The sequence below is a fragment of the Listeria marthii genome, from assembly GCF_014227425.1.
GTDB lineage: Bacteria > Bacillota > Bacilli > Lactobacillales > Listeriaceae > Listeria > Listeria marthii.
In genome coordinates this window covers 115075-172745 of record NZ_JAASWB010000004.1, presented here as the reverse complement: position 1 = coordinate 172745, position 57671 = coordinate 115075, and the positions used below count along the sequence as shown (strand labels likewise).

Below are 57671 nucleotides of genomic sequence, written 5' to 3'. Positions count from 1 at the left end.
GTTTCCAAACGCTACCAGGGATTCTACTTTATGTGTTCTTAGCGGGATTCTTATGGGTATTTGGTATTCACGGCGCGTTTGTATTAGGCGCGATTTCCGGACCAGTACTTTTAACTTCTTTACAACAAAATATTGATGCAGTAAATGCAGGGACAGCTTTACCAAACATTGTTACACAACCATTTTTAGATGCTTTCGTATACATGGGCGGTGGCGGAACAATTATCTGTTTAGTTATCGCGATTTTCATAGCGTCGAAACGACCGGATCACCGCATGGTCACAAAATTTGGCTTGATTCCTAGTATTTTCAACGTCAGTGAGCCGCTTATGTTTGGTTTGCCAGTTGTCTTCAACCCAATTTACGGTATTCCATTAGTTATTGCTCCACTTGCTTCAACTGCAATGGCATACTTCGCAACATCATGGGGCTGGATTAGCCAAACATACATCTTGATTCCTTGGGTAACACCACCAGTGCTTTCGGGTTATCTTGCAACGGGCGGAGACATTCGCGCTTCCATCTTGCAAATCGCTATTATCGTCGTTGGAACGCTGATTTACCTTCCATTTGTACTTGTAGCTAACCGCGCATATGTTTTAGAACAAAAAGCTGCTGGGGAAGTAGAAGCAGAAACAGTAACGAATGGAGAAGTTTAAAATGAAACCAACAATGATGACTTATATTAATGAAGAAGAGGAAATGTGCCGAGCAATTTTAGCCAATTTCCAAACAAATGCAGAAAAATTAGAATTACTCGTAAAAAATGGCGCAAAAGAATGGTTGATTTTAGCAACCGGATCAAGCTTAAATGCAGCCCTGAGTGCCAAATATTACATTGAAAATATCGCGGATGTCCGTATTACAGTTGAAGAACCTTTCAACCATTTATATTACGAAAAACTATCAAGCCATCTTGATCTAGTCATCGGAATTTCACAAAGTGGTCAAAGTACCTCAACCATTTCTGCGCTAGAACGAGTGAAAAAAGAAGCTTCTGTACCAGTCGTTGCGCTAACGAGCGATGTAACTAGTGAAATTGCCGATTTTGCGGATATTACACTGGATATCGGCTGCGGAAAAGAACGTGTTGGCTACGTAACAAAAGGCTTCACAGCAACAGTTCTAACATTAATGCTGACAGGACTTCATTTTGCATATAAAACAGGGCAAATTGATGAAGCACGCTTCAATAACGAAATCGGTGCATTCGGCCGCGCAACTGATGCAATTCCAGCAACAATCGCCCAAACCGAAGCGTTTTATGAAAAATGGCAGGATGAATTCGCTACTGCGCCGAAATTTACTGCGATTGGTTATGGTCCGACAGTTGGGACATGCAAAGAATTTGAAACGAAATTCTCGGAAACTGTCCGCGTACCATCACAAGGTCTTGATTTAGAGGCGTTTATGCATGGGCCATATTTAGAAGTAAACCCGCAACATAGAATTTTCTTCTTAGAAACAGAAAGTGCTGTTACAGAGCGTTTAGTACTGTTGCGCGATTATGAATCTAAGTACACACCATTTACGTATACGGTTAAATTTGGCACAGCTGAGAACGACCGCACATTAGCAATTTCAGCGGATCTCGACGAATACCAAGCGCCGTTCCTAATGATTCTTACTTTCCAAATCTTAGCGCATCATATTGCGGAGTTGAAAGGAAATAAATTAACAGAACGCATCTACACAGACTTTGGTGTGGCAATGAAAAGTAAAACAAAACCTGGTGACTACGCTTAAAAGTTACTAATAGGCTGGAAAAACCCCGTATAAGTGGGGTTTTTCTAGTCTTTTTTTCTCGGACTCCCAACATGTAGCAATTAATTGTTAAATGTTGATAAATAAGTCACAAGTCTGATACAAGGAAAGTTAATTTGTGGTAAAATGAACTTTGACTTTAAAAAAAGAAGAGGAAGTGAGTGCCTGGTGGATTTTATTACTTACATCATTGATTTTATTTTGCACATTGACCAACATTTAGTGGAGATTATAAATAATTTTGGGATTTGGACTTACATCATTTTGTTCTTGATTGTTTTTATAGAAACTGGATTGGTAGTATTTCCGTTTTTACCAGGAGATTCATTACTTTTTGCGGCCGGAGCGTTATCTGTATTAGATGGTTCAATTCTACATATTGTTCCGCTAATCATCACTTTATGGTTAGCTGCTGTTCTTGGTGACACAGTGAACTACCATATCGGTAAAAAAATCGGCACATCGATACCAGAAGATAGCTGGTTTGGAAAATTAATAAATAAAGAAAAGATGGAAAAAGCAGAAGCATTCTTCAATAAACATGGCGGAAAAACCATTTTTATTGCTAGATTTATGCCATTCATCCGTACGTTCGCGCCGTTTGTGGCTGGAGCAAGTCGCATGAATTATCGCTATTTCTTAAATTACAATATTTTAGGAGCAACTGTCTGGGTATTACTTTGTACGCTTGCAGGTTACTTCTTCGGGAATTTCCCAATCGTAAAAGACAACTTCTCATTAGTAGTTATCGGAATTATCGTAGTTTCCGTTATCCCAATGGTAGTTTCGTTCATTAAAAGTAAAATGGACAAAAAAAGCGCAGAATAATTTCTGCGTTTTTTTATTTCCCGGGAAATTATGACAAGCTGCTGTTGGTTAAGTTAAGTTTAGTAAAATATATAATATTAAGTGTAAGGAGAGATAGCGATGGAAATGTATTACAAGCGATTGATAGAAGGTACAGCGATTCCTGCTATTATTCATAATATGGAGTATTATCTTATATCTATGCCAATTTTTGAAGATGGATCAATGGATTGCTGGGAACGAATCAATTTAAAAGAATTACAAAATAAATTAGCAATAAATAAACTAGTCACCTCTATTCCTGATGGCAAAAACATTAACATCCATGGTTTGGGAACGTATGCTATCCACAGTGCAAAATGGCAACATACATCAAAAACTTACTATGAATATGTATACAGGATATTATATTTTTTCCGCTGATAATAAAACAAATTTTGGTGGTGTGGCAGCAAATATTACCAATGAACAAACAATGGTGAAGTTAACCTTAAAAGATAAAGAAAAGTTTTTTCATGAATCGGTCGAATAATTAACAACCATTTAGGGTAACTAGTTATCAAGAGGTGATGAAATGGAAAAAGCATTGAACATTACATCCGAAATTGGCAAACTCCAAACAGTACTTGTAAAAAGACCGGGTTCTGAACTCGAAAATATCACACCAGAGTATCTAGAATCTTTATTATTCGACGATATCCCTTACTTGAAAATGATGCAAAAAGAACATGACTTTTTTGTCAAAACGATGCAAGACGCAAACATTGAAGTACTTTACCTAGAAAAATTAGCAGCAGAAGCATTGCGAGCAGCTAATAATAAAGAAGCCTTTTTAACAAAAATGATTAAAGAATCCAATCAAATGGACGAAAGCGCGCTATATGTGCGAGATTATTTGATGTCATTTGATGAGGAAGAAATGATTCGCAAACTGATGTCCGGTTTGAAAAAATCAGAAATTCCAGAACGGAAAAAGAAACATTTAAATGAAATGATGGATGAACAATATCCATTTTTCTTAGATCCATTACCTAATTTGTATTTCACTCGAGATCCGGCAGCGGTTATAGGGGATGGCGTGACGATTAATAAAATGTTCCAGCCGGCTAGAAGGCGAGAATCTATTTTTATTGAGCTGATTTTGAAACAGCATCCCCGTTTTAGTGAGCAAGCGGTTCCGGTATGGTCAGGTCGCGAAGAGCCGTTTTCTTTAGAAGGTGGCGATGAATTAGTTCTAAATGAGGAAACTATCCTTGTTGGCGTATCTGAGCGGACGGATGCACGAGCGGTCGAGCGTCTTGCGGAAAGTTTATTTAGTCGCGCTCCGAAAATCAAGCGAGTTTTAGCAGTTGAAATTCCGGAAACTAGGTCATTTATGCATTTGGACACTGTTTTCACCATGGTTAATTTTGCGCAGTTCACAATTCACCCAGCTATTCAAAATCAACAAGGCGAGCTCAATGTTTATATTTTAGAAAAAAGTGAGAATGGGCTGGAAATTACGCCGCGCAGAGACTTTCAGCGCGTGATTGCGGAGATTTTAGATGTGCCGGAAGTTGATTTTATTCCTTGTGGTGGGGAAGATGTGATTGTTTCAGCACGAGAACAGTGGAATGACGGGGCAAATACACTTGCGATTGCGCCGGGGGAAGTAATTACATATGATCGTAACCATGTCTCTAATAACCTTTTAAGAAGTGCTGGTATTAAGGTTCATGAAGTGATTAGTTCGGAGCTTTCTAGGGGTCGTGGTGGTCCTAGGTGTATGACCATGCCGCTTGTTAGAGAAAATCTATAATAAGCCTTGAAAAACTGGGATTTTCCTGCAAAATACAACTTTCACAAAAAGTATTGTCGGTGATTTTGAGATGTGCTATAGTGTTTTCAAACCAGAAACTTTCGAGAAATATCTTGCTGGTTAGTTTGCGCTATGATATAATATTTTATTGTGAGTAATTATAAATTATTCCTTGCTCGCTCTTGATTTTAAGGCTAGCTAAAGGCAGTCTGAATTTCAGGGATATGGTGTGGTTTCATGCTATATCAGAGCCGCTTAAGACCACAAGGAGGTGTAGAGTAGATGGCTAGAAAGTACGAAATTATGTACATCATTCGCCCAAACATTGAAGAAGATGAGAAAAAAGCTGTTGTTGAACGCTTTGACGGAATCTTAACTGATAATGGTGCGGAGATCATCGAATCAAAAGAATGGGGTAAACGTCGCTTAGCATATGAAATCAATGACTATCGTGATGGTTTTTACCACATCGTGAAATTAAACGCTGATAAAGCAGATTCTATCAACGAATTTGACCGTTTAGCAAAAATTTCTGATGATATCATTCGTCATATGGTAATTAAAGAAGAAGCATAAGAATTTATTCAAGGCTAGGACCTTGATTTACTAAACGAGAGGAGGTTGGTTTTGCATGATGAATCGTGTAGTACTTGTAGGACGCTTAACAAAAGATCCTGAATTACGTTACACTCCAGCTGGTGTGGCTGTTGCGACTTTTACATTAGCTGTAAATCGTACGTTCACTAACCAACAAGGAGAACGAGAAGCTGACTTTATTAATTGTGTTGTTTGGCGTAAACCGGCAGAAAACGTTGCTAATTTCCTGAAGAAGGGAAGCATGGCAGGCGTTGATGGCCGTGTTCAAACTCGTAATTACGAGGGGAACGACGGTAAACGTGTTTATGTGACAGAAATTGTAGCAGAGAGTGTTCAATTCCTTGAACCGCGTAATTCTAATGGCGGTGGCGGAAGTAACTATCAAAGTGGCAATAACAACAATAATTATAATAGCGGTGGAAATAACTTCGGACAAGCACCTACAAATAACGGTGGATTCGGACAGGACCAGCAACAATCTCAAAATCAAAATTATCAATCCACTAACAATGATCCTTTTGCAAGTGATGGTAAGCCAATCGACATTTCTGATGACGATTTGCCATTCTAATTTCATTTTAGCGGTTTGAACTTTAAGATAGGAGGAACTTTCAATGGCTGGAGGACGCAGAGGCGGACGCCGTCGGAAAAAAGTATGTTACTTTACTTCCAATGGTATTACGCATATCGACTATAAAGATGTAGAACTTCTTAAAAAATTCGTTTCCGAACGTGGTAAAATTTTACCTCGTCGTGTAACTGGAACAAGCGCTAAATATCAACGTAAACTTACTGTTGCTATCAAACGCTCTCGCCAAATGGCATTACTACCATTTGTTGCTGAAGAAAAATAAAATTAATTTTAACAGTCTAGAATTTATTTCTAGGCTGTTTTTTTATCAAAAATAGACCTAAAGTATCGAAATCTACGACCTAAGAAGGAAGTTTGTGTTAAATATACATGTTATTCTTAAAAAGAAGTAAAAAAATACACAGGGGGCAACAAACATGTATAGAAAATTAGCAACAGTAGGGATGGCAGTTTTATTAGTAGGGGCTTTATCAGCGTGTGGCTCAAATGATGATAAGGATACATCATCAAATAATAACAGCCAAGAAACTACTAGTAGCAAAAGCAGTAACAATGAAAGTTCATCATCCGATAGCTTGCAAAATAAAAGCTTCGATATGAGCTACGAAGACGCGATAAATGCATTCAAAGACAAACATGGTGATGCAGAAATATCTAGCGTTGAATTAGAGAAAAACTTGGGAAAATACGTGTACAAAGTTGATGGAATTTCAAATGACAATGAATATGAAATGAAATTCAATGCTGAAACAAAAGAACAGTTAAGCGATGAAACAGACAAACTTGACCGGGAAGATGCTGGTGGAGTGGAAAAAGAAAACGAAAAACTTAGCTTAGATGGCATTAAAACACCAAAAGAAGCGATGGATAAGGCTGTAACTGAACAAGCTGGCGACGTAACGAGTTGGAAAATAGAAAGAGAATTAGATACAACTTATTATGAAGTGACGGTAAAACAAGATAATAAAAAATACGAAATCAAGCTAAATGCAAAAACTTTAGACGTACTTCAAACAGAACAAGATGATTAATAAAATCAGAAAAGCAAGCTGTGAATATTCTTTCGTAGCTTGCTTTTTTTATGAATAAAATTACTGAAATATAATATTAATATGAGTCTTTAATACTAGTATGCAGTTCTTTATATACGTATGAAAATTCTGAACTGTATCCAAAAAATCGCTAATTTTGCCCTTTTTGAGTCGTTCATGACAAGAATCGGACATTTCATTACATTTTTGGTTATTACAGGTAAATTCGTTGTAAAATATTAGTGGAGGTGAATTAGTTGAGTAATTTTACCGCAAAAGTCCCTTTGTCAGAAAGAATGGCGGATGTTTTGATTTCGAAAGACCGCTGGAAGGATGACGAAGAAGGTTATTTAAAAGTAAAATATGGACTGGAAATAATTTTAATTAATGCCATGAAGTTTGCTCTCGTATATGGTATTGCCTTAGTAACAGGGCTTTTACTGCAAACGGTGACAGTGCATCTGTCGTATTTATGGCTTAGACGGTATTCTTTTGGATTACACGCAACCAAAACATTGAATTGTACGTTGATTAGCTTGATGATGTTTGTGTTCGCGCCATTCGTTTTTCAAAATATCCCCTCTAATAATTGGATTGTTTTAGGTACATTTGGTTTCATACTACTCAACATGTTTTTATTCGCTCCGGCAGATACAGAGAATTTGCCTTTAATCGGTGCAGAACACCGAAAAACACTAAAAAGAAAAGCGATGATAGGGACGTTAATTTTAACGGGAATTGCGTTACTAATACCATTCGCTGAGATGAAAACATTAATCATGATAGGTTCTTTGTTTCAGGTGATAAGCATAAATCCACTTACTTACAAACTATTAAGAAGGAGGTATCGGAACTATGAGAAATATGAATAGATCGGTTGGTAATTTCCTCTCTAGAAAGCTAGAAGAAAAATCCATGAAAGTTGCGGATTCTTCTATGAGTAAGGCTTGCTTCATGTTTGTATACGAACCAAAAAGTCCATTTGTAAAGATGCAAGAAAAAAACGAAAATAAATAAATTAAAAACTGTATAACGTCAAAATTCATGCTAAAATAAAAAGAAGGCAAACTTACATATTTAAACATAGATATTTTAGACAGTGGAGGACTAATATGTTTAGTATTTTGATGGCATTTATACAGATAACGGGTATTTTTATAGCAATCCAGATTTTGACAAACAAAGTTTTTTCAATTAAAGAGGGAGTGGTCACTGTAGCAATTGCTATGGTAGCCTTCCCTTTATTTACATTAGTTCAGTATTGGTCGATGATCTTGGTGTTGCTGGTTTTTGTAAGTGCCTTATATTGGAAGAATAAAAATGTGATAGTTTCGGGTTCTATTACGCTTGTAGTTATTATTCTGCTTACTATTAGTGATTCTATAGTAGGTTTTATTTTAGTACCGGGTTTACATTTTAAATACGATGAAATATTTAATGAATTACTACCAACATTAATTTATTGCGTGGGGATGCTGACAAACTTGTTGGTGCTTTCTTTTCTGCTTAGAAAGCTCATTGAAAAAGTAGATTTATCTAGATTTGTTGAACATAGAAAGTATGCGTATATTATTTTCTCTATCGTTGCACTTACGGTTTTAGCGTTTTATATGAATATTTACGCGGGCTCGATTGCAGGTTTCGATGGTTCAGTTTTGAAAATTAACACGCTTATTTTTACGGGTTATACCATTTTGTTGATAGTTATAGTGACGGTTGTTATTAATACAGCGACCAACGAACTTAAAGTACAGAATCAGAAGGAACAGCTAGAACAGTTACAGGATTATGTTACTACATTAGAGTCCCTGCATAGAGAAATGCGAGTTTTTCGTCATGATTATGTGAATATCTTGTCTACGCTTGTGGGATATATTGATAATAATGATATGCCGGGTTTGAAATATTACTTTGAAAATAATATTGTACCTATAAATAAAACAATTGAATCGAACAACTATAAAATTTCATTGCTGCAAAATATTCACGTGATTGAACTGAAGGGCTTACTAGCTGTTAAGTTAATACGAGCTCAAGAGTTGAAAATTGATGCGATTTTGGAAGTAGTTGAACCGATTGATAAGATTTCGATGGATAGTATAGATTTATGTAAAGTTGTTGGAATCTTGCTGGATAATGCGGTTGAAGCGGCGCTAACTTGTGAAAATCCAGTTATTCGGATTGCGTTTGTGAAGAAAGGCGATAGCATTATCATTGTATTTGCGAATAGCTTACCAGTGAATATGCCGCCTGTTTATAAAATATTTGAAGAAGGTTTCTCAACAAAAGGGGAAGGTCGCGGTTTAGGTCTTGCTAGTTTGCGGGAAATCATGAAGAAATATTCGCACGTTGCCTTAGATACGAAAGTGACCAATAGAGAAGTTATTCAAGAACTAGAAATTATGTAGAAGAATGGGGATGAATTTATGCTACCGGTTTTTATTTGTGAAGATAACAGAATGCAGCGAGAAAGGTTAACGAAATATATTGAAGACTATATAATGGTTGAACATTTTGATATGAAGTTAGAACTTTCGACAGGAGATCCGTTTGAGTTAGTATCACGAATGCCTTCACATCAAGGTATGGGACTTTACTTTTTAGATATTGATTTAGGGCAACCGGACATGAATGGTTTTGAATTAGCTCAAGAAATTCGGAAATTTGATCCGCGGGGCTTCATTATTTTCATTACGACACATGCGGAATTGAGCTATATGACTTTCACGTACAAGGTGGAAGCGCTTGATTACATCATTAAAGACGATATTGATATGTTGCATGACCGAGTGCTGTCTTGTATGAAGCAAGCGGAAGAACGGATTTCTAACGACCAAGATATGCAGAAGTATTTTACGTTTAAAGTGTCGGATAAGAAGATTATTCATGAACTTTTAGACGATATCTTGTTTTTCGAAACAGCGCCGACGATTCATAAAGTGATTTTACATGGCAAAAACCGCCAAGTGGAGTTTTATGGTAAGTTGAAAAATATTGAGAAAATGTTGGACGAATCCTTTTATCGGTGCCATCGGTCGTATATTGTGAATAAGAAAAACATTCATGAACTAGATACGACAAAAGGTGTGGTGAAGATGTCTAATGGAGAAAATTGTTACGCATCATCAAAATTAATTAAAAGCTTGAGTTTATAAAAGTGGCCTTAATGGTCGCTTTTTTTGTACGAAGCTGAGTTCGGATTTGATGAAATGGGGAAATATAGGTAAAATAATAGTGATGAATTGTTAGTTCAGTTTATGTTATGATATAGATACTCAATTTCAGACAAAAGGTATGTAAAAAAATGGGGAGCTGGATGAAATGTCAGGCTATTTTCAAAAACGAATGCTTAAATATCCATTATACGGTCTGATTGCAGCGACAATTATTCTGGGCGTAATCACGTTCTTTTTTTCGTGGTGGTTATCAGTATTAGTTGTTGTTGGTGGGATTATTCTTACGGTTGCGATGTTTTACTTTGAACATCGCCTGAATGAGGACGTTCAACTATATGTTTCTAATTTAACGTATCGGATTAAGCGCAGTGAGGAAGAAGCGCTTGTTGAAATGCCGATGGGAATATTGCTGTATGATGAACATTACAAAATTGAATGGGTTAACCCGTTTATGTCGAAATACTTTGATAAGAAAGAGTTAATTGGGGAATCCTTGGAAGAAGTAGGACCGGAATTTCTGGATGTGATTACTGGGAATGATGAAAAAGGGATTATGTCGATTGCTTGGCGTGATCACCGTTTTGATACGATAGTAAAGCGTAAAGAGCGGATTTTATATTTATATGACCGGACGGAATATTATGATTTAAATAAGAAATATCAAGCGAATAAATCTGTTTTTGCGGTTATTTTCTTAGATAATTACGATGAATGGGCGCAAGGTATGGATGATAGGCGTCGTAGTGCTTTGAACAATTTGGTGACGTCGATGTTGACTAACTGGGCCAGAGAGCATCGAATCTATTTGAAACGGATTTCTACGGATCGCTTTATGGCCTTTTTGACAGAGGAAATGTTGAAGCGACTGGAAGAGGAGAAGTTTCAAATTTTGGACCGGATTCGTGAACGGACGTCGAAGCAGAACATTCCTTTGACGCTTAGTATTGGGATTGGTTATAAGGAAGATGATTTGATTCAGCTGGCGGATTTGGCGCAGTCTAGTCTAGATCTTGCCTTAGGGCGCGGCGGAGATCAGGTCGTTATTAAGCAGCCAGAAGGAAAAGTGCGTTTTTACGGCGGCAAAACAAACCCGATGGAAAAACGGACTCGGGTTCGCGCACGTGTTATCTCGCAAGCCTTGCAAGAGCTAATTACGCAAAGTGACCAAGTTTTTGTTATGGGGCACCGCTATCCGGATATGGACGTAATTGGTTCGAGTCTTGGTGTGATGCGGATTGCGGAGATGAATGATCGCAATGCTTATGTGGTTGTGGAACCTGGCAAAATGAGTCCAGATGTGAAGCGACTGATGAATGAAATTGAAGAATATCCAAATGTAATTAAAAATATTGTTACACCGCAAGTTGCGCTGGAAAATATTACCGAGAAGAGTTTGCTCGTTGTTGTTGATACACACAAACCTTCGATGGTTATTAATAAAGAATTGCTGGACTCGGCTACGAATGTGGTTGTTGTCGATCATCACCGTCGTTCGGAGGAATTTGTTGGAAGTCCGGTGCTTGTTTATATTGAGCCATATGCGTCATCTACTGCCGAACTGATTACGGAGCTGTTTGAGTACCAACCTGATTTAGAGCAAGTTGGGAAAATTGAAGCGACGGCACTTCTTTCGGGGATTGTGGTCGATACGAAGAACTTTACGCTACGGACTGGTTCGCGAACGTTTGATGCGGCAAGTTATTTACGGTCGCTTGGTGCGGACACGATTTTGGTGCAGCAATTTTTGAAAGAAGATATTACTACTTTTACACAGCGAAGTCGTTTAGTGGAGTCGCTTGAAATTTATCATGACGGCATGGCGATTGCGATGGGACATGAAGACGAGGAATTTGGCACGGTCATTGCAGCGCAGGCGGCAGATACGATGCTTTCAATGGAAGGCGTGCAGGCATCCTTTGTTATTACATTGCGCCCGGATAAATTAATCGGGATTAGCGCGAGGTCGCTTGGCCAAATCAATGTGCAAGTCATTATGGAAAAACTAGGCGGTGGCGGACATTTATCGAATGCGGCCACACAGCTTAAAGATGTTACAATTGCAGAAGCAGAAAAACAATTAATTAGCGCCATTGATGCGTATTGGAAGGGAGAAACATAATTATGAAAGTTATTTTCTTGAAAGACGTAAAAGGTAAAGGTAAAAAAGGTGAAACTAAAAATGTTGCTGATGGTTACGCAAATAATTTTTTAATTAAAAATGGTTACGCGGTTGAGGCTAACAATGCGGCTTTAAGCACACTTTCAGCTCAAAAGAAAAAAGAAGACAAGGTTGCTGCAGAAGAATTAGCTGAGGCAAAAGCTTTGAAAGAAAAAATGGAAAAATTAACAGTGGAATTAAAAGCGAAGTCTGGTGAAGGCGGCAGATTGTTTGGTTCGATTACATCTAAACAAATCGCTCAAACGCTTGAAAAAACACATGGTATTAAAATAGATAAACGTAAAATGGATTTACCGGATGCGATTCGAGCTTTAGGACATACGAAAGTACCTGTGAAGTTGCACCATGAAGTAACGGCAACACTTGATGTACATGTTAGTGAAGAATAATTTTTCTTAAGGGAGCGTAAGACAGTGGATAATAATTTCCAGGACAGAACACCACCACAAAATATTGAAGCCGAACAAGCTGTACTGGGCGCGATATTTCTTGAGCCGAATGCGCTGATTACTGCTTCTGAAATTTTAATGCCGGATGATTTTTATCGCACGGGTCACCAAATCATTTTTGAAACAATGCTTGATTTGAATGACCACGGGAAGGCTGTCGATGTATTAACGGTGTATGAGGCGCTTGCTGCCAAAGGTAATTTGGAAGATGCGGGTGGTTTGCCCTATTTGACGGAATTATCCGGAGCTGTGCCAACTGCTGCAAACTTAGAATACTATGCGCATATTATCGAGGACAAGGCGCTTCTGAGACGTTTAATTAGAACGGCTACCCAAATTGCGACAGATGGTTATTCGCGCGAGGACGAGCTCGATATGCTTATGGACGAGGCGGAAAAGAGTATCTTGGAAGTTTCGCAACGTAAAAATGTCGGCGCGTTCAAGAATATTAAAGATGTCCTTGTTAAAACATATGACGATATTGAAATTTTGCATAATCGTAAAGGTGATATTACTGGGATTCCAACTGGATTCAATGAGCTTGATAAAATGACAGCTGGATTTCAGCGGAATGATTTAATTATTGTTGCCGCGCGTCCTTCTGTTGGTAAAACAGCCTTCGCTTTAAATATTGCGCAAAATGTTGCGACGAAAACCGACGAGAATGTGGCCATTTTTAGTTTGGAAATGGGTGCGGAACAGCTTGTTATGCGTATGCTTTGTGCGGAAGGAAATATTAATGCGCAGAATTTACGGACGGGTGCTTTAACGAGCGATGATTGGCAAAAGCTGACAATCGCGATGGGTACACTTTCTAATTCTGGGATTTATATTGATGATACGCCGGGTGTTCGTGTGAATGAGATTCGTTCCAAATGTCGTCGTTTAAAACAAGAAACTGGCCTTGGCATGATTGTGATCGATTACTTGCAACTTATTGCGGGGAGCGGTCGCGGTGGCGAAAATAGACAACAAGAGGTTTCTGAAATTTCTCGGTCGTTGAAAGCTTTGGCGCGGGAACTTGAAGTGCCGGTAATTGCACTTTCGCAGTTATCTCGTAGTGTAGAGCAACGTCAAGATAAGCGACCAATGATGTCAGATATTCGTGAATCCGGTTCGATTGAGCAAGATGCGGATATCGTAGCCTTTTTATACCGGGAAGATTACTATGACCGGGAAGGTGAAAATGATGGTACGATTGAGATTATTATTGCGAAACAACGTAATGGTCCAGTTGGTGACGTCAAACTAGCCTTTGTAAAAGAATATAATAAGTTTGTGAATTTAGAAGTGCGGTACGACGACGCAATGGCTTAATGAGGAAACCTTGTGAAATTCTAATTAGATTTGGAGTGCGCAAGGTTTTTATTTTACGCAAAAAGGTATCATATTACTAAAAATATACTTTATATTTCTGCTAAAACGTTTGAAAAAGCGAACGATAAAATTACCTTACAAATCAATGTTCGTAAATCCATTGACTATTTTGGTGGCAAACGGTACAATATATAGTGGAAAATGAAGAGGCTATGAAAAACTCATAGCTATCAAAGACCAATTAAATGAGGTGTTTAAATGTCTTCAGTTGTTGTAGTAGGAACACAGTGGGGCGATGAAGGAAAAGGGAAGATTACGGATTTTCTTTCCGAGAATGCAGAAGCGATTGCTAGATATCAAGGTGGGAACAATGCAGGCCATACAATTAAGTTTGATGGTGTAACGTACAAATTGCACTTAATTCCATCAGGTATCTTTTACAAGGAAAAAATTAGCGTTATTGGTAACGGTATGGTTGTTGATCCAAAGGCTTTAGTGGAGGAATTAAGTTATCTTCATGACAAAGGCGTGGATACTTCTAATTTGCGTATTTCTAACCGCGCGCACATTATTTTACCGTATCACATTCGTATTGATGAAGCTGACGAAGAACGTAAAGGCGCAAACAAAATCGGTACAACGAAAAAAGGTATCGGCCCAGCATATATGGATAAAGCGGCGCGTGTTGGTATCCGTATTATCGATTTACTAGATAAAGAAACATTTAAAGAAAAATTAGAGCATAATCTTGGTGAGAAAAACCGTTTATTAGAACGTTTTTACGAACTTGAAGGCTTTAAATTAGAAGATATTTTAGACGAGTACTATGAATATGGTCAACAATTTAAAGAATATGTTTGCGATACATCGGTTGTTTTAAATGACGCTTTAGATGATGGTAAACGTGTGTTATTTGAAGGGGCGCAAGGGGTTATGCTTGATATTGATCAAGGAACATATCCGTTTGTAACTTCAAGTAATCCGATTGCTGGTGGTGTAACTATCGGTAGTGGTGTTGGTCCATCGAAAATCAATCATGTTGTTGGTGTGGCGAAAGCTTATACTACGCGTGTTGGTGACGGTCCTTTCCCGACAGAATTATTTGATGCTATCGGTGACAATATTCGTGAAGTTGGTCATGAATATGGTACGACTACTGGTCGTCCACGTCGTGTAGGTTGGTTTGACAGTGTCGTTGTTCGTCATGCTCGTCGTGTTAGTGGTTTAACGGATTTATCGTTAACTCTACTAGATGTTTTGACCGGAATTGAAACACTTAAAATCTGTGTAGCTTACAAATTAGACGGAAAAACAATTACAGAATTCCCGGCAAGCTTGAAAGATTTAGCTCGTTGCGAACCAGTTTATGAAGAACTTCCAGGCTGGACGGAAGATATTACAGGAGTTACATCATTAGATGATCTACCTGTTAATTGCCGCCATTACATGGAACGTATTGCGCAACTTACAGGCGTGCAAGTTTCTATGTTCTCTGTAGGTCCAGACCGCGCTCAAACACACGTGATTAAAAGCGTTTGGCGTTTAGCTTAATAAAATAATTAGCAAGCCTCTCTAAGGTTTTCCTTGGAGAGGCTTTTTGCTTGGAATTTTTTCTGTATAAGAGCTGGCTTTGATATCAGTATGGTATACAATTCACTTTTGCGAAAGTTGGAAAACTTAACAAAAATAATATTAGTTTGTGAAATTCGCATCTTTTATAAGGAAATGGATTCCATAAAAAGACCTAATATCATTGTTTTGGGGCTTTTTTATTCGTATTTCTGTCACAATTTACTTTGTGAATTCATGATATAATTTGAGAGTGATATCTTATTCACAATAGATAATAAGAGGAGATGAAGTGAATGTCAGGTCAAATTCGTATGAGTCCTAATGAGCTACGTGATCGCGCTAAAACTTACGGTCAAAGTGGTAGAGATATTGAGGATATTCTAAGTCGTTTGAGCCAATTACAAGATCAACTTCGTAGCGAGTGGGAAGGTCAAGCTTTTGCACGTTTTGATGAGCAATTTGAGCAATTAAAACCAAAAGTGACTGAATTCGCTAACTTGATGGATCAAATCAATGATCAGCTTGAGAAAACTGCGAACGCTGTTGAAGAGCACGATCAACAACTTTCTCAAAACTTTGGATTCTAAAAATCAACAACACAGTGAGGCATACATACAAATATAGTTGGATGCTTTACGAAAAGCCATGCAGTTTTTTGCATGGCTTTTTCTAAAATAGAAAGCATATGCCTAAAAAGGTATTTATATAAAAAAGACACAACGGGAGTGGGACATGAATGAAGAAGGTAAAATGGAGTATTTTACTCTTTTTAGTCTTGGCGATTTTTCTGTCGGCAGGAATTACTTATTTGGCCTTGAATCAAGGTTCGAATAAAGAAGCTAAAAATAATAGTGAAAAAGTGCATAAAATGACTATCGCGCTCGTTAACGAGGACCAAGGAGATACTTTCCAAGGAAAACGAGTGGAATTCGGGAATCAATTTGTTAAAAGTATTGAAAAAGATGAAGGACATGAATGGTACGTTGTTAGCCGCGGGGTTGCAGAAAGTGGCTTAAAACGAGATGTATATAACATGATGATTGTTATTCCGAGTGACTTTTCTCAAAAAGCATTGTCAATGACATCGACTGCACCAGAAAAAGTAACCATTAGCTACAAGGTTAATGATGTCGGAAATAGCGATTTAAAAGCAGAAGCAGAAAAAACAGCAGCATCAGTACTGGAAGACTTCAATTCACGGATAATTGACGTTTATTTTGCTAGCATTTTAACCACTTTACAAGAAGCGCAAGATAACATTGGCGCGTTAGTTAAAGAAGAGAAAAAGTATGACGCTATTTACAACACAGATGTAAATAATCCGTTATCAAACTACACGGAACAATTTAAAACGGTACAAACATACACGGGGACTTCTAAAGAGAGCTTCCAAGGTTTCCAAGATATTATGAAGGAATTTGAAGAAAGCTTAAATGTCTCCAAAACGGAAAACGCTGAACATATGAAAAATATGGATAGCTACACGAAAACGCAAGAAACCAATGCACCTTTTGGGATAAAATTCACGGAGAACTTGCAGAACTTTGATGGTTCTTTGTCGGCAGAAGATATTAGAACACAGACGGCCGCGTTAGAACAAGCTAATGCGCAAATGACTTCGGAGTTTCAAGTTTTAGAAGGAACTAATTCGTTATTATCACAGACGCAAGCTTTGCAAAACTACATCGCTGAAACGAATGCGCGGATTGAAGCGTTAGATGGAGAGATTGTCGGGACGCTAGAAAATGATTTCCGGACAGCGGTTTATAATGATTTGCTGCGTATTTTAAAAGAAAACGATTATTCGGATAGAATAAATGAAATTGGCCTGAAAGATTTGGCTGGCGAAGATCTTAACGCAGGTTTTAACAATATGCTTGTGAATGAAATAAAAGCGTTGCCGACTTACAATACAGATCAATTGGCGTATCTCGGACTCGATGAAGAGATGTATAAAAATGTTGTAACGCTATCGAAAGAGTATTATAACAGTCATCGTAATGCGTTTGGTGAGGATTTTAGCTTTACGAATGATGCCAAAGCATTGCCAACAGATGTACTGAAAAGTGACACGATTAATCGACTGAAATCAGAAGGTGTTGGGCTTGAAAGTCAGTCTTATACTGTGCAAGTTAGCCCTTATAATACGGAAGTTGTTGTGAATTTGGATGAAAATTTCACTTTTTCTAATGTCGATTGTCTGGTTAATGGAAGTCCCTATACGGGATTAGTTCAACAGACACCATACGGCGAAAATGGTATTAAGTTTTATATACCATCGCTAACTTATCCAATTGATATAAAAATTACTGGTAGAGCAATATTACGGGAAGGTGCTAATGTTCCTTTAGTTGGGGCCGCGAATTGGAGTGCCTCGGTGCAACAATTTGAGAGTAAAGAATATGGATATATGCCGGTTGTTCCAGACCCATCCAATCCAACGCAGCTAAATCCTGGTATGGCAACCTCGCTACTAGTTAGAAAAGAAGCACAGCCGATGAAGGTCAATTCGGCAACATATCTTAATGAAACGAGATCTTCTGTCAAAGCAATTACTAATACCGTGAAAGATTATTATAAATTACAAGCATTATTTGATTTATATTATGGAATTGATGCGAGCAATTCGGAGCAAATGCCGGACTTTAGTGATTATCAAGTCACATTAGACAATTCCGCGAAAACTTCATCGTATTATTACATTTTTAATAAAGAAGATATCATTGGTAGTTTTGTAAACCTCACAACAGACCGATTTGTGGCGGATTATACGAAAAAAATTAAAGCTTTTGAAAAACGAATTGCTGACTATAAATATGCGATGGCCGAGGCAAATTCGCGGTCAGAAGATGTAACAAATAGATTAAACGAAACGACCCAAGAAGCCATTAGTTTAAATACAAATCTAGCATTAACGCTGCAAAATCTGGAAGCATGGCGCGAAGCTAGTAAAGGTCTAATGGTAGAAAATGGTGTGGTTTTAGATAAATCTGGCGAAGAAGCAACGATGGCACTACAGCTAAGTTCTGAATTTGCAGGAATTTTAGCGAAAAGTGAGTCGTTAGCTGGTACTTCGGAAGGTAACTTAAAATCAGCTGAAGTCGTATATCAGACTTTTGATGCCATTGATAAAGAAGCGAAAAACATCCAACAAAGTGGAGAGACTTTGGTAAAAGAAGCTTCTACACTATCGGATGATTTAGGGCAAAAACTGGAAGACGATGAAACGTTCCAGAAAAACTTTGCGAAGGTCATGAAAAATAGTCGTGTTGGCGATCGTCAAAACGAAAATCTGTATAGTTTCTTGAGTAATCCGGTCGACAAAATGAACGCCGGGACTATCGTTGCGGGTGACAAATCAATGCCATACTTTATGGTCTTAATTTGTACAATTCTTGCCATTTTCACGAGTTATGTTATTTCACATCAAGAGAAAAAACGAGAACAATTGAATGAATTTGAGAATGAAATGTCGCTTGTCTTTAAAAATATCCCAATTACATTCCTAACAATTTGTGTGGGAATTATTGAAGGGCTAGTAATCGGCGCGGTTTCAGGACTTATTTTTGAAGTTGGCGAAATTGGGATGTTCCTATGGATTGGTGTCTGTGTGCTAATTATGATGGCTTTAGTTACTGCCTTTTCATACTTACTACGTCAGCTCAATATGATTGGGATGTCGCTTGTTTTACTAGTTTTAAGTTTATACCTGTTCTTAACAGATGCAGTTGGACTTAATATCGATAACGAATCAATTTTCGCGACGTTCAGAAAGTTCTCGCCACTGCAATACATGGAGCAATTGCTAAATGGAATTTTAAGCGCACAACAAGATTATATTATCGTCGTATACAGTTTGATTGGGATGACGCTTTTATTTACGGCACTTAATCTGTTTGTCTGGCACCGCTCTAAAGATGAAGACGTAGAGGAGGACTATTCAGATGAAATTTAAGATAGCGGCATGGTTGATGCTGATGTGTTTTGCTTTTGCTCCAAGTGCGCTCGCTGCAGATTCAGATAGTTATCTCGAAAATAGCGGGAAAATGGACATCAAAACAGACAGACTTCAAAAAACCGAAGAAGAAAAAACAAAAGAACTAGAACAGATGGAAGAAACGGAGCTCGATAAAAACGGAATTCCACTTTTCACTGCTGAAATGGATGAAAAAATCGCCAAACAAAAAGCAGCAGATAAAGCAGAATACGACCGGATTAAAGACTCACTTTTTGAAGAAGAACCAACTTCTGGTGAAACAGTGAAAAAAACGAAAGCCAAATTGTTCACCGGAAAATACGCAACAACTGCTGTAAACACGGAAGTAGCAGCGGCCGATACGGCAGAAACAACCGTAGAAGACGAAACTAAAAAGACCAAACAAAAAACAGTTGGCGGAGTAATTGCCGGAACGCTTGTGGCTTTAGCAGGCGGGATTTATGTGGCAGCGCGCAATGTTTTTGAATAGAAAGCGGGGAGTTTTAAATGGCTAAAAACACACATATGAATGTGACAGTTGATTTCACTAATTGGGGCGCAGGTAAGTATGATTTGCGAATTCCGGTGCATCAACCAATCAAAGCACTAATTATCAATTTGGCAGAAACGCTCAAGATCGAGTATAAAGATTTGTCCAAATGTACGATAAAAACAACAAATAAAGCAATTCTACTAAGCGATGATGATAAATTAACTAATTTTCAAATTGCCGATGGAGACATTTTAGAAATTTTATAGAAAAAAAGGAGAATGAAAACGATGAATAAGACAACAGAAATGGACGGAACAGCTTACGATTTTACTTATGAGGATTTAGTTTGGAGCATTACGTTCCCGAAATCAAAAACGCACGCAAAAGAACTGGCACAACTAGAATTATTAGAAAAACCTACAGCACATTTTACACCTGCAAAAATTTCGAGTGATAGCGATTCTTATACAATTTCTTATGAGATTGCAAAACGCACTTACGGATTTGAACAAATTCGAAAAATGGAACGCGAAGATAAACTACGCGCGCTACGCAATATTGCTGATTTAAGTGAGTTGTTAAATACGCGTTATACATTCTTTTTACACCCAGATAATTTGATTTTCGATATTAACTTAGTACCAAATATTGTTCATCGCGGGATTAAAAACATTTTACCGCCATATGAATTAACCGAAGAGGCGTTTTTTAAACAATACCAATGCTTCGTTATTGCGATGTTTTCTAAGAAATTTTCTTTTGAAAACTTGTACAATGGTTCGCTTACAGGTGCAAGAGGTTCGCAATTTGAGAAGAGCATTTTGGATGCGAAAACGATTCAAGATATTGCCGATATTTTAGAAGAAGCTTACGTGAAAGAGCATGCGGCTGTTCAAAAAAATATGGCAAGCGTACCGAAGAAAAAATACGGAACTTTCCGCGGGCTGGCTGTCGGTTTTATTATCGTTGCTATTTTACTAGCAGTCCCAGTAACTTATTTTGCCTTCGTTAAAGTGCCACTGCAAAACGATTTACTGACAGCAAACGAGAATTTCCTGAAAACCGACTACGATAAAGTAATCACAGGTCTAGAAAACGTTGACCCAGAAAAAATGCCGCAATCCGTACAATACGAACTAGCATATGCTTACGTTAACGGCGAAAAAATGAGCGATAAAAAGAAAGAAAATATTATGAACACAATCAGCTTGAAATCTGATGCGAAAAACTTACTTTACTGGATTTATAATGGCCGTGGCGAATTTAAAGAATCACTTGATATTGCCAAACTTTTAGATGATCCAACGCTTGCGATGTACAGTTTAACAAAACAAATTGAACAAGTACAAAGTGATACAAAACTAAGCGGCGATGAGAAAGTAGAAAAACTAAAAGCGTTAGAAGAGAGCTTGAAAGAATACGATGAAAAAGTGAACGAAAAAACAACAACTGAAGATGCAACAACAAATACAGAAACAAAATAAGGGAGAATGAACCATGAATAGAGAGGCTTTATTAATTGTTAGTAACGGGCAGCAATGTCATAAACACCACTTGTCCCCTGAAAGAGTCGTGACAATTGGTAATACAATCGAACACGAAATCACTTATCCGGAACTGGCGGAAACGATTGAAGTTAAGTGCAGTGAAGGATCTTGGAATGCTGGAGCAACTGCGCTTCAAACGAACCAAGCTGTGAACATAGACAATTTAGCATTTTACCTGTGCCAAGATTTGCACACGCAAGTATATGATGTCGTAACGAATATTTCTGTCGCATTTGGCGCCGGAACTGAAAATGATGTCACGATAGATGATACAAAATCAGACTTTTTACTTTTACGTAGTGCGAAGGAAGATTTGTTTAAACTACAAGTATTAAATGGCGAAATTTATCATAACTTTTCTTTAGTGACGGAAGATTGTACGTTAGAGCCGGGTGACCAGCTTTATACGGACGGTGTGACGATTACAATCGGAAAAGAAGATATCAGCGTGCAAGCTGTGAAAAATCGCGTGACGAGCAAATTAGCACCTTTATTTGCTGCGGATAATTCATTTGGTGAAGACTATCCAGATTACCACCGTTCGCCGCGGATTATTTACCGTGCGCCAGAAGAAAAAATCAGCATGGCGAAACCGTCAAGCAAGCCTTCAAAACCAACAGATGGCTTAATTAAAATTATTTTACCACCATTAATCATGGTTGCGATTACGGTAATGATTTCCATTTTCCAACCGCGTGGACTTTATATTATCATGACCATCGCAATGTCAGCTGTGACAATCACAATGGCGATTATTAACTACGTAAAATCACGCAAAAAATACAAAATCGACTCGAAACAACGAGTGGAAAGCTATGATTTGTATTTAAAACGCAAAACAAAAGAACTACATGAAACAAGTGAAAAACAACGCCACGCCTTAACGTATCACTATCCAGATGCAGTGGAACTTGAAAAAATGGCGCTACGAGTAGATTCACGTATTTATGAAAAAACAATGTTCCACCACGATTTCCTGACTTTCCGAGTTGGCCGCGGCGATGAAGCAAGTAGCTTTTCTGTGGAATTCCAACAAGAAGAGTTCAGCCAAGAAAAAGATGAACTTGTCGAAGAAGCTGTGAAAATCAAAGGACAATATTTGTCTATTAATGAAGTGCCAGTAGCGACAGATTTAATGCACGGACCAGTTGGTTACATTGGGCCACGCCGTTTAGTTCTAGAGCAACTTCAAATGCTAGTAATGCAAACTTCTCTTTTCCATAGTTATTACGATTTGCAATTTATTACCATTTTCCCAGAAGAAGAAAAAGCGGATTGGGACTGGATGCGCTGGTTGCCGCATGCGAATATGCGTGATGTGAATGTACGTGGATTTGTTTACCATGAACGTTCGCGCGATCAAGTGTTGAACTCGCTTTACCAAATTTTAAAAGAGCGTAAACAAGCGCTTACTGAACAAGCAAGCAAACAAGAAAAATTATATTTCACGCCACATTATGTGGTTTTAATTACCGACGAAAAATTAGTACTCGATCACACAGTTATGGAATTCTTCAATGAAGATCCAAGCGAACTAGGTGTTTCTTTAGTGTTCGTACAGGACGTAATGGAGAGCTTGCCTGAACACGTGAAGACGGTCGTAGATATTCGTGACGCGAAGAGCGGGAACATTATTTTGGAGCAAGGCGACCTTGTAAACCGAGCGTTCGTCCCAGACCATTTGCCAGCAGATTTTGACAAAGAAGTAATCAGCCGTGCCCTTGCGCCGTTGAACCATCTTCAAAACTTGAAAAACTCGATTCCAGAATCCGTTACTTTCCTTGAAATGTACGGCGTGGAGCGCGTTGAAGAGCTAAATATTGCCGGCCGTTGGGCGAAAAATGAAACCTATAAGAGCCTTGCTGTACCACTTGGCTTGCGCGGAAAAGACGATATCGTTCAACTGAATTTACATGAAAAAGCTCACGGGCCGCATGGTTTGGTAGCCGGAACAACGGGTTCTGGTAAATCAGAAATCATTCAGTCGTACATTATCTCACTTGGCGTCAATTTCCACCCATATGAAGTCGCATTCTTGCTGATTGACTATAAAGGCGGCGGAATGGCGAACTTATTTAAAAATATGCCACATTTACTTGGAACAATTACAAACTTGGACGGCGCGCAATCGATGCGTGCACTAGCTTCCATCAAAGCCGAATTGCAAAAAAGGCAACGGTTATTTGGCGAGCACGATGTCAACCACATCAACCAATACCAAAAACTATACAAACAAGGAAAAGCGACCGAACCAATGCCGCATTTATTCCTTATTTCAGATGAGTTCGCCGAGTTGAAATCAGAACAACCAGAATTCATGAAAGAACTCGTTTCGACAGCACGTATCGGGCGTTCCCTAGGTATCCATTTAATCCTAGCAACCCAAAAACCAAGCGGCGTCGTGGATGACCAAATCTGGTCTAACTCCAAATTCAAGCTAGCCCTCAAAGTACAAAACGCCAGCGATTCAAATGAAATCTTGAAAACACCAGACGCAGCAGAAATCACACTACCAGGTCGTTCGTACTTGCAAGTTGGTAATAATGAGATTTACGAATTGTTCCAAAGTGCCTGGAGTGGCGCAGATTACGTGCCCGATAAGGAAAGCACGGATTATATTGATACGACGATTTATGCGATTAATGATTTAGGTCAATATGATATTTTGACAGAGGATTTGAGTGGGTTAGATAAGAAGGATGATTTGACGAAATTGCCGAGTGAGCTGGACGCGGTTATTGATCATATTCATGAGTATACGGAAGCTTCTGGGATTGAGGCATTGCCGAGACCTTGGTTGCCACCTCTGGAGGAACGTATCTCGTTAGAAAGCATTAGTACAGTTGATTTTGAAGCAAACTGGCAGAAAGAAGAAAAAGATTTAGAATTAACGTTAGGAGTGCTGGATCAACCTCAGTTACAAGCACAAAACGTTTTACATTGGAATCTAGAGAAAAATGGACATATGGCAGTATTTTCTAGCCCTGGCTTCGGGAAATCAACTTTCATGCAAACGGCGATTTTTGATTTAGCTAGAAAAAACACACCAGAGTTTTTCCATGCATATCTATTAGATTTTGGTACAAATGGTTTGCTTTCACTTAAAGGGTTACCGCATGTTGCAGATACATTTTCAATTGATGAAACAGAGAAAACGTTAAAATTAGTAAGACTCCTTAGCCGAGAAATTAAAGAGAGAAAACAGCTATTAAGTAAATTTAGTGTAGCTAGTTTGAAAATGTATGAAGAAATTAGTGGTGATAAGAAACCAATTATTCTACTGGCAATTGATAACTATGATGCGATTAGAGAAGTGGATGAATTTGTAGCAAATCTCGAACCAACAATTGTCCAAATAGCAAGAGAAGGGGCTAGCTTAGGAATCCATTTAATGATTACAGCTAATAACCAAAATGCTATGCGCCTACAGCTATTATCTAACATTAAAACGCAAATAGCTTTACACTTGAACGAGAAAAATGAAGTGAGCAGTATTGTAGGTAGAAGCGACTACACTATTGAAGAATTACCGGGGCGAGGTCTAATTAAGATAGAAGAACCTACATTGTTCCAAATGGCGCTACCAAATAACGGAGCTGAAGCAATCGAAATAATCAAGAACAATCAAGATGAAGCAGAGAAAATGACCGAAATTTGGACAGGCAAAAAGCCACAATGTATACCAATGGTTCCAGAAACATTAGGTTTTACTCACTTTACCGACCACATGGAAACAAAGAAAATGCTTGAAATGAAATCGATACTACCAATCGGTTTAGAGTACGAGTATGCAAGTCCTGTGGGGGTATCATTAGAACAGCATAATCTAGCCATCATCATGCCAACTGTAGAATTGGTACAACAGATTATCACAAACAGTAGTCACTTACTTGTCAAAAAAGAATTAAGAGAGTTAGTTGTTTTTGATACGCCTTCTATGGAATTAATGAAGTTAAAAGAATTACCACTCACTTACATTACAAACAGTGAGCGAATAGAGGGTAAAATTGACATTCTTTATGGAGCATTTAAAACGGCAGAACAAGCATATTTAGAAGAATTACAATCGAATAATACCATAACAAAAGAAGAATACTTCAAAAATGTGCCACCTATAGTAGTCGTTACCTACTCAACTGTTCAGCTATACAACCAACTATCATCAAACGCGCAAAAACAATTACTAGAGATGTTAAAATCAGATGGTAAAATGGGAGTACAATTCATTATAGGAAATGACTTAGGAAGCATGGCGAAAGAGTACAGTCCAATTGGAGATACTATTCGCAATTCCAAACAAGTTTTACTAGGTGCTCGATTTGCAGACCAAGCAATCTACAGCCCAACAATCAGAATTGTACAAGAAAAACCATTAGCTCCTCAAGAACTGTATCTACTGTTAGAAGGAAACGCAGAAAAGCTTAAGATTCCAAAGAGATAAAATACAGAAGCAGATAGGAGAACAAATGAAGAAAAAAATCATCGGTTTGTTAGCAAGTTTATTATTATTAGGAGGTTGTTTCAATATGAATGAGAAAACAGAGCAAGAGAAAGCGCAAGAAGGCACTACGCCCGTGCAGGATTATGTTGGACAGGGATATTCTTTTGTGGATGGGAATAAATCAGCGGAACGCGTGAAAAAGGATGAAGAAAAAATCAAGCAAGAAGCGATAAACTATATGAAAGACACATATAAAACAGCTGCAAAAGTAAATAATGTAGTGCCCGCGCGTAATGCGGCAGTTGTCATGGTAGAGAGTGAGGAGCCTATTCAATTTCACACCTCCGTCATAGTGGGAAAAGTGATTAATAAAGAAGGCGAATGGCTAGCGAGAAGCAATGAAGGCGAAGTAGAAAAAGCGATTATCGGTGGTTTATATGCAAAAGCGTACGAAGCAGAATTTCGCCATTTAGATACTTTTGCGAAGAAACTAGCAAAAGAAAATGATTTATTAGGACTAAGAGATGAGGCAATTGATAAAACAGCTGCAGAGGGCTATACAAGCAATCATTATTTTATTGTAGCAATGGATGTTTACTACCCAAGTGTTTATAATGCTTATCTAGCAAATCAAGGAATTTCGGCAGAAGAATTAAGGAAACTATTTCAAAAAGATGATCCGATGTATGAACGTGTATCTATCCCAATGGAATTTTATTCTAAAGAAAATACCCTTCCTAAACAAAAGATAGCGGATGATTTAGCGGAGAAGCTCAAGCAAGAAAAAGGACTACCAAAAGGAAGTTATGATATCAGAGTATATAAAAATTCCATTGTGAATCGAGTAGGATTACCCGAGGGAGATAGCGCAAAAGTAGAAGAAATTGCAAAGTAGTAGGAGTGAGGATATATGACAACAAAGTTAAAAACACCAGATACAGATTTAATTGAATTAAGTGGAAAATGGGTCTATCAACATCCCAAAGAAGGTACAGAATTAAAAGTTAATGGAAATATATATATTGTTAAAAGAGGTGAATATAACAAAGCTTCTGGATTAGACTATATGGTGGTCGAGAATGCAGTCTCGGGCGAAATCAGCATGATTTTCGAAGGCACCCAAGGCACCCAAGATTTCTTAACGGATGGGACACTCCCTGGCTCTATTCCCAACACTCAATTAAGAGAAGCAGACGCAGCATACAAAAAAGAAAGTCAAAAATATGATATTAAAAATGTAGCAGGAAACTCTTTAGGTGGAGGCTTATCTAATTATGTAGCTTCAAAAAATGGCGGTATAAGAAGCGTTACCTACAATCCTGCTATTTTACCTAAAGGAACTTATGACAAAGACAATCCAAGAATCACAAACTATTTAAGTGAATATGATCCACTAACCTTAGGGGAACGTGGGGTAGGATACGGAGACCGCCTTCCAGGAGAATCACACATTCTTCAAAATAATGTACCATGGTTGCAGACCATTCTTTCCAATCATACAGGTTATGATGATGAAGGTGTCACTGTTAATGGTAAAAAAATTCCAATTGATGCAGATGCTTATCTTCCCGTAGGTATTTGGAGTGGAAAGGTTTTGACTGGGGGAGGAAAAGGGCAGAAAATCGATATGAATCCGGACAATATTCGAATTTTAGCCAATAGTTTACGGACGCGAATGACAGAGCAAGTAAATATGGGGCAGTTTTATTTAGATACAGCTGTAGACTTAGTGAATAACGAGGGAAGTCATTTGGATGATAGAACAGTTTCTTTGCAAAAATCATTTGACAACTTGTTGGCGGAAAGCGAGTTTGGAGAAATCATTACTTCATTATCTAATTATTCATCTTTTCGAGATGACTTGGAAAGAGCAAATCCGGTATGTTTTGGAGCGTTAGATGTGATGCAGAGAGTAAGAACTTTACCTTTTTTAGGGGATTTGTTAGATGTGGTTTCAGGTTCTTTCTTAAGTGTTGGCGGATTTTTAACTGATATTCCTATGCTTATTGTAGATCTTGCTTTAAAGACAGAAGATGCAATGGATCAAGTATCAAAAGTCAAAATGCAGGCTGTACCGGAACTGTTTAAAGGAATTGATAACCAGTACTTGAGTGATGCAATGGTGGCAGAACTTAAAGAACATTATAAAATATTGGATGATAATAAAGATATTGTCGTTAAACAAGTATTAACGTTTAGCTCCCAAGTCACTTATGTATCAAATGAACTCGAAAAAGCAGATAAACTTTTAAGCGCGACCCAAAAAGTGCAAAGTGTTGGAGCTCCACCAGCGACACAATCCTATGTCTTAAAAAAATCCAAAGCTTTAAAGAATGGGATGGGGAAAAAGCAACAATTATTAGATAAAAATTATAAAGCATTCACCTATAAAACAACGAGTTTATTAATACCAGCATTAAGTGGGGTTTATAGTATTGTCAAGCAATTAAAACAAGCAATTAAATCAGCTATACAGTATTTGGTAACCCTTCAATATGGCTTTTCGAGAGTGAAAATTCCCTTTACAGACATAGACAATCAAGTAAGGGAGCAACTAAGCGAGTGTATCAGAAAACTGCAAGAAATTCTGTTGACGGTAAAAGGTGTAGGAAGCGCAGTAAAAGATTTGCAATCTAATTTACCAAATGTGTTAGCTGCTTATCGTCCGTATATTGACACAGCATTATTTGATGGTACTAAATTCCATGATGTCATTTTATTAAATAAAGCAGCAGCAAATATCTTCCATAGTGCGGAAATGGTTTTTGGAGATATTAAGTATCAATTAAGTGGAAACGAGTCGGCGGCTATTTCTGCATTAGATAAGTTAGCTGTAAAAACTAGTAAAAACATGAAAATTTTATTAGAGCAAATAAAGCGTGGAAGTATTAATGTTTAGTAGTTGAGAAGCTAAATTTTTAAAGATTTTAATGCTAAATTCACAAGTGACATGGACGGCATAGTTACGGGAATTGTGTTTTTAAGCGTTTCATATCAAGAGTTAAAGAGATAATGGGACTGGCGATTAGAACAAATATAATAGCAAAACTACGGTTGATGATTGGTGGAAAATCATTTTTCATTAGTATATATAAAGAGAGAAAAAGTGAAGAAATCGAAAGTCAATCGAAAAAAACAATAGATTTTTTCAACAAATGTCAAAGAGAGAATAAAAACTAATTATGTGCGGGAACAAGTAGTCTAAGATGAGGGAGAGAATCTTAGGCTACTTAGCGTACGTAAGGGATCTATGGGATTATTCATTACTACAATACAGAACACAGACAGGAGAACAAATGAAAAAAATCATCCTAAGTTTATCAGCAATATTATTTTTACTATCCGGATGTTTCAATATGAAGGAACAAACAGCAGAAAAAAAAGCCCAAAAAGGAACTACGCCCGTGCAAGATTATGTAGGGCTAGGCTATTCGTTTGTTGACGGGAATAAATCAGCAGAACGAGTGAAAAAGCATGAGGAAGAGATAAAACAAGAAGCAATAAATTATATGAAAACAAAATATAAGACAGACGTGAAAGTGAATAATGTAGTACCAGCGCGAAATGGAGCGGTTGTTATTGTTGAAAGCGAGGCGCCGGTTCAGTTTACTACCTCGGTTACTGTAAAATTTATTCTTAATAGAAAAGACGAATTAGGAAGTGGAACAAGTAACGAGGGGGAAGTGGAACAAGCCATAGTAGGTGGACTTTACGCGAAAGTACATGAGGCAGAATTTCAGCAGCTAAATCAGTTTACAGAAAAACTAGCAGAAAAATATGATTTAGAGGGCTATACACAAGAAGCACGGGAAAAAACATCACCTAATGGCTATCAAGGGAAATATTATTTCGTCACACTGGGATTCTCTGATTATTTGAGCGTATACAACGCTTATTTAGCTAATCCTGAAATTTCAACAGATGATTTGCGCGCTCTTTTTATTAAAGGTGATCCGACTAGTAAGAATATGAACATTCCTATGGCCTTTTTTTCAAAAGAAGACAAATTACCTGAACAAAAATTAGCGGATGGCTTAACTGAAGAGCTTCGGAAGGAACAAGGATTACCAAGAGGAAATTATGATATCAGAGTATACAAGAATCACATTGTAAATCGAGTCGGTTTGCCTGACGGAGAAAGTGTAGATGTAACTGAGATAATAAAGTAAGGAAGCTACAAAGATAAAATCAACTAGGAGATAAAAACATGCATAAAACTGTGAAAGAACAACTAGGACAACAGATTACATCAAGATTATTATGGGAGCTATCACCCTATATATCCATGGTTATCTTGGTACCGTGTATATGTATCTCAATGATCTTTTTTACTGACCAGTTAGAACGTCTTGTAAATTCGCCCATACTATTTGGCTTAACAATACTTGGCCTCCCTTTATCCTGCTGTTTAATCAGCTGGATAATTAATGTGAAATGGTTATGGAAAGATCGAAAAGAAATTCAACAATTTGTAGAAACTATTTATGATGAAAAATTAGTGAAATTATATACAATTGCATCGATTTTTTATGTGTGTGTGCTGACTGTTCCCTTTGCGATTGGGTTAAGATGGTGCATGTGGCGTGTTGTAAAAGACAAAGTAAAACCAAATACAATGTCAGCTTTTCTAAATGAGAAATATTTAAATGGACGGGGATTGAAATGACTTTTTTACAAGAGAAATATTGGCTCATATTATTACTCAACCTATTTCTGAACGTAGCAATTGTGTATACAGGATTTTTAGGAATTGGCACCATTTATTTGTTTATCATGGTGATAACAGTTGTCTTTCAAGTGAAGGCTACTTTGAAAATTAATAATCCTAAGTTGGCAGTGCATAAAGAGCAAAAAGGTCTGATGTATTTGGTGATTAGCACATTAGTTTTAATAGTTGTTGGAGGGACTATATTTGTGTATTCCTACATCAATCAGTGGTTTTCAGACTTAACAGGGTATGCGCAGTTCCTCTACACATGGCGTTTCTTCCTGATACCGGCGGGAACTGTACTCTTTTTACTAGCGGTAGTGGCGACGATTCTCAAAATCAATGCGGTTAATAGACGATATTTTAAAAAGGTAGGTAATTGAGAGAATGAATTATTTTAAAACAGAAAAAATATTGATTACTATAGGTGCGATTATTTTTATGCTGATGGGGCTTGGAATATTATTAATTGGGAGTTTTACACCAATTGAATTTAATATCAATGGTGATTATTTTACAGCTACTTATTGGGAGGTAGCGAATATTAGCATGGGTGGATTCTGGCTGTGGACGATTTTTTGGGTAATTCCGTGCGTTATTGGACTTGTGGGTATGATTTGTTGGTTTTCGCTTAAAAAAACGCCTAAAAAAAGCTGGGGTGTTGTTTTAATTGTCATGGGGGTTATCAGCATTTTTTCATTAGCAGGCATTCTATATTTAGTTGCAGGTATTATGGTAATTAACAGCAAATATTGGCGTGAGAAAAAAGTAATGAGTGATGGACTGAAAGTAGATTGATAAAATAGAGACGATTGGCACAGAAAGATGTTCACTATGTTTTAACTATTGTCTATTTAATAGGTAATGAGAGGTAGGAGATATGAATGAAAAAAATAATAATGATGATTTTGGTTATGTCAATCGCACTTTTTGCTTGCGGAAATAATAATGAATCTAAGGAGCCCGTTATTGCAAATGAAGTGCCTGTAGAAACAGAGAAAGATTTTTCCTTACAAATACCCGATTTCTATAATCAAACTGATACAGAGTTCGTGGAAAGCGCTAAGAAGACATACTCAGATTTAGAGGCAAAAGGTGATATAGAAAGAGTGTTTGGAAAATCAGGGTTAGAAGTAGAAATAGTTTCGTTAAACGGACAATTCTTTGAAAAAGATCAGGTAATAGGGGTAGGGGTATTTGTAGCAAATAATAGTGGTAAGGACATTGATAGTTTTTCTATGGATTTAGAGCTGCAGGTAGAAGGTTATCCGGAAGCTAAAATTGTAAGTGAAAATGTAGAATTCGGACATGATATGATTGGCACAATGAAAGCGAATAGTATTATGCCATTAAAAGTTTTATTACCTTGTCAAAATTTCAATCCAAACAAAGATACCTTTACATCAAAAGAGTTAAAGGTGATTTTTAAGAATGTGAAGGTTAATAAATCTTAGGAAACGAACTTTCTTTGAAAACACTATTAATTGTATGAAAAGTAAAAACGGAAGTAGATAAAAAATTGATAAGCATTCTTGGGAGAAAAATCAACGCTAAAATCACAAGCGACATGGACGGTATTGTCGCGAGAATTGTGTTTTTAAGCATCATAAGTTATTGCGGGAACAAGGGACTGGCAAGATTGTACAACAAATTCCAAAGAGAGAATAAAAACTAATTATGTGCGGGAACAAGTAGTCTAAGATGAGTGCGAGAATCTTAGGCTACTTAGCGTTCATCAAGAGTTTTGGTTTATTCAATACTACAATATAGAACATAGACAGGAGACAAAATGAAAAAAATCATCCTAAGTTTATCAGCAACCTTATTCTTACTATACGGATGTTTCAATATGAATGAGCAAACAGCGGAAGAAAAAGCCCAAAAAGGAACCACACCTGTGCAAGATTATGTAGGGCAAGGTTTTTCATTTGTTGACGGGAATAAATCGGCAGAACGAGTGAAACAGAATGAAGTAGAGATTAAACAAAAAGCCATAGAATATGTGAAGACTAAATATAAAACAAATGTAAAAGTAAATAACGTGGTACCAGCCCGAAATGCAGCGGTTGTTATGGTAGAATGCGAGGAACCTATTCAATTTCATACTTCGGTCATAGTGGGGGAATCAATTAATAAAAAGGGTGAATGGTCTGCGAGGAGTAGTGATGGTGAGGTAGAGCAAGCAATTGTCAGTGGTTTATATGCCAAAGCTTATGAAACGGAATTCCGTAATTTAGATACGTTCACTGAGAAATTAGCTAAAGAAAATAACTTATTGGGATTGAGAGATGAAGCAATTGAAAAAACATCATCTTCAGGATATACAAGTAATCACTACTTTATTGCATCATCATCATTAAGTTTTCCAAGTGTTTACCAAGCATATATAGAAAATCAAAGAATTGCCACAGATGAATTAAAATTATTATTTGCAAAAGATGATCCGGAGGGAAACATTTTATCAATCCCAATGGAATTTTATTCTAAAGAAGATAAACTCCCTGAGCAAAAGGTAGCAGATAACTTGGCAGAGGGGCTTAAACAAGAAAACGGATTACCTAAGGGAAACTATATGATTACAGTATACAAAAATCTTATTATTAATCGAGTAGGCTTGCCAGATGGTGAAAATGTGGACGTAGATAACATAATTAAATGAAATCACGAACGACAAGAATATCCTCAAACCTGTCTTGCTTTAAAAACATCCATGTTAATTTTCCTGGTACCCCCAATCCCCCCACCTGCTATACTAACTCCATCCTAACAAATGGAGTTGAAACCAATGACAAAAAACTTTAATAAACTAAAATCCCTACATGAACTATCCACCCCACTAATCCTCTACAACTGCTGGGATGTCGCATCTGCCAAAGCTATCCAACAAGGCGGAGCACCAGTAATAGCGACAAGCAGTTTTGCAATCGCAGAATCACGGGGTGTGACGGACGGGGAGCATTTAACATTTGATGAAATGCTCCTCATTATTACGCGTATCGCTCTGAATGTGAGTCTGCCGATGACGGTGGATATTGAAAGTGGTTATGCCAATGATTTGGAAGAACTGGCTCAGAATATTGAGCGGTTGCTGGCGATTGGTGTTTGTGGTGTGAACTTGGAAGATCAGCTGATTGGCTCTGCAAATCCTATGCTCTGCAGTGTGGAGGAGCAATGTGATAAAATCAAGACAATCAAAGAAACGGCGGCGAAAATGAGCACGGATATTTTTGTCAATGCGCGGACAGATGTCTTTTTTCAAGGGCGCGAAGAAACGGAAGACTTGTTGGGAGAAGCGATTAACAGGGCGAAAACATACAAAGAGGCTGGAGCGGATGCTATTTTCATTCCAGGGCTGTTATCGCCAAAATTAATTCGTGCTTTTGTAGAAAAATCACCACTTCCGGTTAACGTCATGATGATGGATGGGATGATCTCGAGCGCAGAATTACAAGAAATTGGTGTAAAAAGAATCAGTTATGGACCGTTTAGCTTTTTTCGGGCCAATTTAGCGATTCAGCAGGAAGTAGAGCGGATTTTTGCGGGAGGGGAAGCCTTGTGATAACGAATCAGCGGGATATTGATAAATATTATGATATGTTAGTGGAGAAAAATTCGAATTATGAAGGGGTCTTTTTTGTTGGGGTGAAAACGACGGGGATACTTTGTCGCCCAACGTGTCCAGCGAAAAAACCTTTGAAAGAAAATTGTGAGTTTTTTAGTACGGCTAAGGAGGCGTTGCTTGCATCGTACCGCCCTTGCAAGCGATGTGAACCGCTTTCCAATCCGACGAAAATGTCTCCTGCTGTGAAGTTGCTTGTTGATGCAATTGAGGAGAATCCGGAGAAAAAGTGGACCGATAAAGATTTTGATGAATTATCAATAAGTGCAAATACGGCGCGGCGTCAGTTTAAGAAGCAATTTGGGATGACTTTTATTGAGTATGCGCGGTCGCGGCGGCTCGGTCTTGCTTTTAAGCACATTCGGAACGGTGATTCGATTATTAACGCGCAAATTGATAGTGGTTATGAGTCTGGGAACGGGTTTCGGGATGCTTTTTCGAAAACGATGGGGAATGTACCGCATAAATCAAAAGATATCACTATTTTGCATTCTGCTTGGCTTGAAACTAAACTTGGCTCGATGCTCGCGATTTCCGACGATGATAGTTTACTTCTTTTAGAATTTGTTGATCGAAAAGGACTTGAAACAGAAATTAAAAAATTGCGAATACGCTTAAACGCAGCTATCACACCTGAAAAAACGGCTGTAATTAAACAAATTGAAGAAGAACTAGCGCTATATTTTAATGGCGAGTTAGTTGATTTTCAAACACCAATTCGCTACATTGGCTCGGATTTTCAGCAAAGTGTCTGGGATGAGCTGCGTCGAATTCCAATAGGCGAGACGATTTCTTACAAAGGTCTGGCGGAAAAATTAGGGCGGCCAACCGCAAGTCGAGCTGTAGCAAGAGCAAACGGCACCAACCAATTATCGCTTATCGTCCCGTGTCACCGCGTAATCAATACTAACGGAGCATTAGGCGGCTACGGTGGCGGCTTGGCACGCAAAGAATGGCTCATTAAACATGAAAAGATGGTTCCAAAGTAACGCGGAACCATCTTTTTCTTCTTATTTTACCCGAATCCCAAACAACGGCATCAAGGCAGGCGCTTGAGAAAAATCAATGCTCACACCTTTTAAATCTTGCGGCATCGCAGTAATAGACTCAAAAATACAAGTACTAAGATCCACCCCACTGAGAGCACAATTCAAAAACTGCGCCTTATTCAAATCAAGCCGTTCCAAATACGTATCAACCAGTTGCGCACCACTAAAATCACTATTCGTATACGCGCCGGTTTCAAACGCCACCCATTTCAAGTTAGCATAACGAAAGGCAACATAATCCGCGTAACAGTCAACAAAAGTACAATTTCTAAGCGTAGCATCGCTGAAATTCACGCCAATTAATTTACAATTTTCAAAACGAACCCGGTGAATAACCGCTCCCATCAAATCTAAATTCGACAAGTCACAATTTTTAAAAACAACATCGGTCAAATTCGCACTTACAAGAGAAACAGAATCGAACACACACCCATCAAAAATAATTGTTTCTAAATGAAAATGCTCGAAAATTTCCCCAGTTAGCGTCGTTTTTCTAAAAATCTGCTCACTAACTTCACCAACATCTTCAATAAAATATGTATCATTCGGATAAACCGTCAAATCCTCATCAGGAATCCGCGGTGCAGTAATTTTTTTCATTATTTCGACCTCACTTCCGCTTTCATTATACCGTATTTCACGAGGAAATGGAGCGGAAAATCGTTTACCTTTCGTAAAAAACGGATTACAATGAAGCTAGGATAAAAATGGAACTTGAGGAGTGAGCGAGATGACAGCGAGCGTGTTTGTAGCAGGGAAACTACTACCGGAAACGATGAAAACTCTTGGGAAATGGGATGTTAACGCCTATACGGGTGAAGAAAATATTACAGAAGATGAGCTGTTAAAAAATACAGCCGAAGTGGACGCAATCATATGCCCACTTTCTTCACCAATCACAGCAAAAGTATTAGAATCAGCAAAAAATCTCAAAAGCGTGGCAAATATTGGCGCGGGTTTTGATAATATCGATGTGAAAAAAGCGCAGGAGTTGGGCATTGCAGTAACAAATACGCCAGATGTATCGACGGAAGCGACGGCTGAACTGACGCTGGGATTGATTTTGGACGTAGCACGGAGAATTTCAGAAGGTGATCGATTATGTCGCGAAACCCCCGAGCAATTTAAAGGCTGGGCGCCAACGTTCTTTTTAGGCACAGAGTTAAGCGGAAAAACGCTTGGAATCATTGGTTTAGGAAGAATTGGCCAGGCGGTCGCGAAACGTGCCGCTGCTTTTGGAATGAAAATTATTTATTCAGGGCACAATCCGAAAGAAGCTGCAAAAGAGTGGGACGCTGAGTTTGTGAGCCAAGAAGAACTATTGGAGCAGAGCGATGTCGTGACGATCCACGCGGCATATAATCCAAGCTTGAAACATTTATTGAACGAAACAACCTTAAAAACAATGAAGTCGAGCGCATTTTTGATTAATGCTGCCCGTGGCCCTGTTGTGGAGGAAGCGGCACTGATTAACGCGTTAAAAACAGGCGTGATTGCTGGCGCCGCGCTTGATGTCTTTGAATTCGAACCGAAAATTGGCGCAGAGCTAGGCAAGCTAGATAATGTCGTTTTAACACCACACATCGGCAACGCAACCGTGGAAACCCGCACAGAAATGGGGCAAATCGCTATCGCCAATGTGGAAGCAGTTTTGGCAGGCGGAGAACCGCTAAATTCCGTGTATTGATACGGATAAATATAGCCACGGCGAGTTGCTGTGGCTGTGTTTTCCGCTAAATTATGGTATAATATTTTTTGTCGGAATACGACATCGGGTTGTTAGCTCAGTTGGTAGAGCAGCTGACTCTTAATCAGCGGGTCGGGGGTTCGAAACCCTCACAACCCATAAAAAACAAACGCCAGTGACTGTTAAAGTCGTTGGTGTTTTGTCGTTTTTATAGCTGAAATGTTAATTATTTAAATAATCAGTCGCTTTCTTTTTGAAATTTTATCAATTACATAGTACATATGATGAAAAATGAATATAGTCTATATTAAATCAACTACATGATATACAAAAGGAGTTGTTTCAGTGAGTAGAATTGACATCGGAGAAATACAAGCCTTTGTGTTTCAATTACGCACAGCTAATGAATCAGGAAGAAAAACCATCCAATCTATCAAAACGGCCGTGACAAAGTATGTGGGAGATAATAGTTTAAAAGGAAAAGCAGTTGATGCATCGAAAAATTATTATCAAATGACTTATTTCCCTCTCTGTGACGCAATAATCGAAGCCATGGATGAAAGTGAAGAAAGATTGCAGCAGTATATCCAAGATTTCCATGCTCAAGTCGATAGTTCACCAGATGCCAAAATCGATGCGGACGGTTTATATGAACTGGGTAAAATGATTGACCGAATAGAAAGCAAAAAAGAAGCTTTAGCACAGCGAATGAATAGTGGGACAGAAGGACAAATGCAGAATTACCGTTCCCAGTTAGCTATTGCCTATAAACAGGAAAACATTCTCGAGAAATATTTGTCATTTGAACAAAGCCACGCTAGCTTTTTTGACCATTTGATTGATTTAGTTCAAGCCGTTCAGCAGACCATCCGCGAACTCCAGTCTAATATCCAGTTCAATAGCCAAACAGGCACTTACGATCTAAGTAAGCTGAATCAAGCTACAGTGAGCCGCATGCAACAAGCATTAAATAAAGCACGAGGAATAAAAGAAGATATTATAAAAGAACTACAAGACTACACAGTGCTTGCAGTGGTATATTTAGATAGTAATGGAAAAGAACAAGTCATGTGGTTATTAGAGCGAGACGGCTTGGGAGTGGAGAATGCCGAACTTAAAGCTTATTTAGAAAAAAACGGAAAATATCTTAACCCAGAAGATTATTCGATTATTACTAATGAAGACTTGAATAAGAAAATCAATAAAGCTTGGCGAGATGGTGTTTATTATCTAAATGGTAATAAGTATGATGGACTAACTGGCGGCGTCTTATCTGCCTCGGCATATGTTGAAGCTGGGAAAGGGTATATAGATAAGAGTGGGTTAGCGGATGTTGTGTTGGGGCTTGGGTTGAGTACGGCTGCTATCAGAGGGAGTACTACGTTTGGTAAGAAAAGTAAGCTGAAGGGTTATGATTATTTAGATGACCAGTTGGGCGATTTAAATAATAAAGTGAAAATAAAGAAGTATGACTCTGCTGAAAGCGTCAATAAATATTGGCATCAACAAAACTATGATCAACCTCCATATACACCTAAAACACCTGTCCAAGATTTAGAACTTTTGGTAGATACTAAATTTGTCAGGGTATATGATGGGGGAAGTTCAAAACTACATGGTGGATGGCTTATGAAAGCAGAGGATATAAAAGGTTTAACGCCGACTCAAATTAAAGATAAATTTGCATTACCTAATATACCCAAATTTGTTGGAGAAGTTACTTTGCCAAAAGGTAGCAATATCAGAATGGGAGAAGTAAATCCTCTTTTCGAAAATAAAGGTGGAGGTATACAATTTGATTTGAAAGGTCAATTCATTGGTGAATTTAAAGAACTCGGAAAAATCTCAGAATGGGGCGGATTAAAGTGACAATTAATGCAGAATACATTGATAATAAATTAATTGCTTTTGGAAAAAGTATTGAATTTAAGAACAAAATTGTAGAATTAAAAGAGAATGATAACTGTGTATTTGTGAGATTATTGGTTGTTCCTGGTCAAGAATTAAATGAAAACACTTTAAGTAATGTATATGCAATTAATAAATTGGGTGAAATTCAATGGCAAATAAAAAATGTTGCGCCAAAAGGAAATAATGTTTATATATGCGCACCATTGGTAGGTATGGATATTGAAGAGAACGATTTATTTGTAACGGATTTCATGGGGCGGAGGTTTGAAGTTAATCAAGAAAATGGTGAAATCAACCAAGTGAAAATAGTGAAATAAACTCTCCTTTTACACTAATAAATTTTTATTTGTTGAAGTTTATTAGGATATTGGATTTACTATTAAAGATAGCGAGGTGTACTAAAAGTATCGCAATTACTGGCTTTAAATGATAATACGGGTGAAATCAAGGATATTGAAGAGTTAATAAATGGCAACTCATGTGATTAAGTAAACAAAGTACGGAGAAATAGCTATTTTTAAGTTGGAAACAAGTTTGCGCTTTAGAAAGCCGACATTATTAAGAAATGCTGAAACAGGGCACGCACCATTTAAAGCGATAACTTAATTTGAATAATTCTTTAAATGAAGATGAGTGAAAATTGGCTAAAGGTGCTTTTTCATGAGAGAAATATATCAAGCGAACTGTGCACAAGAGAATATAAGATCTTTTTAGGATATTATGTTGAGGTAGATAGGCTGATAAAGGCGCTGAAGAAAGATTCAAACACAAAGATGAGGAAAAAGCTTATGACGAAGATAAATCATATAAATAATAAATTGATTTTCGGAAATCAGGAATATATATTTGAGTACCCTATACAAATTTTGAGAGAAGATGAAAATCAGGTATATGTGCTATTAGATATACCAGCCAAACAAGAATATACTTTTGATGATTTTCATAATGTTTATGCTTTTTCTTATAACGGTGAACGAAAATGGCAAATAGGAAAGAGACCCATCGGAGATAATGATATTTATACTTTGATTAATGTAAAAGAAGGAATACTTTATGCTACAGATTTTAGTGGAAGAAAATATAAAGTTTGTGAAGAAAATGGAATTCCTGAAAAAATGCAGATTGTGAAGTGAAATTACTACTTATTATGCTAATAGGAGAGATTTAGTTGGAAAATGCTTTGCAAATCGAACGAAAATTACAAGAAGGAAATTATGTAGATGCTGATATACTCAGATATTTAAATCATAATAGTATAACGGTTGTGTATAACACACTTTATGAGATTGCGCATAAAAAAATAAAGACCGATGAGATTATAATGAAAATAACTGAGATTGCATCAAATAATAATGAAGTGTCATATAGAGGTTTGGGTACGTTAACCATGAGAATTGTTGCAATTGCAGCACTAAACGCACTTGATTCAAGTGGATTATATAATTTTTTAGATATTGAGGAGCGAAATTTAGTGGATAGTGTTTTCTTGTAAGAGAGGAATGACTGTGTGAATGAAAGAATTGCAGTGATAGTTTTAAATTTATTAGTTGAAAAAAATGGGATTCTGACTGATAACGCGAAAAAATAATTCACTTTATTATCGACAGGAGAAAAAATGAAGAAAATTCAATGGATAGTTAATCGAGCGTTTGTATCATCGATTTTATTAATTACTGCGCTATTTGTGGTCCCTCCAACATTTGGGATAGCTGATGGAAGTAAGGTGAGCTTTTATGAATATGTATACGGATCACCTTTAAAATGGCTAACTGTAATGACAATAACAGATGAGAAAAATAATTTTACAGAGACGTTTTTCGCGGGAAATGAGGGTATAAGCATCCAGTGGTTCAATTTAATAGGAAGTTTTGTGCTTATTTTCATCATTGTAAGTCTTATTTTCCACCTAGCAAAATTGCTGTATATTAGAAAAAACGCCTAAAAAAGACAACCTATTATTTACAGGTTGTCTTTCTCTATATTATTGAATAAGAATCTCGTTATTAGCATCCGCTTTTTTAAATATAGCCACAATTCCTTCTATAAACGATACAATTGAAGGAATACCAGTCCAGCAAAATACTACGTAAAGAACGCCTTGACCATTTTTTCCTGCTAAGAATTTATGGGCGCCGAATGTCCCAAGTAAAAGTGCTAAGGCAACATAAACCCATTTATTAACTAATTTCCCCTCATCCTTTTGGGAGTTATTGTTAACGATATTAATATTAGGATTTTCAGTCGTTTTCTCCACTTTTTTATTTACAATCAGTTCTTCTCCGTGTTTATAAACTTCCACTTCATCCCCAATGTCAGGACTGAATGTAAAACAAGTCAATGAAACATCGATTGTCTCCCCGTTATCTTTTAGTACTATTGCTGAACTATCTTCAATTTTAATGACCTTTGCCATGTTCCTTCTCTCCTTTTTTCTATATGCTGTTGTAAATAGTCTTTTTTATTATAAAATGAGAAAAATTTACTTCTTAATATTATCATAAAAAGCTTGGGAAAAGCTGTTTTAAAAGAAAATTTATTAATATTATTCTTTGTTTTTGCGAAAAAACAAGAATTCAAAGAAAGCACAACCAACTTAAACATTATCTCCAAATTTTCCTATTTCAGTAGTTTAAATTGTTTAATAGAACGAATGGACTACGATTAAAAGCGAAAAATGAAGCCGGAATCGATAAAAATGTATCGTTTTAGGCTTCTTTTTTTTCACCATTTTAGTGAAAGTGAGATTTATCAACGTTTTTTCAGATTTGAAAAATTGGATAATCGCTTAAATGTTACGAAAAATTGTCAAACAACGCCGTTTTTATCGTAAATCAGTTGTAATTGCCTGTACGAAAATTATTCGTTTTCTAAGATAATAAGTCTGTGATGGAATTTTAGAGAGGATGGTTATGATAATGAAGTACATTGAATATCACGATTACATTAAAAGAGACGCTATTATTTATGCTTATTTACTCGATAATTTTTCTTATGTTTGTAAACAAATTAAGGCTTGGGAAAGTATTACGATAGATAGAGAACACGTCTTGCTGGTGAAGAATGGTACGTTAATTGAAGAGAGTGACGGAAAGAAAAAGGGGATTGTACGTTGCTTTTTTCAAAAAAATCTTGTTTTTCCTACAAGAAATCCGGTGGTGTTAAAAGCTTTGGAAACATCGGAAGTTTGCTTGATTAGTGCGGAGGGCGTATTTGGGAAATTAGAAGAGGATCAGATATTGTCTAACTTCTTTTTGCAAATCGCGGAGAAAAACGAACAAGACTTAAAAAGGCAAGCACTGCTCGGTATAGAGAACTCGAAAAATAAAGTTGTGTCTACGCTAAACTTCCTATTAGAAAATAATTTTGCTAATACCACATTGCCAGTTTTTCCAGAATGGCTCCAAATAAACATTTTAGCAAAATTGGCTAATTGCTCCATTTCCACGATATCTTCCACTGTAAATGAACTGCACAATAACGGAAAACTTGATATTAAATCTTCTCCATGGAAACTCAAAGGACGCGAAATGAGGCTCGAATATTTTGAAAGAGAAGTTCAAAAAGTAGCGGACTAATATAGATGAAAACAAGATACATTTGTTTTCGGATGGTACAAGGCTTGAATTAATGAATGAATCAAGTTCTTTTCCAAGTACAAAAAATATACACATAAACGAGGTGGAAGTAGGACTTGAAGAAAAATATTTTAGTCGTAATTATTGTTTCGGTACTTGCTATTAGTGCCATTGTTTCAGCTTTTTTCCTATTGAGAGATGACGCTTATGCTATTGAAGCAGAGGGATTTACGTATAGTCCCAAAGGAAAACCAGTTACGTTTTCAGCTGATGCGAAGTACAATGATGCTTGGCTTAATAATGAAAAGACCATTTCAGACGGAAAAGAAGTAAAACCGATAAACTTGGCGAGAACATTATTTTTAAAGGATGGACGAATCCAGTTTTTAGGTAAAAGTGTAGCTATTAAAAGTGCATCAGATTTAATTGAGATGCCTTCAAAAACAGCTGTCACTGAAAATAAGGGGACATATAAAGCGAGTGTTACAAAAGACAAAACAATTGCTCAGCTTCCGAAAGGCACAGTAGTTAAACTTGCTGAAGGAAGATACATTATTCTAGATAATTCATATTTGAAAAATAAAAAAGGACTTAACAAAAAATTACCAAAAAACGTGATTGTTTCCATTGATGAGAATAAGAAAGTTTTATTAATGGGGGAAAAAACTTTAGAGGAACTAGCGGGCGATGATGCTTATATTGAAATGGAAAATAACCGTTATCAATTTGATTTAAAGAAAGAAATGCTAGTTAGCCAAACTGACACGGAAGAAGATATCGATATTCGTTCGATTAAGGTTGAAATAGATGATAAGGCCGAGAAACGAAATCTAAAAGCTACAAAAGAAACAACTACAACGGACGAAACGAAGAAGCAAGAAGATAAAAGTAACGAACAAACAAATCAAGCAAACAGTGGTAATGCGGCTAATGCAGAAGCAACAGCTGGTAATGCTGACGGTGGTGACACTGGAACAACGACCAAAAATGGCGCAAACGGCAATGAAACTACGAAAAACAACCAAGATAACACGGATGTCACTAAAGCCAATGAAATTATCAAAAGGCTAAATGACGCAGAAAGTTTAAGCGCATTCCAAGTGCCAATTGTAGATGTTGAATTAACTGTGAAAGGCCAAAAAGCCTCCGCAAAATTACAACTAACTGATTCTTCTAAACGACTACAATCTTTAGAAGCAATTTTATACGATAGCGAAAACAAGGTTGTGAAAAAAGTAGCATTGGATTCATCAAAGGCCGACCAAGATTTTGCTTTCGATAGTTTGAAATACGGCGAAACCTACCAAGTTGTTGTTCAAGGGAAGTACAAATCTGCAAGTGACAAAATTCAAGAAACGATTTTCTTCCGCCAAACTGTAGAAGCGAAACCAGTCGTATTAACGCCAAAAGTAGTCGAACGCAGTGAAGATAGTTTAACAGCGGAGATAACTGCTACAGAATTATACGGCAAAGTGGATGAATTAGTTTTAAGAATCAAAGAAAACAACAGTAACGTAACTACTTCTAAAACCGTTAAAGTCGATGCAAAGGCACTTACAAAAGACGGCAAAGTAGAAGTCAAATTAGATTCGTTGAGTAGTAGTAAAGAATACATCGTCGAAATGGAAAAATTAGTGGTTGATGGTAAAGATGTAACGGATGACAATTGGTATTTCATTGCATCGACACTAAAAGCAAAACCAACGATGACCGGAATAGATCTTTCTTATAGTACCGAGAAAGGTGAATTCACAGCGGTGCCAATTAATTTAATCGATAAAGATAGTTCTATTACTAGTATTCGCTATGTCGCTTATTTAGAAGAAGATTATAAAGCGAATGGTGAGAATGCTAAAGAATATGCTTATTCTGTTGTTGATTCAAGTCAGAAGAAAACATCGGTAAAAGTTGGTCGAACGGTTGATATGGGCGATGGGAATTATGTTTTTGTAGCTTATATCTCTGGTAATAATAATCAATCCGACTATACTTTTGCTACACCAGCATCTAATGCGGTAGTAGTTGGAATGAAATCTATACCAACTGTAGAATTTTCTCTAAAAGCAGCAGAACAAGACAAATTAACAATCAATTATGAAGTTTTTGATGCGGATAATACATTGCTTTATGATAATTTGACGCATCCGACCTTAAAACTTTATAAATCGAATGCGCAAGGTTTATATAGTGGCAATCCGGTTGCTACAGTAGACCTGCGAAATAAATCTGACATTACAAATTTACTGGAATTCGATGGTTTAGAAAGTGAGACTTATTATGTTGTTGTAATGACTGCTTCATATAATTTAGATGACGGCACAGGAATTATGGTAGATCAGCGCATTGGCCAATCTAGCGTGTTCCAAACAACGAAAATAGCGAAAGTTGATGCCACTTTTACACTCGAATCAGTAACGACTAATCAAGCGGAAATTAATGTCAAGTTCTCAGAAACCGCGACAAAACTAAGTGCTGCAAACTTGAAAATCTATGATAAGAAAAATAACACACTTATAAAAACAATTCCTTTAAACAGCGACTTTGAAAAGCTCATGAGCGCAGATGGGAAAAACTATCTTTTCGAAGATCTAGCTATTAATAAAGAATACTTGTTAAAAGTAGAAGATAGCTTTGATAGCGGAATGAACCAAGTCCCTGTAGAAGGCGAATTAGTCTTCAAAACAAAAAGAGAAACACCAATAACCGATAAAGTTCTACTGGATTATCAACCAAATAAAATGAAAGTGGGCGGGTTAGCCGGTATTGAAGCTACGGAAAAACCAATGCTGGATGATTACAATGCGGTTAGCTCTATCACTTACCGAATCTATAAAGTAGACGACTTAAATACGCCGCTTGTAGAACAAGAAGTTTCAACAGCAGCTGAATTTGAAAAGTATTCTTACTTTGATTTATCTAATGCCGATTTAGGACGCGGTTTCGATTACATGATTAAAGCAGAAGTAATTTGGAATGATAATTATGAAGATCATCGTATTGAAATCAGTTCTGAAACAATTCAAATTAAAAAAGAAAAACCAACTGTGGAATATGAAATTTTAAGAAGAACGGCAACAGAAGTAAAGCTCAATGTTTATGTGAGAGATATTGAGGGCGCGATTATACCTGGAAAATTAGATATTACTAGCTCAACAGGCGGTTCTGTGCCGCTTGTGAATGGGAAAAATACCGTAACATTACCGCTCTCAAGTGAAGGTGCGACAACGATTAAAACAGTAGGTGACTATGTCGTTACTAGCGGTGAGCCTGCGGAATCAACGGTCTTTATGACAAAAAACTTGGTGGCGATGAACACAACAGCGCCGCAAGCGAGTGCTCAATTTGCGTTAGATGAAACAGGTCGTTCGCTGATTCTAACACCTCAACCGGATGATGTGGCCAAGAATAATGTAATGAAAACAACTTATAACCTTCAAGCGGAAAATAGTTCTAGCCCAGATTATTCCGTAGCTAAAATAGGCGACGAACAATTTGATGCACAAACTATTGATTTGCCATTCGGGAATGTATGGTTTAACAATTCGTATCAGTTAGCGCTTGATATGAAAATGAACTATATGGAAAACAGAATAAACAATGAGAAGTTATTTGAAAACTATTATGTCTCACTAAACGATAACGCGGCATTTGTAACCTCGTCTAACGGCGGTGTATCAACAACTAGAAACGCAAATCGGGCAGATGTTTACCGCGTGACAAAAGGCCCGACTGACGCAGAAGGCAATATTTCCGGTGTTAAATTTAAAAATATTTGGACTGGGACTTACATTGCATACCGCGGTGGAGTTTTGATTAGTAACAGTGAGACAGCAGATCCGTTTAGTTTTAGACGTCAAGAAGATGGAAGTTATGTAGCGGAACTAAATGGTCGTTATGTTGACTTCTCATCAGGTCTTGTTTCTACGGAAGCGGCCGGTTCAAAAATCGACCTTTATTCTGCGCAAGAAGAAACAGGCAAAGTTTCGCAATCGATAACTACGAAAGCACTAGCAGAGCCAGACATTACAGCTGAGTCGCTTAGTATTTATGACAAGCGAGTTAAGTTAGATGTTATTGGTGAAGATAAGGATAATACCATTGTTAACAAAGCTAACGAAAAAGAACTATTTGCGAATGCATACAAAGAGGACGGGACAACACTTGTGAAGTCGGTACGAATTGACGGCTTACCAACTCGAGATGTCTCGCTTACTGAACTTTCGCCTGACAAAACCTATGTTATTAAAGTAGAAGGAAAATATGATTTGTTGGACGGAGAAGGCGCAAAAAATAAAGTTTACTATACCGAAACGATCACTACTGAGAAAAGTCTACCAAGCATGGCCTCAACAAGTTATTCGTGGAACCCAGCTTATGGATACAGGACAATCAAAGGAAATAACAACTTTATTGATGAAAGTAGCGTTTTAACAGACATCGAATATCGTTTGTATGATGCTGCGACAGTATCTTCTAGCTTAACGAATCTAGTCGCGCTGGAACAAGAACTTGGCAGCAAAACGCCAGTAGCGACGTTTAATAATTTATCGAAGACGCCAGAATTTGATTTATATAATAATCTTGGCACTCAAAATTATGTTTCCGGAAAAACCTATGTAATTGCGGCCTTTATGAAAACAAGTCTAGCTAAGGCACCAATTTTCTTAAGTAATGCGAAGACCATTTATCTTGCGCCACCAAAAACGGTTAGTGCTCCAATTAAGCTAGAAAGTGTTTCTGCTAGACAAGCAACATTGAAATTCTCTTATAACGACCCAGATAGTTACTTTGTAGGCGGGACGAATAAGCAATTCCAATATGTCTTAAAAGAAACAACGTCTGGCAAGATAGTTAAGAATGGTGCTTTCACAGGCGGAAATACAGCTAGCTGGTTGAACACATTCGACGATTTAGAGCCAGCGAAAGGTTATACATTAACTATCAGTACAAATTACGACAATTTGGCTGGCGATGGAAGTCATCCATGGAGTACTAGTTTAAACTTTACGACCGATGATGAGTATGTAACCTCGAACTCACTAACAATTCAACTTGATGCCGCAACGAAAAAAATCAAGCTTCAAGCAAAAGAATTAAGTCCAGGATCAACAACCATTGAAAAAATCGAAATGGAGTTCTATGAGTTGCTTGATTATGGTGGTAACAATGAGCGAACTAGTTTAGTTGAAAGAAAAACGGTCACTTTACCAAGCTCATATCCCGCAACAATTTCTGAAAGCTTTAGTATTGCAGGGAAGAAGCAGAATCAAAGTTTCTTAGGCAAAATGGTCGTCACTTATCGTACACCGTTGAATGAAGTTAAAACCTATGAAAAAACATCCAACTTTGTAACCTTGCAAGAAGATATTGCGGCAAACTTAAGGTCATTCAGAAGCGTAAGAGCTACTGATACTAATGTGGCTGTACAACTAGACACGACAAAAGTAGATACAGAAGCAAAAGAAACTTACACGTTTGAGCTTAAAGATGAAGACGGCGAAGTGATTGATACAGAAAAAGTTGCGGCCAAAGATATTGCGGAGACAGTTAATTTGTCGATGGAACCAACGAGCAATTATGCAATAACTGTATTCGATCAGAAAGACAAGCCAATTGCGCTTTATCAAGGCAATAACGAAGAAAATAATCTTAAAGCTAATATCACTGATGATAGCTTCACATTGATGGCAAATGACACCGCGGATGCGAAAACAAAATTGACTGTCACGATTGAACCAAAAGAACTTTCCACTTGGGAAAAAGTACAGTCATGGTTCGGCAAAGATTTCACAGAAACGAAAACTGTCGAAAAAGAAGAGCTAGATACCGGTGTGGAATTCGATGCAAATTATCATGATTCAAAAGTTACTGTTAAAGAAACAGAATCAGGAAAAACTTTTGGGATTATCGAACTGGAGGCAAGCAAATGAAACCTACATGGAAAATAGGCATAATCGTTGCAGCTGTCCCGTTAATCATTATTTCTGTAATCTTATGGGGATCATTTAAAGAGGCAAGATATGATCTTGTCTCCCTCCCCAGTAACGGTGTGGTATTAAATGATGAACAAGAAACATTGCAATTTCAAAAAGGACACACACTTTATCGAAGCTGGAATGAAGATCAGCTAATCGCCAAAAATGATGAAGACGATACGCGCAATAAAATCATGCAAAGTACGATTCTCTATTTGGACAAAGACGAATTAATGTTCACCAAGAGTGTTCCTGTCATTGATATAAATGGCGTTAGTACCAAGTTAAAAGGAAGACAAGTGTATGAACCAAAAGGGGCTTCCTACCAATACAAAAACTCAGAAATCGCCGAAAAAAGTATCGTAAAACTAGCCAATCGCCAATATTTCTTAAATGCCGAGGCAACCCTTTATCTTGGCGGAAAAGAAATTAAGAAAGTTTCCAAACCGCTGCTTCTCATTGATAAAACCGGTAGTGTCACCATTTATGAAAATAAAAAGAAAAGCCGTTATTTAGGCCATATGACATTAAAGGTCAATGATGAGACCGTTTTAGATGCGAGTAATGAAACATATACAATCGGCGAACGTAAAATCGACCTTGCTAGCTTCGACGGAACAGATAATGAAAAAATCGTCGTTAAAAAAGACGAGAAAGAAGCAACTGACAAAACTGCTGCAAAGGATAACCAATCGAACAGCGGTACTGATAAGAAGGATGAATCTGCGAATAGTGGCCTGAACGCAACGAAGAAATACGGAAATGAAATTAAAGCAGGCAGCGGATCAGCAGACGCCGGAAATAGCGGTACTAAAGGCGGCACGAGTGGAAATGCACAAAAGGACTTAGAAGAAATTGATAATTATGAAGCTGTTCTCAAGAAAATTGAAGAACTGAACAATAAACTGGAACGAAATATCCCAGTATTAAGGATTGGCTATATAGCGACAGGTGTAACTAGCGCGAAAGTTAGCTATAAATATTCAGATCCAAATAACACCTTGATTGGCATAACGAAAATCAGTGTGGTAGATGAAAAAACTGGAAAAACAATCAATACGCACTATGCATCTGCTATAGATACAGAGGCCACTCTGACGGGACTTTCTCCTAATGGAAAATACCATCTTGAATTCTCGTACCAATATGATTTAGGTACAGATAAAGGCATTCAAGAAGTGAAAATGAAGAGTGACTCCTTCACAACCCAATCAGTATCAGCTATTTATCAAATGCAAAGTGTAACTAGTACGTCAATCAAAGTAAATATCGCGCTCGATGCACAAATAGAAGACATCAAACGAGCTCGAATCAAAGTGAAAAAAGCTAATGGTGATTCTTTCTATATGAATGTTGGAACAAATTTTATTAACGGTAACGGAGAACTTCTAAACGTAACAGATTTAGATCCAGGCACCGCGTACCAATTCCAAACGATTATTGAAATGAAAAATGGCGAAACAATCGAATTGAACAGCTCAGAAAAATACTACACCATGCAATCAACCGTTTTAAGAAGTTTACGAGCTAATTTATCAGCCAATAAAGTGGTGCAAGTGGAGTACGACTGGACCTCAACCGATTACACGTTAAACCAAGCCACTGTTGAGTTAAAGGATGAAGAAAAATCCGAAGTTGATTACAAAATCGTCAACCAAGAAAAAGGGAGCATTCGCTTAGTTCCAATCACGGATGAAGAAACAGTTGATTTAGAAGCTAAGTTAGTCCTTAAAACAACAAACAATGATACAAAAGAAAGTAAAACATTCGAGTATCCGATTGAACAAGACGTTCAGTACGACAAAGATGCGAAATTAACTATCTCCTTAACACCGTTCCAAACAGAAGAAAATAGCACAAAGCAAACCGAGGATACTGAACAAGATACGGCACGGAATGTAGGCTTAGCAACGAAAATTGAAGAAGTTTTAGCCCCTCAAAATGCCACTTATGACATGATGTTTTCCATGAAGCGAAAAGCAGGCGAAACATATCGGATAGCTTTTGAAAGACGTGCGGTTGGAACAAGTGATAGTTGGACTTCTTTTAGTAACAAAGAACTGACAGCGGACGAAACTGGCTTAGTAAGTCACATGGAGACAATTTCGAGGATGGCGAAAGAAAGTTTTGATTACCGTATTGCGGTTTATGATACGAAGGGCGCATTGCAACTTTACGTATATCAATAATAGTAGAGGGGTACATTTTCTCAGTACCCCAATCTCATACAGAAGGTAGGAAAAAAATAATGGATTTAGTAGTTGCATGTAGCGTAATTGGCGCCGCACTCGCAATTGGGCTTGCGACTTTGGGAGCTGCAATTGGACAAGGAATAGCGGTTAGTAGAGCAACAGAAATTATCGGAAAAAACCCAAATGCAAAAAAAGAAGTTATGGGAGGTCTTTTTCTAGGGCTTCTAATGATTGTCGCATTAATGCTTTTTGCACTGGCAATCGCAGTCATCTTGCTTTGGGTTAATCCGTTTATATGATAGGTGAGAGCATGGAAAATATGATTCAAACAATAGTACTTTATGGTATTTTTGCAATTGGTTTTCTTTATTTACTCTATTTTACCTTGCGAAAATTGGAAAATATCCTGACGAGCTTTTTTTATGAACTTAGCCAAGATAAATCACTTGAAAAAGAAAGTTTATTACGTCGCCTAAAACGACAAAAAGTTGCAACGAATCAAGAAGAACAAAAAAATAGGCAATTAGCTATTGAAGCAGAACAGAAAGAGACCATTTTTCTCGAAGAAATCGACCAGTTAGTTGCTCGAAATAGAAAGTATGAACAAGAATTACAAATTTGGCAAAATGAAAAACCAACACAAATTGTTGAAATTCCAAGTGTTGAAACGACACCCCATGCGCCGTTCAAATCGCTAAGTAGCTGTGTTAATGAAATCATTCAAAAGGTTTTCATTGCATCTGAGGAAGAGGAAGCACAACTGTTCACGGAAGCAATTCGTGAATTTGATGCACTTGTCCGGGTTGAAAAAATCCGCCTAGCTCTTCCTTACAAAGTCCTTTTGCGTTTGTTTGAAATGCATACGTCAGAAGAGTTACACGCATTTACGAAGTCATTTGAAAAGTTCAATGAGCGCGCGAGTAAGCTTTCTGTGAAACAAATTTATCAGAGTAGCTACTTGTCGCCAGAACAAAAAGTGAAGGTAATGCGTGAAGACGGCACATTGGATGAACTTAATCATCAATTTGTTGAATTTCTATTCTATATGTTAACGCATTTCTCTTATCGTCAAACGCGTGGACTTTACCGGAATTATATAGAAGTTTATAATGTTCACTTTTATACAGGGCTTATTCGTGTAAATGTTGCTAATGAAGAATCGGCAAGTCATTTTGACAGGTTTTGGAAACCGACACATACAGGCTATAAAATCGAGTATCAAGTTCAAAAGGAATTAATTGGTGGAGTTATTATCAATTATGGAACAAAGTCGATTGATATGAGCTATCAGGAACTAATCAAGCGCACAACAGAAAAAATGGAATCGGAAGTGAGACTTTGAAAACTATTCATTTTGATATGAACAAATACGAAACCCCTGTGGATTTGGAATATTTAAAGGAACATGGCCGGGTTGAGAAAATCTCTGATGGTGTAATTTTTTCTTCTGGCCTCGAAAATGCAGCTCTTCACCAAGCGGTTACGATTGACGGTAAACACCGCGGCGTAATTCTTGAGTTAAATGAAGAATTTGTTGGTATCGGGTTAATTGATAAAACCAATGATATTTTAGAAGGAATGACTGTGTCAGTTACGGATCATTTCATTGAAGTAAATCTGTTTGAAGATATGGCAGGTCGTATTATTGATACAACCGGAAAAATGTTATACGACATTAGCGATGAACAGCCAACCGCTACTTCCCCGCTATTTTGTGTAACGCCGGCAATTATGACGATTGATAGTGTTACTCGTCCGCTTAATACAGGGCTCGCAGTAATCGACTCTATTACACCAATTGGTCGAGGTCAGCGCCAGTTAATTCTGGGTAACCGACAATCAGGCAAAACCCAAATCGCGGTGGATACAATCATTAATCAACACAATCAGAATGTACATTGTATCTATGTCGCAATTGGTCTAAAAGCAGCTTATATTGCTGAAGTGATTGAAACGCTGCGTAAACATGGCGCGATGGACTATTCGACGGTGGTTGCAACAGCTGCAAGTGATTCGCTCACTGCCCAATATTTAACCCCATATGCGGGAATGGCAGTCGCAGAGGCATTACGGGACCAAGGAAAAGACGTTTTAATTATTTTTGATGATTTAACGAAACATGCGGATGCTTATCGAGCGATTACATTACTTTTCAATCGTCCACCGGGAAGAGAAGCTTATCCAGGAGATAGTTTCTACATCCACTCAAGTCTCTTAGAACGAGCAGTACAAATGAATCAGGAGCATGGTGGTGGATCCATCACGGCTATCCCAATGATTGAAACTTTATCCGATGATGTAACAGCCTATATTCCGACCAACGTTATTTCGATTACAGATGGTCAGTTGTTCTTAAAATCCGATTTATTTAACCGGGGTCAAAAGCCAGCTGTAGATGTCGGCGTATCGGTTTCCAGAATCGGTGGCGACGCGCAACATCCGATTATTCGCAAACTTAGTAAGAACCTGACCCTTATACTTTCTCAGTTTGAAGAATTAAAAGAATTACTGGATTTCGGTAATGCACTTGATGACGGAAGTATGAAAATGGTGACAGATGGACGGATGTTGACGGAGCTATTTAAACAAAATATTTTGAGCCCGCTATCCGTGACAGAATTAATTGCCATTTTATATGCATTCCAAAATGGTTTCTTAAACAAAATGGCGCCAACAAATGTTCAATCTTTCAAAGGATTGTTATTAGAAAAAGCACATGCACATCCGGATTTTGCGTCATTTTCTAACCAAATTGAGGAAATCAGTGAACTAGATGCATCGCACGTCAAACTATTAGAAGAAATTATTCAGGAAGCGGGGAGGCCTTTCCGTTGAGTAGCATAGACCAGGCGCGAAAAAAAATTAAAGCACTGAACTCAACTTATAAAATTGTCCATGTAACGGAATTAGCAACCCTTGGAAAACTTTCTGGACTGCGGGAAAAAGCCGAAGCAGCCGTTAGTTATTATGAAACTATCTTGAAAAGTTTGCGCTGGGTTAGAAAAACGATGTACACCAGCAAAAACATACAAGCAACCGAAGAAAAAAATGTTACTGCACTTGCGATTACATCCGAACGAGGGCTTTGTGGAGCCTATAACAGTGAAGTTTTTGCTGAAATAGATAAATTGATTGAAACTCTTGGCGATCAAGTGAATATTAATTGGATTGTCGTGGGTGAACAAGGCCATCGTTATTTAACGAACCTTGGACAGAATATCAGCACATACTTGCAGTTTTCGCTTGAAAATATTGATTTGGAAACAACGACAGAAGTGACAGCGGATTTTATTGATCAAATTAATAAGCAAGAAATGGATGCATTGTATGTTATTTTCACGAAGTATTTAAATGCAGTCCAATCGGAAGCGATGTGCGAAAAAATTTATCCGGATATTCCTGAAGAATTAGATGCGGAGTCAATTGAAGTTGATTATGTACTTGATTTCGAGACGGATGACGAACAAGTAGAGCAGTTGTTACTAGAAAATTATCTATGTGGGTTGCTTTACAGCATGTTCCGCTATTCGGTTGCTAGTGAGTATTGTATGCGCCGAATTGCGATGAAACAAGCGAAGGACAATATCCATAAGCAACATGAAGAAGCCGTTTTTGATGCTAGAAAAAAAGCATTACAACAAAAAACCGGCGAATTATTAGATATCATCAGTGGCGCACAGACGATCAGGAAGGAAGAAGAATAAATGAAAAAAAACACTGGGACCATTATAAGCATTAGTGGTTTTGTTTTAAAAATTGAATTTAATGAAAGCGAACTCCCTGAAATTAGCCATGCGCTTGAATATAAGACACACCAAGGAACTTATTTAGCGGAAGTCGTTCAACATACTGGAATTAATACTGTTTCAGCAATTGCAATTGGAGAAGTTAGTGGCCTGGCGCGAGGAGCAGAAGTCGTTAATCTTGGTCATCCGATTGAAGTTCCTGTTGGAGAAACGGTTCAAGGACGGATGTTGAATGTTTATGGTAAAGCAATTGATGGGTTCCCGGAGCCAGAAGCTAAAGTTAAATGGCCGATTTTTCGCGAACAGCCCTTACTTCGAGAATTAGATACAAATAAAGAAATCCTTTATACAGGCATCAAAGTTATTGACTTAATTTGTCCAATTTTAAAAGGTGGTAAAACGGGGCTTTTCGGTGGTGCTGGAGTTGGTAAATCCGTTTTAATGCAAGAGTTGATTAACAATATCAGTATGATGGGCGGGAATTCCGTTTTTACTGGGGTTGGCGAGCGTGTCAGAGAAGGTATTGGTTTATATAAAGAACTAGAATCAAGTGGCGTATTACCGCAAACAACCGTCGTTCTGGGGCAAATGAATGAATCGCCAGGCGTGCGGATGCGTGTAGCGTTGACTGGTCTTACAATCGCGGAATATTTACGTGACGAAGAGAAAAAAGATGTTTTACTATTTATCGATAATGTCTTTCGTTTCATTCAAGCGGGTTCCGAAGTATCCTCCTTGCAAGGTAAAATTCCGATTACTGGGGGATATCAATCAACACTTTCAAAAGAAGTGGGTGATTTTCAGGACCGAATCGCATCTACAAAAAATGGTTCGATTACGTCAATCCAATGTGTATTCTTACCGGCTGATGATATTGATGATCCATCCGCGGTTGCGACGTTCAGTCATTTAGATTCAACGATTGTATTAGAACGTTCGATTGCAGCGCTAGGGATTTTCCCGGCTGTTAATCCACTTCAATCATTCTCCCGGGCGCTTAATCCAACTTTTGTTGGCGAACGTCATTATCAATTGGCTGTGCAAGTGAAGTTTATTCTACAACGTTATATGGAATTACAAGAAATCATCAACGTGCTCGGAATGGCTGAGTTAAGTGATGAGGATAAAAAACTCGTTCACCGGGCTCGGAAAATTCGTAACTTCCTATCGCAACCATTTTATGTTTCCGAAAAATTCACTGGTACAGAAGGGATCTTTGTTGAGATTGAAGACTTGCTGATCAGTGTGGAGCGGATTCTAAGTGGCGAATATGATGAACGTTCAGAGCGAGAATTCTTGTTTATAGGATCCTACAAAGACTTGAAATAGGAGGAGAGGCAAATGAAACTAAAAATCGTCTCGCCTATGGGGCAATTTTTTGAAGGTGATGTAGAGGGTTTTGTTATCAATACAAAAGAAGGGCAGCAAACGGTATTAGAAGAACATATCGATTGCCTTAGTTTCTTTGACTATAGTGAAATTACTATTTTAGATAGTGCCGCTACAGAGCCTATCTTTGTTGCCCTCGGCTATTTACATCTTGTTCAAAATGAAGCAAATATTATGGCACAATTTGCTTCGACGGATGCCAAACAAGCTGAACGGATTTTTGAAAGACTTAGTAAGCGAAAACATGGAGAGCGAGGGATTATATGACGAGCGGATTTTTTGATACATTGCTACAAATTGTTGCTTTGTTTGCTGCTTTTTTTCTAATAGTTTTGCTCCTTCTTGTATACATTCGCCACTTTTTAACACGAGATGAAATACCTTTAGAAAGACTCCGGCGGTATCAATTGTGGTACCAACGTTTTCAACTGGACGGGGAGGTTACAGCTTTTATCGTCGTTATTAGCGCAACGCTTTTAGTATGTATCGCAGCGTTGCAAATAGTGGCAATCCCTTTCCAATTTATACTATTCATGTTTTGGAGCACGTGGTTATTTCATCTGTTTTCCTTATGGAAGAAAACGCGGGTAGCTCAAAAATTCAAAAAAGAAATGACACAATTACTAGGTTTACTTTTAATTACCGGCTTATATTTTATTGGGTATTTTGCGATGAAGACTATGCATTTTATTCTTACACAAATAGTTGATTCCCCTTGGCCGATTCAGTTTGGAATTAGGAGTTACTTAGTTATTTGTAGCCTGCTTGTGGCAGGAGGAGCCATATTTATATGGCAACGCATCTATGTGAAATTGCTGAAATAATTTTAATAAAAAAATCCTCAGCGTCCGTAAATACTTTCCGGGCAATTTGGAAAATTCAAAAGGAGATAAACTTATATGATAAAAACAACGAGCTTAAGGCGTCCCTTATTGTTAGTCATGGCTGTTTTACTAATACTCGGTCAACTTAATCTTTCTGCATTCCGAGTTTTTGCAGAAGAAAATGGTAATGATTCCGTTTCTTACACGGTTCAAAAAGAGCTTTCAAGCGACAAAAAGAAAGCTACCCTGACATTTAAAGCCGCACCGAAAAATACGCAAGTTAAAATTTCAACTATAGAAACGCCTGATGGAGAAAAAACGGATGGCGATGAAGCTGAATATGTAGCTACCAAAAATGGCTCTGTCGACTTTATTATTTCCTATAAAGATAAAGCCGGCGCAGAAAAAGAATACACTGCTTCTTATAAAGTAAGTGAAATATCTGAAGAGGTGGCAACTGTAACCCCCGGTAAAACAGGGCTTAAATCTAGTGCGCCAACTGTAGCCTTAAATATCCCAGATTATAATAAGACGGCTTGGGGTAACGGGGACATCAAAGACGTTTCTGTCACAGTAGAGTTTAATAATAATAGTTCCGCTGGTAAAAAAATCAATTTCACCTTACCAGATGGCATGCGATTTGTTTCTCTACCAGTTCCAAGCAGTTACCAACCGACAAGTAGCTCTGATTCAAGTATTTTAAGCTATTTTGGCGCTGGTAATCCGGTTGGTGATTCGATTACTTCGGTTACAGTTCCGGACAAAGAGGCTGGCTATAACAAGGCCACTTATGGAACAGTTAGCTATGAGTTAGAACCTGCAACAGAGAAACTAACGCTTAGCTTTTCTGTTCAAGTAGATGCAGCCAAGTATTATGGCACAGCAGACTTAAAATCGCCTATCAAAGTCGATGCTTACATGGGTGAAGGAAGCACGCCTGTTGCCTCAGCAGAGCAAAGCGTTCACGCCGAAGGAAAAAATGTTGTCGGTTACGCTTCTCAAAAGAGTGTTCAAACCATGTTTAGAAACTGGTATACATCGTCCTTTTTACCAGAAGTTATAGCAAGCACAGATACAGAAGATTCTTATAATTATACAAAACCATATTCAGTTGTAAATGGTATCAACCAAGCAGATAGCCGTGGATCAAAAATCTTTGTTCCTAAAAATGTTTCAACGACCCTTTATTATCCAGAAGGTATGGAGTATGTCGGTGTAGTTAACGAAGGTAAAAGTGTGCTTGGAAATACTGACAAT

52 protein-coding genes, 1 tRNA gene and 1 pseudogene (2 of these 54 only partly in view) are annotated in these 57671 nt (G+C 37.7%); 52 read left to right on the top strand and 2 right to left on the bottom strand.

Annotation, left to right across the window (positions count from 1 at the left end; translation table 11 throughout):
• The 33 genes from HCJ55_RS08530 to HCJ55_RS08370 all read left to right on the top strand — a co-directional run.
• Window positions 1-659: the final stretch of a PTS sugar transporter subunit IIC gene (locus HCJ55_RS08530; RefSeq protein ID WP_185480537.1), read on the top strand. 700 nt of this gene lie to the left of the window's left edge; 659 of the gene's 1359 nt are visible here — the last part of the coding sequence; its start codon lies off the left edge, out of view; its stop codon occupies window positions 657-659.
• Window position 660: 1 nt separating this feature from the next.
• Window positions 661-1746 carry a glutamine--fructose-6-phosphate aminotransferase gene (locus HCJ55_RS08525; protein ID WP_185517770.1) on the top strand — a complete coding sequence of 362 codons (1086 nt, stop codon included), beginning with the start codon at window positions 661-663 and terminating at the stop codon, window positions 1744-1746.
• A 186-nt stretch (window positions 1747-1932) separates the two neighbouring features.
• Window positions 1933-2592 carry a DedA family protein gene (locus tag HCJ55_RS08520; RefSeq protein ID WP_003721665.1) on the top strand — a complete coding sequence of 220 codons (660 nt, stop codon included), beginning with the start codon at window positions 1933-1935 and terminating at the stop codon, window positions 2590-2592.
• Window positions 2593-2691: 99 nt separating this feature from the next.
• Window positions 2692-2994: a DUF7638 domain-containing protein gene (locus HCJ55_RS08515; protein ID WP_185504222.1), complete on the top strand. Its 303-nt coding sequence runs from the start codon at window positions 2692-2694 to the stop codon at window positions 2992-2994.
• A gap of 151 nt (window positions 2995-3145) precedes the next feature.
• Window positions 3146-4369, top strand: coding sequence for an arginine deiminase (gene arcA, locus HCJ55_RS08510; RefSeq protein WP_185504221.1), 1224 nt, complete (start codon window positions 3146-3148; stop codon window positions 4367-4369).
• A gap of 282 nt (window positions 4370-4651) precedes the next feature.
• The gene (rpsF, locus tag HCJ55_RS08505) at window positions 4652-4945 is read left to right on the top strand and encodes a 30S ribosomal protein S6 (RefSeq protein WP_185502770.1); all 294 of its coding nucleotides are present in this window, start codon (window positions 4652-4654) and stop codon (window positions 4943-4945) included.
• Window positions 4946-5000: 55 nt separating this feature from the next.
• Window positions 5001-5537: a single-stranded DNA-binding protein gene (gene ssb / locus HCJ55_RS08500; protein WP_185480542.1), complete on the top strand. Its 537-nt coding sequence runs from the start codon at window positions 5001-5003 to the stop codon at window positions 5535-5537.
• Between the two features lie 43 nt (window positions 5538-5580).
• Window positions 5581-5820: a 30S ribosomal protein S18 gene (gene rpsR / locus HCJ55_RS08495; protein ID WP_003721669.1), complete on the top strand. Its 240-nt coding sequence runs from the start codon at window positions 5581-5583 to the stop codon at window positions 5818-5820.
• Window positions 5821-5974: 154 nt separating this feature from the next.
• On the top strand, window positions 5975-6589 hold the full coding sequence (locus HCJ55_RS08490; protein ID WP_185504220.1) for a PepSY domain-containing protein: 615 nt from the start codon (window positions 5975-5977) through the stop codon (window positions 6587-6589).
• 257 nt (window positions 6590-6846) lie between these two features.
• Window positions 6847-7461, top strand: coding sequence for an accessory gene regulator ArgB-like protein (locus HCJ55_RS08485; RefSeq protein WP_008946441.1), 615 nt, complete (start codon window positions 6847-6849; stop codon window positions 7459-7461).
• Window positions 7445-7606: a cyclic lactone autoinducer peptide gene (locus HCJ55_RS08480; protein ID WP_008946442.1), complete on the top strand. Its 162-nt coding sequence runs from the start codon at window positions 7445-7447 to the stop codon at window positions 7604-7606. The genes HCJ55_RS08485 and HCJ55_RS08480 overlap by 17 nt, the downstream gene beginning before the upstream one ends.
• 95 nt (window positions 7607-7701) lie before the next feature.
• On the top strand, window positions 7702-8997 hold the full coding sequence (locus HCJ55_RS08475; RefSeq protein WP_185502768.1) for a sensor histidine kinase: 1296 nt from the start codon (window positions 7702-7704) through the stop codon (window positions 8995-8997).
• Window positions 8998-9015: 18 nt separating this feature from the next.
• Entirely contained in the window at window positions 9016-9744 is a 729-nt protein-coding gene (locus tag HCJ55_RS08470; protein WP_008946444.1) for a LytR/AlgR family response regulator transcription factor, read from the top strand.
• 166 nt (window positions 9745-9910) lie between these two features.
• A complete protein-coding gene (gene pdeA, locus HCJ55_RS08465; protein ID WP_185502767.1) occupies window positions 9911-11884 on the top strand; it encodes a cyclic-di-AMP phosphodiesterase PdeA in 1974 nt (657 codons plus the stop codon).
• A 2-nt stretch (window positions 11885-11886) separates the two neighbouring features.
• Window positions 11887-12333: a 50S ribosomal protein L9 gene (gene rplI / locus HCJ55_RS08460; RefSeq protein ID WP_185391721.1), complete on the top strand. Its 447-nt coding sequence runs from the start codon at window positions 11887-11889 to the stop codon at window positions 12331-12333.
• A gap of 24 nt (window positions 12334-12357) precedes the next feature.
• Complete coding sequence (dnaB, locus tag HCJ55_RS08455; RefSeq protein WP_003721677.1) at window positions 12358-13710, top strand: replicative DNA helicase; 1353 nt, start codon at window positions 12358-12360, stop codon at window positions 13708-13710.
• 258 nt (window positions 13711-13968) lie between these two features.
• Window positions 13969-15261: an adenylosuccinate synthase gene (locus tag HCJ55_RS08450; RefSeq protein WP_185391719.1), complete on the top strand. Its 1293-nt coding sequence runs from the start codon at window positions 13969-13971 to the stop codon at window positions 15259-15261.
• Between the two features lie 314 nt (window positions 15262-15575).
• Window positions 15576-15869, top strand: a complete 294-nt coding sequence (locus HCJ55_RS08445) for a WXG100 family type VII secretion target (protein WP_008946453.1) — start codon at window positions 15576-15578, stop codon at window positions 15867-15869.
• Window positions 15870-16018: 149 nt separating this feature from the next.
• Window positions 16019-19237 carry a type VII secretion protein EsaA gene (gene esaA, locus HCJ55_RS08440; RefSeq protein ID WP_185517768.1) on the top strand — a complete coding sequence of 1073 codons (3219 nt, stop codon included), beginning with the start codon at window positions 16019-16021 and terminating at the stop codon, window positions 19235-19237.
• Window positions 19227-19748, top strand: coding sequence for a type VII secretion protein EssA (essA, locus tag HCJ55_RS08435; protein ID WP_185504216.1), 522 nt, complete (start codon window positions 19227-19229; stop codon window positions 19746-19748). Before esaA ends, essA begins: the two co-directional genes overlap by 11 nt.
• Before the next feature lie 17 nt (window positions 19749-19765).
• A complete protein-coding gene (locus HCJ55_RS08430; protein WP_003740080.1) occupies window positions 19766-20017 on the top strand; it encodes an EsaB/YukD family protein in 252 nt (83 codons plus the stop codon).
• Window positions 20018-20038: 21 nt separating this feature from the next.
• Window positions 20039-21235, top strand: coding sequence for a type VII secretion protein EssB (essB, locus tag HCJ55_RS08425; protein WP_185517766.1), 1197 nt, complete (start codon window positions 20039-20041; stop codon window positions 21233-21235).
• Window positions 21236-21248: 13 nt separating this feature from the next.
• The gene (gene essC, locus HCJ55_RS08420; protein ID WP_185517764.1) at window positions 21249-25739 is read left to right on the top strand and encodes a type VII secretion protein EssC; all 4491 of its coding nucleotides are present in this window, start codon (window positions 21249-21251) and stop codon (window positions 25737-25739) included.
• A 25-nt stretch (window positions 25740-25764) separates the two neighbouring features.
• Window positions 25765-26634, top strand: coding sequence for a DUF1672 family protein (locus tag HCJ55_RS08415; RefSeq protein WP_185517761.1), 870 nt, complete (start codon window positions 25765-25767; stop codon window positions 26632-26634).
• A gap of 15 nt (window positions 26635-26649) precedes the next feature.
• Window positions 26650-28638 carry an SA1320 family protein gene (locus HCJ55_RS08410; protein ID WP_185517759.1) on the top strand — a complete coding sequence of 663 codons (1989 nt, stop codon included), beginning with the start codon at window positions 26650-26652 and terminating at the stop codon, window positions 28636-28638.
• Between the two features lie 397 nt (window positions 28639-29035).
• Window positions 29036-29908: a DUF1672 family protein gene (locus HCJ55_RS08405; RefSeq protein ID WP_185517757.1), complete on the top strand. Its 873-nt coding sequence runs from the start codon at window positions 29036-29038 to the stop codon at window positions 29906-29908.
• Window positions 29909-30168: 260 nt separating this feature from the next.
• Window positions 30169-30405, top strand: a complete 237-nt coding sequence (locus tag HCJ55_RS13925; RefSeq protein WP_260451373.1) for a hypothetical protein — start codon at window positions 30169-30171, stop codon at window positions 30403-30405.
• Window positions 30402-30830: a hypothetical protein gene (locus HCJ55_RS08395; RefSeq protein WP_185504208.1), complete on the top strand. Its 429-nt coding sequence runs from the start codon at window positions 30402-30404 to the stop codon at window positions 30828-30830. Before HCJ55_RS13925 ends, HCJ55_RS08395 begins: the two co-directional genes overlap by 4 nt.
• Window positions 30831-30834: 4 nt before the next feature.
• A complete protein-coding gene (locus HCJ55_RS08390; RefSeq protein ID WP_185504207.1) occupies window positions 30835-31245 on the top strand; it encodes a DUF4064 domain-containing protein in 411 nt (136 codons plus the stop codon).
• An 86-nt stretch (window positions 31246-31331) separates the two neighbouring features.
• Window positions 31332-31901 carry a hypothetical protein gene (locus HCJ55_RS08385; RefSeq protein ID WP_185504206.1) on the top strand — a complete coding sequence of 190 codons (570 nt, stop codon included), beginning with the start codon at window positions 31332-31334 and terminating at the stop codon, window positions 31899-31901.
• A gap of 335 nt (window positions 31902-32236) precedes the next feature.
• A complete protein-coding gene (locus tag HCJ55_RS08380; protein WP_185517753.1) occupies window positions 32237-33106 on the top strand; it encodes a DUF1672 family protein in 870 nt (289 codons plus the stop codon).
• A gap of 126 nt (window positions 33107-33232) precedes the next feature.
• Complete coding sequence (locus HCJ55_RS08375) at window positions 33233-34006, top strand: isocitrate lyase/PEP mutase family protein (RefSeq protein WP_185517751.1); 774 nt, start codon at window positions 33233-33235, stop codon at window positions 34004-34006.
• The gene (locus HCJ55_RS08370; RefSeq protein WP_185517749.1) at window positions 34003-35055 is read left to right on the top strand and encodes a bifunctional transcriptional activator/DNA repair enzyme AdaA; all 1053 of its coding nucleotides are present in this window, start codon (window positions 34003-34005) and stop codon (window positions 35053-35055) included. Before HCJ55_RS08375 ends, HCJ55_RS08370 begins: the two co-directional genes overlap by 4 nt.
• A 21-nt stretch (window positions 35056-35076) precedes the next feature.
• Here HCJ55_RS08370 and HCJ55_RS08365 read toward each other — a convergent pair whose 3' ends face one another.
• On the bottom strand, window positions 35077-35715 hold the full coding sequence (locus tag HCJ55_RS08365; protein WP_185517747.1) for a pentapeptide repeat-containing protein: 639 nt from the start codon (window positions 35713-35715) through the stop codon (window positions 35077-35079).
• A gap of 130 nt (window positions 35716-35845) precedes the next feature.
• Between HCJ55_RS08365 and HCJ55_RS08360 the strand changes: the two genes are divergently transcribed.
• From HCJ55_RS08360 to HCJ55_RS08330, 8 genes and pseudogenes are all read left to right on the top strand, one after another.
• Complete coding sequence (locus HCJ55_RS08360) at window positions 35846-36802, top strand: 2-hydroxyacid dehydrogenase family protein (RefSeq protein WP_185517744.1); 957 nt, start codon at window positions 35846-35848, stop codon at window positions 36800-36802.
• 86 nt (window positions 36803-36888) lie between these two features.
• Window positions 36889-36961, top strand: a tRNA-Lys gene (locus tag HCJ55_RS08355).
• 186 nt (window positions 36962-37147) lie between these two features.
• On the top strand, window positions 37148-38671 hold the full coding sequence (locus tag HCJ55_RS08350) for an LXG domain-containing protein (RefSeq protein ID WP_185517742.1): 1524 nt from the start codon (window positions 37148-37150) through the stop codon (window positions 38669-38671).
• Window positions 38653-39030 carry a DUF7957 family protein gene (locus HCJ55_RS08345; RefSeq protein ID WP_185517740.1) on the top strand — a complete coding sequence of 126 codons (378 nt, stop codon included), beginning with the start codon at window positions 38653-38655 and terminating at the stop codon, window positions 39028-39030. The genes HCJ55_RS08350 and HCJ55_RS08345 overlap by 19 nt, the downstream gene beginning before the upstream one ends.
• A gap of 184 nt (window positions 39031-39214) precedes the next feature.
• Window positions 39215-39319: pseudogene (locus tag HCJ55_RS13920) on the top strand (hypothetical protein); the annotation flags it as partial.
• Between the two features lie 182 nt (window positions 39320-39501).
• Entirely contained in the window at window positions 39502-39846 is a 345-nt protein-coding gene (locus HCJ55_RS08340; protein ID WP_185518007.1) for a DUF7957 family protein, read from the top strand.
• A gap of 35 nt (window positions 39847-39881) precedes the next feature.
• Window positions 39882-40205 (top strand): hypothetical protein, encoded by a 324-nt coding sequence (locus HCJ55_RS08335; RefSeq protein ID WP_185517738.1) that lies wholly within the window; start codon window positions 39882-39884, stop codon window positions 40203-40205.
• A 123-nt stretch (window positions 40206-40328) separates the two neighbouring features.
• Complete coding sequence (locus HCJ55_RS08330; RefSeq protein WP_185502749.1) at window positions 40329-40655, top strand: hypothetical protein; 327 nt, start codon at window positions 40329-40331, stop codon at window positions 40653-40655.
• Window positions 40656-40694: 39 nt separating this feature from the next.
• On the opposite strand, the gene HCJ55_RS14025 is transcribed toward HCJ55_RS08330, so the two are convergent.
• Window positions 40695-41126: a TM2 domain-containing protein gene (locus HCJ55_RS14025; RefSeq protein ID WP_185517737.1), complete on the bottom strand. Its 432-nt coding sequence runs from the start codon at window positions 41124-41126 to the stop codon at window positions 40695-40697.
• Between the two features lie 502 nt (window positions 41127-41628).
• Between HCJ55_RS14025 and HCJ55_RS08320 the strand changes: the two genes are divergently transcribed.
• From HCJ55_RS08320 to lcp, 11 genes are all read left to right on the top strand, one after another.
• Window positions 41629-42288 carry a cyclic nucleotide-binding domain-containing protein gene (locus tag HCJ55_RS08320; RefSeq protein WP_008946495.1) on the top strand — a complete coding sequence of 220 codons (660 nt, stop codon included), beginning with the start codon at window positions 41629-41631 and terminating at the stop codon, window positions 42286-42288.
• Window positions 42289-42404: 116 nt separating this feature from the next.
• Complete coding sequence (locus HCJ55_RS08315) at window positions 42405-48218, top strand: ATP phosphoribosyltransferase regulatory subunit (RefSeq protein WP_185517735.1); 5814 nt, start codon at window positions 42405-42407, stop codon at window positions 48216-48218.
• Complete coding sequence (locus HCJ55_RS08310) at window positions 48215-50452, top strand: hypothetical protein (RefSeq protein ID WP_185517733.1); 2238 nt, start codon at window positions 48215-48217, stop codon at window positions 50450-50452. Before HCJ55_RS08315 ends, HCJ55_RS08310 begins: the two co-directional genes overlap by 4 nt.
• Window positions 50453-50511: 59 nt before the next feature.
• On the top strand, window positions 50512-50754 hold the full coding sequence (locus HCJ55_RS08305; protein ID WP_003721714.1) for an ATP synthase subunit C-like protein: 243 nt from the start codon (window positions 50512-50514) through the stop codon (window positions 50752-50754).
• Window positions 50755-50765: 11 nt separating this feature from the next.
• Window positions 50766-51797, top strand: coding sequence for a F0F1 ATP synthase subunit delta (locus HCJ55_RS08300; RefSeq protein WP_185517730.1), 1032 nt, complete (start codon window positions 50766-50768; stop codon window positions 51795-51797).
• Window positions 51794-53290, top strand: a complete 1497-nt coding sequence (locus tag HCJ55_RS08295) for a F0F1 ATP synthase subunit alpha (RefSeq protein WP_185517728.1) — start codon at window positions 51794-51796, stop codon at window positions 53288-53290. Before HCJ55_RS08300 ends, HCJ55_RS08295 begins: the two co-directional genes overlap by 4 nt.
• On the top strand, window positions 53287-54159 hold the full coding sequence (locus tag HCJ55_RS08290; RefSeq protein ID WP_185502743.1) for a F0F1 ATP synthase subunit gamma: 873 nt from the start codon (window positions 53287-53289) through the stop codon (window positions 54157-54159). Before HCJ55_RS08295 ends, HCJ55_RS08290 begins: the two co-directional genes overlap by 4 nt.
• Window positions 54160-55530 (top strand): F0F1 ATP synthase subunit beta, encoded by a 1371-nt coding sequence (gene atpD, locus HCJ55_RS08285; protein ID WP_185502742.1) that lies wholly within the window; start codon window positions 54160-54162, stop codon window positions 55528-55530.
• A gap of 12 nt (window positions 55531-55542) precedes the next feature.
• Window positions 55543-55857, top strand: coding sequence for a F0F1 ATP synthase subunit epsilon (locus HCJ55_RS08280; protein ID WP_185502741.1), 315 nt, complete (start codon window positions 55543-55545; stop codon window positions 55855-55857).
• Entirely contained in the window at window positions 55854-56414 is a 561-nt protein-coding gene (locus HCJ55_RS08275) for a hypothetical protein (protein ID WP_185517726.1), read from the top strand. The genes HCJ55_RS08280 and HCJ55_RS08275 overlap by 4 nt, the downstream gene beginning before the upstream one ends.
• 75 nt (window positions 56415-56489) lie before the next feature.
• Window positions 56490-57671, top strand: the 5' end (the start) of a protein-coding gene (gene lcp, locus HCJ55_RS08270; protein WP_185517724.1) for a putative cellulose-binding protein LCP. The gene runs 4755 nt beyond the window's last position; 1182 of the gene's 5937 nt are visible here — the first part of the coding sequence; its start codon is at window positions 56490-56492; its stop codon lies off the right edge, out of view.

Bases quoted from the DNA above. Each gene is read 5' to 3' on its own strand.
- HCJ55_RS08365 (WP_185517747.1), bottom strand. From the start codon at position 35,715: ATGAAAAAAATTACTGCACCGCGGATTCCTGATGAGGATTTGACGGTT.
- HCJ55_RS08275 (WP_185517726.1), top strand. From the start codon at position 55,854: ATGACGAGCGGATTTTTTGATACATTGCTACAAATTGTTGCTTTGTTT.
- HCJ55_RS08305 (WP_003721714.1), top strand. From the start codon at position 50,512: ATGGATTTAGTAGTTGCATGTAGCGTAATTGGCGCCGCACTCGCAATT.
- rpsR (WP_003721669.1), top strand. From the start codon at position 5,581: ATGGCTGGAGGACGCAGAGGCGGACGCCGTCGGAAAAAAGTATGTTAC.
- essC (WP_185517764.1), top strand. From the start codon at position 21,249: ATGAATAGAGAGGCTTTATTAATTGTTAGTAACGGGCAGCAATGTCAT.
- HCJ55_RS08390 (WP_185504207.1), top strand. From the start codon at position 30,835: ATGAATTATTTTAAAACAGAAAAAATATTGATTACTATAGGTGCGATT.
- HCJ55_RS08515 (WP_185504222.1), top strand. From the start codon at position 2,692: ATGGAAATGTATTACAAGCGATTGATAGAAGGTACAGCGATTCCTGCT.
- HCJ55_RS08395 (WP_185504208.1), top strand. From the start codon at position 30,402: ATGACTTTTTTACAAGAGAAATATTGGCTCATATTATTACTCAACCTA.
- HCJ55_RS08415 (WP_185517761.1), top strand. From the start codon at position 25,765: ATGAAGAAAAAAATCATCGGTTTGTTAGCAAGTTTATTATTATTAGGA.
- HCJ55_RS08320 (WP_008946495.1), top strand. From the start codon at position 41,629: ATGAAGTACATTGAATATCACGATTACATTAAAAGAGACGCTATTATT.
- HCJ55_RS08525 (WP_185517770.1), top strand. From the start codon at position 661: ATGAAACCAACAATGATGACTTATATTAATGAAGAAGAGGAAATGTGC.
- HCJ55_RS08450 (WP_185391719.1), top strand. From the start codon at position 13,969: ATGTCTTCAGTTGTTGTAGTAGGAACACAGTGGGGCGATGAAGGAAAA.
- HCJ55_RS14025 (WP_185517737.1), bottom strand. From the start codon at position 41,126: ATGGCAAAGGTCATTAAAATTGAAGATAGTTCAGCAATAGTACTAAAA.
- HCJ55_RS08410 (WP_185517759.1), top strand. From the start codon at position 26,650: ATGACAACAAAGTTAAAAACACCAGATACAGATTTAATTGAATTAAGT.
- HCJ55_RS08330 (WP_185502749.1), top strand. From the start codon at position 40,329: ATGAAGAAAATTCAATGGATAGTTAATCGAGCGTTTGTATCATCGATT.
- HCJ55_RS08470 (WP_008946444.1), top strand. From the start codon at position 9,016: ATGCTACCGGTTTTTATTTGTGAAGATAACAGAATGCAGCGAGAAAGG.
- HCJ55_RS08340 (WP_185518007.1), top strand. From the start codon at position 39,502: ATGACGAAGATAAATCATATAAATAATAAATTGATTTTCGGAAATCAG.
- HCJ55_RS08490 (WP_185504220.1), top strand. From the start codon at position 5,975: ATGTATAGAAAATTAGCAACAGTAGGGATGGCAGTTTTATTAGTAGGG.
- pdeA (WP_185502767.1), top strand. From the start codon at position 9,911: ATGTCAGGCTATTTTCAAAAACGAATGCTTAAATATCCATTATACGGT.
- esaA (WP_185517768.1), top strand. From the start codon at position 16,019: ATGAAGAAGGTAAAATGGAGTATTTTACTCTTTTTAGTCTTGGCGATT.
- HCJ55_RS08310 (WP_185517733.1), top strand. From the start codon at position 48,215: ATGAAACCTACATGGAAAATAGGCATAATCGTTGCAGCTGTCCCGTTA.
- HCJ55_RS08430 (WP_003740080.1), top strand. From the start codon at position 19,766: ATGGCTAAAAACACACATATGAATGTGACAGTTGATTTCACTAATTGG.
- essA (WP_185504216.1), top strand. From the start codon at position 19,227: ATGAAATTTAAGATAGCGGCATGGTTGATGCTGATGTGTTTTGCTTTT.
- HCJ55_RS08380 (WP_185517753.1), top strand. From the start codon at position 32,237: ATGAAAAAAATCATCCTAAGTTTATCAGCAACCTTATTCTTACTATAC.
- HCJ55_RS08345 (WP_185517740.1), top strand. From the start codon at position 38,653: ATGGGGCGGATTAAAGTGACAATTAATGCAGAATACATTGATAATAAA.
- ssb (WP_185480542.1), top strand. From the start codon at position 5,001: ATGATGAATCGTGTAGTACTTGTAGGACGCTTAACAAAAGATCCTGAA.
- atpD (WP_185502742.1), top strand. From the start codon at position 54,160: ATGAAAAAAAACACTGGGACCATTATAAGCATTAGTGGTTTTGTTTTA.
- HCJ55_RS08360 (WP_185517744.1), top strand. From the start codon at position 35,846: ATGACAGCGAGCGTGTTTGTAGCAGGGAAACTACTACCGGAAACGATG.
- HCJ55_RS08445 (WP_008946453.1), top strand. From the start codon at position 15,576: ATGTCAGGTCAAATTCGTATGAGTCCTAATGAGCTACGTGATCGCGCT.
- HCJ55_RS08300 (WP_185517730.1), top strand. From the start codon at position 50,766: ATGGAAAATATGATTCAAACAATAGTACTTTATGGTATTTTTGCAATT.
- HCJ55_RS08475 (WP_185502768.1), top strand. From the start codon at position 7,702: ATGTTTAGTATTTTGATGGCATTTATACAGATAACGGGTATTTTTATA.
- essB (WP_185517766.1), top strand. From the start codon at position 20,039: ATGAATAAGACAACAGAAATGGACGGAACAGCTTACGATTTTACTTAT.
- HCJ55_RS08405 (WP_185517757.1), top strand. From the start codon at position 29,036: ATGAAAAAAATCATCCTAAGTTTATCAGCAATATTATTTTTACTATCC.
- HCJ55_RS08280 (WP_185502741.1), top strand. From the start codon at position 55,543: ATGAAACTAAAAATCGTCTCGCCTATGGGGCAATTTTTTGAAGGTGAT.
- HCJ55_RS08375 (WP_185517751.1), top strand. From the start codon at position 33,233: ATGACAAAAAACTTTAATAAACTAAAATCCCTACATGAACTATCCACC.
- HCJ55_RS08480 (WP_008946442.1), top strand. From the start codon at position 7,445: ATGAGAAATATGAATAGATCGGTTGGTAATTTCCTCTCTAGAAAGCTA.
- arcA (WP_185504221.1), top strand. From the start codon at position 3,146: ATGGAAAAAGCATTGAACATTACATCCGAAATTGGCAAACTCCAAACA.
- HCJ55_RS08385 (WP_185504206.1), top strand. From the start codon at position 31,332: ATGAAAAAAATAATAATGATGATTTTGGTTATGTCAATCGCACTTTTT.
- rplI (WP_185391721.1), top strand. From the start codon at position 11,887: ATGAAAGTTATTTTCTTGAAAGACGTAAAAGGTAAAGGTAAAAAAGGT.
- rpsF (WP_185502770.1), top strand. From the start codon at position 4,652: ATGGCTAGAAAGTACGAAATTATGTACATCATTCGCCCAAACATTGAA.